The 57,671-nt window shown below is 42.0% G+C and carries 44 protein-coding genes (1 of these 44 running past the window's edge); 7 read left to right on the plus strand and 37 right to left on the minus strand.

The window, feature by feature from the left end:
- Positions 1 to 278 precede the first annotated feature (278 nt).
- From NTX44_05065 to NTX44_05115, 11 genes are all read right to left on the minus strand, one after another.
- The gene (locus tag NTX44_05065; GenBank protein ID MCX6120967.1) at positions 279 to 1,148 is read right to left on the minus strand and encodes a hypothetical protein; all 870 of its coding nucleotides are present in this window, start codon (positions 1,146 to 1,148) and stop codon (positions 279 to 281) included.
- Between the two features lie 182 nt (positions 1,149 to 1,330).
- Positions 1,331 to 1,879: a hypothetical protein gene (locus tag NTX44_05070; GenBank protein ID MCX6120968.1), complete on the minus strand. Its 549-nt coding sequence runs from the start codon at positions 1,877 to 1,879 to the stop codon at positions 1,331 to 1,333.
- A gap of 194 nt (positions 1,880 to 2,073) precedes the next feature.
- Positions 2,074 to 2,577 (minus strand): hypothetical protein, encoded by a 504-nt coding sequence (locus NTX44_05075; GenBank protein MCX6120969.1) that lies wholly within the window; start codon positions 2,575 to 2,577, stop codon positions 2,074 to 2,076.
- Positions 2,578 to 2,755: 178 nt separating this feature from the next.
- Entirely contained in the window at positions 2,756 to 3,154 is a 399-nt protein-coding gene (locus tag NTX44_05080; GenBank protein ID MCX6120970.1) for a hypothetical protein, read from the minus strand.
- A gap of 197 nt (positions 3,155 to 3,351) precedes the next feature.
- Positions 3,352 to 3,867, minus strand: a complete 516-nt coding sequence (locus tag NTX44_05085; GenBank protein MCX6120971.1) for a hypothetical protein — start codon at positions 3,865 to 3,867, stop codon at positions 3,352 to 3,354.
- A gap of 206 nt (positions 3,868 to 4,073) precedes the next feature.
- Positions 4,074 to 4,805, minus strand: coding sequence for a hypothetical protein (locus tag NTX44_05090; GenBank protein ID MCX6120972.1), 732 nt, complete (start codon positions 4,803 to 4,805; stop codon positions 4,074 to 4,076).
- A gap of 191 nt (positions 4,806 to 4,996) precedes the next feature.
- Positions 4,997 to 5,296: a hypothetical protein gene (locus NTX44_05095; GenBank protein MCX6120973.1), complete on the minus strand. Its 300-nt coding sequence runs from the start codon at positions 5,294 to 5,296 to the stop codon at positions 4,997 to 4,999.
- Between the two features lie 570 nt (positions 5,297 to 5,866).
- Positions 5,867 to 6,853 carry a hypothetical protein gene (locus tag NTX44_05100; protein MCX6120974.1) on the minus strand — a complete coding sequence of 329 codons (987 nt, stop codon included), beginning with the start codon at positions 6,851 to 6,853 and terminating at the stop codon, positions 5,867 to 5,869.
- Between the two features lie 217 nt (positions 6,854 to 7,070).
- Positions 7,071 to 7,691, minus strand: a complete 621-nt coding sequence (locus tag NTX44_05105) for a hypothetical protein (GenBank protein ID MCX6120975.1) — start codon at positions 7,689 to 7,691, stop codon at positions 7,071 to 7,073.
- 669 nt (positions 7,692 to 8,360) lie between these two features.
- Positions 8,361 to 9,497, minus strand: coding sequence for a hypothetical protein (locus NTX44_05110; protein MCX6120976.1), 1,137 nt, complete (start codon positions 9,495 to 9,497; stop codon positions 8,361 to 8,363).
- Between the two features lie 248 nt (positions 9,498 to 9,745).
- On the minus strand, positions 9,746 to 10,537 hold the full coding sequence (locus NTX44_05115; protein ID MCX6120977.1) for a Cthe_2314 family HEPN domain-containing protein: 792 nt from the start codon (positions 10,535 to 10,537) through the stop codon (positions 9,746 to 9,748).
- Between the two features lie 852 nt (positions 10,538 to 11,389).
- Here NTX44_05115 and NTX44_05120 point away from each other — a divergent pair.
- On the plus strand, positions 11,390 to 11,668 hold the full coding sequence (locus tag NTX44_05120) for a hypothetical protein (GenBank protein ID MCX6120978.1): 279 nt from the start codon (positions 11,390 to 11,392) through the stop codon (positions 11,666 to 11,668).
- A 425-nt stretch (positions 11,669 to 12,093) separates the two neighbouring features.
- Here the strand turns inward: NTX44_05120 and NTX44_05125 are convergent, their stop codons facing one another.
- From NTX44_05125 to NTX44_05160, 8 genes are all read right to left on the minus strand, one after another.
- Positions 12,094 to 12,591, minus strand: coding sequence for a hypothetical protein (locus NTX44_05125; protein MCX6120979.1), 498 nt, complete (start codon positions 12,589 to 12,591; stop codon positions 12,094 to 12,096).
- A 223-nt stretch (positions 12,592 to 12,814) separates the two neighbouring features.
- Positions 12,815 to 13,258: a hypothetical protein gene (locus tag NTX44_05130; GenBank protein ID MCX6120980.1), complete on the minus strand. Its 444-nt coding sequence runs from the start codon at positions 13,256 to 13,258 to the stop codon at positions 12,815 to 12,817.
- Positions 13,259 to 13,474: 216 nt separating this feature from the next.
- Positions 13,475 to 14,023: a hypothetical protein gene (locus NTX44_05135; GenBank protein MCX6120981.1), complete on the minus strand. Its 549-nt coding sequence runs from the start codon at positions 14,021 to 14,023 to the stop codon at positions 13,475 to 13,477.
- A 233-nt stretch (positions 14,024 to 14,256) separates the two neighbouring features.
- Complete coding sequence (locus NTX44_05140; protein MCX6120982.1) at positions 14,257 to 16,386, minus strand: T9SS type A sorting domain-containing protein; 2,130 nt, start codon at positions 16,384 to 16,386, stop codon at positions 14,257 to 14,259.
- A gap of 899 nt (positions 16,387 to 17,285) precedes the next feature.
- Positions 17,286 to 17,804 (minus strand): hypothetical protein, encoded by a 519-nt coding sequence (locus NTX44_05145; protein ID MCX6120983.1) that lies wholly within the window; start codon positions 17,802 to 17,804, stop codon positions 17,286 to 17,288.
- Positions 17,805 to 18,007: 203 nt separating this feature from the next.
- The gene (locus NTX44_05150; GenBank protein ID MCX6120984.1) at positions 18,008 to 19,873 is read right to left on the minus strand and encodes an ATP-dependent helicase; all 1,866 of its coding nucleotides are present in this window, start codon (positions 19,871 to 19,873) and stop codon (positions 18,008 to 18,010) included.
- 180 nt (positions 19,874 to 20,053) lie between these two features.
- Positions 20,054 to 20,560: a hypothetical protein gene (locus NTX44_05155; GenBank protein ID MCX6120985.1), complete on the minus strand. Its 507-nt coding sequence runs from the start codon at positions 20,558 to 20,560 to the stop codon at positions 20,054 to 20,056.
- Positions 20,561 to 20,568: 8 nt separating this feature from the next.
- Positions 20,569 to 21,546, minus strand: coding sequence for a hypothetical protein (locus tag NTX44_05160; protein ID MCX6120986.1), 978 nt, complete (start codon positions 21,544 to 21,546; stop codon positions 20,569 to 20,571).
- A gap of 331 nt (positions 21,547 to 21,877) precedes the next feature.
- Here NTX44_05160 and NTX44_05165 point away from each other — a divergent pair, with 331 nt between their 5' ends.
- Entirely contained in the window at positions 21,878 to 22,837 is a 960-nt protein-coding gene (locus NTX44_05165) for an integron integrase (protein MCX6120987.1), read from the plus strand.
- A gap of 423 nt (positions 22,838 to 23,260) precedes the next feature.
- On the opposite strand, the gene NTX44_05170 is transcribed toward NTX44_05165, so the two are convergent.
- The 3 genes from NTX44_05170 to NTX44_05180 form a co-directional block, all read right to left on the minus strand.
- Entirely contained in the window at positions 23,261 to 23,791 is a 531-nt protein-coding gene (locus NTX44_05170; GenBank protein MCX6120988.1) for a transposase, read from the minus strand.
- Between the two features lie 275 nt (positions 23,792 to 24,066).
- Positions 24,067 to 26,085 carry a helix-hairpin-helix domain-containing protein gene (locus tag NTX44_05175; protein ID MCX6120989.1) on the minus strand — a complete coding sequence of 673 codons (2,019 nt, stop codon included), beginning with the start codon at positions 26,083 to 26,085 and terminating at the stop codon, positions 24,067 to 24,069.
- Positions 26,086 to 26,382: 297 nt separating this feature from the next.
- A complete protein-coding gene (locus tag NTX44_05180) occupies positions 26,383 to 27,249 on the minus strand; it encodes a hypothetical protein (GenBank protein ID MCX6120990.1) in 867 nt (288 codons plus the stop codon).
- A 14-nt stretch (positions 27,250 to 27,263) separates the two neighbouring features.
- Here NTX44_05180 and NTX44_05185 point away from each other — a divergent pair, with 14 nt between their 5' ends.
- Entirely contained in the window at positions 27,264 to 28,175 is a 912-nt protein-coding gene (locus NTX44_05185) for a DUF4835 family protein (GenBank protein MCX6120991.1), read from the plus strand.
- 10 nt (positions 28,176 to 28,185) lie between these two features.
- On the opposite strand, the gene NTX44_05190 is transcribed toward NTX44_05185, so the two are convergent.
- Complete coding sequence (locus NTX44_05190) at positions 28,186 to 30,297, minus strand: peptidylprolyl isomerase (GenBank protein MCX6120992.1); 2,112 nt, start codon at positions 30,295 to 30,297, stop codon at positions 28,186 to 28,188.
- A 264-nt stretch (positions 30,298 to 30,561) separates the two neighbouring features.
- Entirely contained in the window at positions 30,562 to 31,380 is an 819-nt protein-coding gene (locus tag NTX44_05195; protein ID MCX6120993.1) for a TatD family hydrolase, read from the minus strand.
- Positions 31,381 to 31,645: 265 nt separating this feature from the next.
- On the opposite strand from NTX44_05195, the gene ubiE reads away from it, so the two are divergent.
- From ubiE to NTX44_05215, 4 genes are all read left to right on the plus strand, one after another.
- A complete protein-coding gene (gene ubiE / locus NTX44_05200; GenBank protein MCX6120994.1) occupies positions 31,646 to 32,335 on the plus strand; it encodes a bifunctional demethylmenaquinone methyltransferase/2-methoxy-6-polyprenyl-1,4-benzoquinol methylase UbiE in 690 nt (229 codons plus the stop codon).
- Positions 32,332 to 33,171 (plus strand): hypothetical protein, encoded by an 840-nt coding sequence (locus NTX44_05205; GenBank protein ID MCX6120995.1) that lies wholly within the window; start codon positions 32,332 to 32,334, stop codon positions 33,169 to 33,171. The genes ubiE and NTX44_05205 overlap by 4 nt, the downstream gene beginning before the upstream one ends.
- A 328-nt stretch (positions 33,172 to 33,499) precedes the next feature.
- Positions 33,500 to 34,354: an amidohydrolase family protein gene (locus NTX44_05210; protein MCX6120996.1), complete on the plus strand. Its 855-nt coding sequence runs from the start codon at positions 33,500 to 33,502 to the stop codon at positions 34,352 to 34,354.
- A 517-nt stretch (positions 34,355 to 34,871) separates the two neighbouring features.
- A complete protein-coding gene (locus NTX44_05215; GenBank protein MCX6120997.1) occupies positions 34,872 to 35,654 on the plus strand; it encodes a dienelactone hydrolase family protein in 783 nt (260 codons plus the stop codon).
- A gap of 97 nt (positions 35,655 to 35,751) precedes the next feature.
- On the opposite strand, the gene NTX44_05220 is transcribed toward NTX44_05215, so the two are convergent.
- The 13 genes from NTX44_05220 to NTX44_05280 all read right to left on the minus strand — a co-directional run.
- The gene (locus tag NTX44_05220; protein ID MCX6120998.1) at positions 35,752 to 36,282 is read right to left on the minus strand and encodes a putative metal-dependent hydrolase; all 531 of its coding nucleotides are present in this window, start codon (positions 36,280 to 36,282) and stop codon (positions 35,752 to 35,754) included.
- Between the two features lie 41 nt (positions 36,283 to 36,323).
- A complete protein-coding gene (locus NTX44_05225) occupies positions 36,324 to 37,472 on the minus strand; it encodes an alpha/beta hydrolase-fold protein (protein MCX6120999.1) in 1,149 nt (382 codons plus the stop codon).
- A gap of 70 nt (positions 37,473 to 37,542) precedes the next feature.
- Positions 37,543 to 38,427 (minus strand): aldo/keto reductase, encoded by an 885-nt coding sequence (locus NTX44_05230; protein MCX6121000.1) that lies wholly within the window; start codon positions 38,425 to 38,427, stop codon positions 37,543 to 37,545.
- A gap of 11 nt (positions 38,428 to 38,438) precedes the next feature.
- Positions 38,439 to 39,413, minus strand: a complete 975-nt coding sequence (locus NTX44_05235; protein ID MCX6121001.1) for an ROK family protein — start codon at positions 39,411 to 39,413, stop codon at positions 38,439 to 38,441.
- Positions 39,414 to 40,012: 599 nt separating this feature from the next.
- Positions 40,013 to 41,824 carry an alpha-amylase family glycosyl hydrolase gene (locus NTX44_05240; GenBank protein ID MCX6121002.1) on the minus strand — a complete coding sequence of 604 codons (1,812 nt, stop codon included), beginning with the start codon at positions 41,822 to 41,824 and terminating at the stop codon, positions 40,013 to 40,015.
- Between the two features lie 19 nt (positions 41,825 to 41,843).
- Positions 41,844 to 43,364, minus strand: a complete 1,521-nt coding sequence (locus NTX44_05245; GenBank protein MCX6121003.1) for an MFS transporter — start codon at positions 43,362 to 43,364, stop codon at positions 41,844 to 41,846.
- A gap of 215 nt (positions 43,365 to 43,579) precedes the next feature.
- Positions 43,580 to 45,997: an alpha-amylase family glycosyl hydrolase gene (locus NTX44_05250; protein ID MCX6121004.1), complete on the minus strand. Its 2,418-nt coding sequence runs from the start codon at positions 45,995 to 45,997 to the stop codon at positions 43,580 to 43,582.
- Positions 45,998 to 46,059: 62 nt separating this feature from the next.
- Positions 46,060 to 47,328, minus strand: coding sequence for an MFS transporter (locus NTX44_05255; protein ID MCX6121005.1), 1,269 nt, complete (start codon positions 47,326 to 47,328; stop codon positions 46,060 to 46,062).
- Positions 47,329 to 47,348: 20 nt separating this feature from the next.
- Positions 47,349 to 49,643, minus strand: coding sequence for a hypothetical protein (locus tag NTX44_05260; protein MCX6121006.1), 2,295 nt, complete (start codon positions 49,641 to 49,643; stop codon positions 47,349 to 47,351).
- A gap of 17 nt (positions 49,644 to 49,660) precedes the next feature.
- Positions 49,661 to 52,672: an alpha-amylase family glycosyl hydrolase gene (locus tag NTX44_05265; protein ID MCX6121007.1), complete on the minus strand. Its 3,012-nt coding sequence runs from the start codon at positions 52,670 to 52,672 to the stop codon at positions 49,661 to 49,663.
- Between the two features lie 33 nt (positions 52,673 to 52,705).
- Positions 52,706 to 54,529, minus strand: coding sequence for a peptidyl-prolyl cis-trans isomerase (locus tag NTX44_05270; protein ID MCX6121008.1), 1,824 nt, complete (start codon positions 54,527 to 54,529; stop codon positions 52,706 to 52,708).
- A gap of 77 nt (positions 54,530 to 54,606) precedes the next feature.
- Positions 54,607 to 56,712: a T9SS type A sorting domain-containing protein gene (locus NTX44_05275; GenBank protein ID MCX6121009.1), complete on the minus strand. Its 2,106-nt coding sequence runs from the start codon at positions 56,710 to 56,712 to the stop codon at positions 54,607 to 54,609.
- 153 nt (positions 56,713 to 56,865) lie between these two features.
- Positions 56,866 to 57,671, minus strand: partial view of a PorV/PorQ family protein gene (locus tag NTX44_05280; protein ID MCX6121010.1) — the 3' portion only. The gene runs 229 nt beyond the window's last position; 806 of the gene's 1,035 nt are visible here — the last part of the coding sequence; the start codon falls outside the window, past its right edge; its stop codon occupies positions 56,866 to 56,868.

The raw sequence follows: 57,671 nt of genomic DNA on the forward strand, positions 1-57,671 counted from the left end.
ATGTACCAAAATGGAGTAGGGATTTTTACCTTATCAATCTTGATCTCGGTTGGCGTTTCGTATATTTTAGATATTTTAGTATACATTTGTTATTCTAAAATGTTCCATTGCTGGCTAACGGACTGGCGCTAAGCTGCGGCGCTGATAAGTTTCAATTTGCTGAAAACGAAACGAGTTCATGCTACCAACAGAATTATTAAGAACGAATACTTTGCTCGCCATGTAAATTGTACCACGCTCATTCCGTCAGCTTGAGCGCCTGGTTAGGCAGCACAAGATTATATTTTAAATAATTTACGTGCTTCGAAATGTTCAATTATGCTTCCAATGGTTGATGAGAAAAGCTCGGGGGAACCAGTTGCGTTATGGATATCGATACTCAATTCACCATAGATTGTTCTAAACGATTTAAACCTATCTTTGAAATCAATCGGGAGAGATTGAATATACATTTCTAAAGCCTCATCAGCTGACTTTGAATCATGAGTTTGTGAAACTGCCCACTGTTCTATAAGTGTTCGCAATAGAAATATACCCGCTAATGTTTGACCTGATTGATGAGCAACTATGGCAGAAGAAAAGAATCGCTTAATTGATTTTGGAATTTCGGTTGGGACTGTAATATGTTCAATAGGGGCACGACCGCACAAAATCAATTTAAGACCTTCCCGTCTGACTAAAAAAGCTTCTGGAACTGATTTGCACGATTGACAAAGAAAGGTGAAGGCAAATACTTGAACAGTGATTCCATTTGAAAAAGAATAAATTTTATCAGTTGACGAATATCCTGCAAATAATTCGTCAGATGAACGAGGATTAAATGCCTCAACTCTATTACACTTATGACAAAACAACTTAACGTCAGGCGTAACAAAAGGTATTCTCATATTAGTTGTATTACCGACTTGTTGAGAGCCAGTTGAGCCTGTAGACCAATTTAATCGAGTTCTTGAAATAAAATACTCATCGGCTCTTGCCTTCGCCTCTTTAGGAGCCAATAGCAATTCCAAATCCATTGGGAATTCAGCGATGACATTTTCACTTTGATATAGATGCTTGTTTTGAAACAAGGATTTCAAACTTAATGTAATTGAATGCGAGAAGTCGTCTTCTAATCTGGCGACGATTTTGGATGTTGTGTCTAACATGTTTTATCCTTGTGCTGCCTAACGGACCGGCGCTAAGCTGCGGCGCTGATAACTTTCGTAATTCACAGAACGAACTGAGTTCATGCTGATAATTAAATTATTAAGACTAAAAACCTATGCGCGCCAAGCGTAACGTACCCAGCTGGCAACCGTCAGCTTGAGCGCCTGGTTAGGCAGCCACATTATTGTTCAGGTTCCGGTTGAAAATTCGGTTGATGTTTTCCAACAATTGATCCGAATTCTGAGAGAATAGAGCCAACATCACTGGCAAATTGCATCCGTTTATTAACATCAAAATCAGATTCAAGTGTAGTATTTAGTTTGCTTACTATTTGTTTCATCTTAACAATTGTTGGATGATCCGATGAAAAAATACAACTCAAGTGATGAAGTGATTGTTTAAGTCCACGAGCAATAAATTCTTTATTGCCATTGCGAAATATTACGTCTATCGTCCACATAAGATCATGCCCGACCCAAAAGATATTGGCAACATTTTGCCAGTTAGCTGGCTTATCGGGAATTGTGCTATCGGGAATGCTTAGATTGGCTGGCTTAGATTTATTGGATAAGTCAAATTGTACATTGCCAATTGTGGCAGAGGTAAGCTTTTCTCTCACCGTGGCCAAAAATACACTTATATCTTTTTTTAGATATAAGAAGATAATAAAGATAACCAATGGCCAAGAAATATCTTTTATGAATGTTAAAATAGGAATTACATGTTCCATAGAATTGTATCCCTTTCTTTTGAGTGGCTGCCTAACGGACCGGCGCTAAGCTGCGGCGCTGAGAACTTTCAACATGCACCTAAGGAAGTGAGTTCATGCTGAAAAAGAAATTGTTAAGAATAAAACCTATGCTCGCCATGTTTAACGTACCCGGCTGGCAACCGTCAGCTTGAGCGCCTGGTTAGGCCGCAATATCAATTTAACGTATACAAACATCCAACATCAATAAATATCTTCAGATAAGGCCTATCAGAATCTTTAAATATTGTTTTAGTACAATAGCCGCCACAGAAAAATAATCGGAACTTAGAACTAAGAACGGCATCAAATCCAATATTTAAATTAATTTCTTCGGCTAGTTCTCGAGAAACAAAAAACAAATCTAAGGAATAATCAAATAAATACTGGATGCGGGCAATTGGAGTTATTGTGGAATTGGGAAAAAGATAAAAACTTAAAGATCCACCAACACTTGGATACATGAAATATCCTAAAATTTCTAAGTTTAGTTCAACTGAAACAAATTTGGTTAATGAATACATAATACCGCCATGAAAAGCGTCTGTTCGCAAGCCGCCAATGGCATTAAACTGTCCTTGTGGGCGAAGGATAGAATCTGCATTAGACGATTGTGCAAAGCCACCAGATGTTGAAATGGCAACAAATATTGCGAGAACGATAATTATTTTTCTTATCATGTTTTTATTGCGGCCTAACGGACCGGCGCTAAGCTGCGGCGCTGATAACTTTCAACATGCAGCCAGCGAAGTGAGTTCACGCTGATAATTTTATTATTAAGAACGAAACCGTTACTCGCCATGTTTAACGTACCCAGCTGGCAACCGTCAGCTTGAGCGCCTGGTTAGGGCGCACAAATTAATTTATTGTAAATGTAATTGTATCTGAATAAATATCTTGTGTCATCGTTTGTAATAGCATATGGACAGAAAATGAACCCGCATAAGGGAAATATAAGGTATCTATATAAGTTCTCTTTGCTGGAATAGGTGGATAACCCGATAACCAATAAGGAATCACAGTTAATCCCGGACCGCCAATAACGAACATGTCCGGAGTATGCATTGTTGTTGTGTCTGTATATGCATTAAATGTACCAGTTAAAATGATATTGCACGGCGATGTACCCGAGGTAGCATTTGCTCTCAATGATAAGGCTCTTGTCGGTTGATTAATACTGGGGTTGGTAGCGTTATCTTTACAAGCAAAAGAAACAATGATGAAAACCATTACGATCGCTTCTTTTACAATTTTCATACTTCCCACCTTTGCTATTGTTTGTGCGCCCTAACGGATGGCGCATAAGCTGCACCGCTGATAACTTTCAATATTCACAAAACGAAACGAGTTCATGCTAAATGGTTACTATTAAGAACAAGACCTATGCTCGCCATGCTTAACGTACCACGCTCATCGTGTCAGCTTGATGCGCTGGTTAGGCGGCTATCTCCATTCTAAAATAATTTATCTTTCTGAAAGAGCCTTAACCGTGTCGAGTCATCTAGGCTGTTAAGATACTTCTTCAATTGAACTGTGTCACCTTTTTGACTTAACAGTTCTCTCTTGAAATGGTAACCTTGAATGTTTGATGGATCAATTGTAATGGCATTGTTAAGATCTGCCAATGATGCGTTAGGATCAGCTCGGTGCAACATTCGGTCCAACGCTCTGCCTATGTATGCAATCGCCAGAGACTTCGCAGTCAATTCTATGTACTTTGATAAATCTGCCTCTAGGGGCACTGGATTGGATGTTTTGTTAGCTATAAGGGCTCTTTCAAGGTGTGCCTGAGCATTGGTAGAATCAAGCTCAATCGCATGATTGAAATTGCTAACGGCTTGATCGTATTTATGGTTTATCACATCAGTCCGGCCAGCCTGGAGAAAATCATCACTACTGCGCGAACATCCCGAAGCAATTATAACTGCAAGCGCAAAGAATAATTGAGAAATAATGATTTTTAGTTTCATGATAACCTCTTGTGGTGATAGATTAAAATGTTTATTAGCCGCCTAACGGACCGGCGCTAAGCTGCGGCGCTGATAAATTTTAAGTTGCTGAATACGAAATGAGTTCATGCTGAAAAAGAAATTAATAAGACTAAAACCTATGCGCGCCATGCTTAACGTACTCAGCTGGCAACAGTCAGCTTGAGCGCCGGGTTAGGCGGCTACAGTTACTTTATGAATAACATAGCCTTAGAAAGAGATATACTCTGAGTCTTAAGGATATAAAAATAAATTCCACTACAACAACCATGTGCATTCCAGATGAGGGAATGAGGTCCCATTGGTAATTCTTTGTCGATCAATTTGTTGATAACTCGTCCATGCACGTCGCAAACGATCATGGAAACATGAGTTCGCGCTGGTAAATAAAATGAAATTTGAGTGGATGGATTAAATGGATTGGGATAATTTTGATAGAGAATATAATTTGAAGGTAGCGATATTGGATTATCGACATTTGATGGAATCTCATTAATAAGCATGATAGTCATCAATGGTCTGTTCAACGAATTATTGTAAAATACGAGTGAATCCGATTGAGCTGCATTGTTAACGGAAAGTTTCGTGACCGGAGGCATATACTGAAAAATAAACAACGCGGAATCAGATGGAAGTATAGTAGTCCGGGAATTTATTCTAAACTGATACCTAAGATTCCCAATCTTCTTGACGCTGTCATGAGAGCTTACAGAGAAAAGATAATTTCGATAAGAAGAACTGAATATTTGTACTGAGTCTATCGATAGTGTGCGAGTGCCGGAATTGTACACATGTATAGTATCAATAAACTTTGGATAAAACGGATATTTCGATGGAAAATTGAGCGTGTCTTTTGATAAAGTTACGATTTGCCCAAAAGACACTGTTGTATACAGGAGGATAGCAAAAGCTGTTTTCATTTTATTCACATCCACAAAATTAATGTAGCCGCCTAACGGACAGGCGCTAAGCTGCGGCGTTGATAAGTATCAACATGCACCCAAGGAAGTGAGTTCATACTGAAAGAGAAATTATTAAGACTAAAATCTATACTCGCCATGCGTAACGTACCCAGCTGGCAACCGTCAGCTTGAGCGCCTGGTTAGGCCGCTTACTTTAATTTCAATTTGGGAATGTCTTTAAGCATATGTAAAATGGAATCTGGTAATATATGCTGCAATGAATCATTCCAAAATAATGTTTTCTGGTTTGGTATCGATTTGCCGCCGACCATTGGCATATGATCTCGATTTCCCTTTTCAATGGGAGTTATTTGTATAAAGTAATACTGCCCATTGAATGGAACTTTAGTAATAATATTCAATGATGAAGTGTCTTTCTGTTTTTCCTCACCAGTACATAAAGAAATGCTATTAATAAGTGTTACAAGAACAAAAGCGATATACTTCATAATTTATCCTTTCAGTAAGCGGCCTAACGGACTGCGCATAAGCTGCGGCGTTGATAAGTTTCGTGATGCAACCAACGAAATGAGTTCATGCTGTATTTTTTTTTGTTGTTGCACCCGACCGTTACTCGCCATGTTTAACGTACTCAGCTGGCAACCGTCAGCTTGATGCGCTGGTTAGGCCGAAATTATAATTGGTGAACCTTACCTGAATTAAAATACAAATCTTTGCAAAGACTTTATCAACTTTAATTTTTCTGACACGGGCAACTTTTTGATGACCGCGATACTTCCCTCAACCACAAAAAACACACACCGCACGTGCGGCCTAACGGAACGCGGCTAAGCTGCCGCGTGACCTGCCTGCGTGCCGTAGGCACTACGGCAGGCAGGCCAATTTAAATTAACCACAAAACGAAACGAGTTTACGCTAATAACCAAATTTAATTTACTCACCCAACGAGGTACTGAAAAGTTAATTAAATAAACGTCAACCCACCATTCGCAATGTAAATTGCTCCCACGCTCATTCGGTCAGCTTGAGCCGCTGGTTAGGCGGTGCTGGTCGATGAATCACAGAGCAACGATCCAAGATTTCCAACTTTCGACGCTGAATCCATAATCTTTATTAGCAAGTTGTACAAGCAAACGATGGGCAACCTGTCGCTCATTCGCACGATTTGCTTTTAGATAAGCCAACAAGAGATTACCGCCACCTCGTAATAGCGGTATAGCAAGTTTAGGCGACACTCGGGTATTCGTAAGGATTTCTAAAGTTCCAGTGAATGCGAAGAGATTCGTTCCATCTAGCAACGAACGAAGTGAAGAAATCACTGGATACCAATCAACTGTACGCGGTGATGTTTTGGCTTGTCCTAGTAAGATACTATTTGCGATTCCTGAGACTCGACCATCAGGATCACGAAGGGCATCAGAGAGTTCCCACCAAGTTGAATCTACATCAAAAAAATTTGCAAGAACAGCAGATGCAAGAAGACGGTTTTTATGATTCCCATCGGATCGCAATGCTCGAAAGGCAATTTGCTGGTCAGCAATGCTATTATATTGTTCAATAGTATTCCAAACTTCTCGAACGATAGCAGAATCGGCAAAATTACTAACCAAAGAATAAATCGTGTCTACCGATCGTGAGGGATAGAATTGCAAAGCCATGAAGAAATCGTTTTGGTGAGAATTGAATAACTCAAATGCCTTTGACCACTTTTGAATGAGTGCTAAAGTATCTCGAAAAGGTTCTTTGTATTTAACAAGAGATGAATAACTGGGTTCAACAACAGTGATGATAGTATAAGGTTTGCCACCATCAAAGAATACACAAACACTAGCGTCAGGAAAACCTAGCTTGAATCGAAGATCAGCTGCACATGCTCCGAATGGCTTATCGGGTTCAAGTGCTGAGAGAGTGTCGAGTAGCTTCTGAGGAGACCAAGAACTTAATCCGATGAATTCAACTTGACCCTTTGACGTTTGCAATACTTGGGAATATGAAATGCTAATCGTGAAGCAAGCAATTGCGAGAACAAGTTTTAATGATTGCACTTTATTACTCTCCTTTCCACCAGCACCGCCTAACGGACCGGCGCTAAGCTGCGGCGCTGATAATTTTCAAATTGTTGAAAACGAAACGAGTTCATGCTGATAACCAAATTAAATGTTCCCAACCAACGAGGTACTGAAAAGTTAATTATAAAAACTTAAACCCACCATTCGCCATGCTTAACGTACCCGGCTGGCAACCGTCGGCTTGAGCGCCTGGTTAGGCGGGCGTTGATTTATATTGCTCTCCGAGAGCGATCAACTGACTTTGGATATGAAAAACGATCTCTTCCATCTTCAACTCATCAATGAATATATTGTTATTGTATTTAAACCACTTAAGTACCTCGCATTTGTCAATATCTTGTAATGCAATACCATTGTGATGAACAATTGAACGACGCAAAATTCTTAGGTCACCCATTACAGTGACAAGTAATGCTTCTTTTTTTAATCCAAGAGAATTCGCAATTTCAGATCTGTAGTAGTCCTCCCAGTATTGATATATGCTAACAATACACATATTGCCAATAAACTTATAATTGTTCCCTCCTTTATCATTACGCTGCTTGTATTCACCTTGAGTGCATCGATGCAAAATCACCGAACCGGGGAGATTAGGATTGCCTTTTCCGTACATGAAATCAATAGAATCAAGGTGCTCAATTGTCATTAATTCGGGAGAATCTTTAAAGAGCGATAGAGATTTTTGTTGACCCTCGATAAATTCTTTCCTAACAGTATAAAATCCTCTGATCGAATCGAGATAAACACCGTAAATAGAATGAACAACGTCAAGAAATTGTTCGATCGAAGCATTTATATTTTCAAATGTTTCCATATATGATAAATCTAGCCCGCCTAACGGACTGCAACTAAGCTGCAGCGTGACCAATTTTCTATTTGCACCCACCGAAACAAGTTCATGCTATAAACCAAATTAATACGTATCAAAGTTATAGGTACTAAGAACTGAATAATAAAAATGATAACCCACCACCAGCCATGCTTAACGTACTAGCCCGCCGACAATTGCTTTTTAGAAATGCCGGCGGGCGACGCTCATCTCGTCAGCTTGAGTTGCTGGTTATGCCAAACAACTTTCAATGTACTTCCAGTGGTCGAAACACAGAGACCGATATTCTCAATATGCACTCAACGCAATAGATTGTTGCGCGTGCGGTGCGCTTTTTAATAACTGCACCCCACTTTCCAAGAACGATGCCATTTTTGAAAACGTAACTCTACTTTTTATATCCACCTCGATGAGCGGAAGTGAACCCTCAAAGTATTTTGGAACTTGCCCTGAAAAACAATTTTATGCGCACCGTGCGCGCGGCATAACGGACTGCGGCTAAGCTGCCGCGTGACCAACTTTCAAAATACACAAAACGAAACAAGTTCATGCTGAATACTTTATTATTAAGAACCAGAACCTCTGCTCGCCATGCTTAACGTACCCACGCTCATCCGGTCAGCTTGAGCCGATGGTTAGGTGGCGTTTGCATGGTTATTCATCATAGTCGGCAGATTTTAAAAATCTAGAAAATTGACGCAAATGTTCGCCAAGCTGTTTGTCGACTTCAACAGAGGTTCCTTCCCGACGGATAAGCCCAGACTTAGAAAATTTCTTTACTAGTTCAACGCGTTCCTCTTGAACATACACACGACGATATGCGTCTTCGTTACTAACTGAAACAGCGCTAGGTGAATGAACAATCATATTTCTTAAATTAGATCTATCTGGTTGATCAAGGGCAGATCGAAGTTGAGACTTATTAGAAATCATTTTTATCAAAGAACGGATGGGTTCTATACCATCAACAAGAAAAGAATCAAGAAAGATGGAGTCCGTATCGACAATAGAAGACTTATAAATATCCTTATATTTTTCGACCAAAGAAACCCTCTTTCGTTTTTTTCGCCTGTCGGCAGCATCCGAAAATGGTAAAACAATACCAAACGCGACAAACAAAATGAGAATTATTAAAGCTATTGGATAAGCGAGAATGCGGACAAGTTGCATTAATAGACCACCCCTAAATGAATCAGTCCAGAAATTAGACTCAGTCTTTTCTTGGAAGGATTTTGTGATTTGGATGTTATCCATACCAGCAATCTTACCCATAGGTAGAAGAGACGGAGATTTTGAAGCATCGTGAATAATTAGGAGCTTGAGAGAAATAAACTTATCTCTTTCGAGAATAACTTTTTCAAAAAATACTGAGTCAGGTGCGTGAATGGTTGGCTTTAAATCAGTACGGAGGTAGTCAGAATTTGATTCGAGTGGATTTGCCTCAATAATACGTCCATCGGTTATTCGGAATCCCCATGGTTTTGTTTGATCAAACATCGGTTGTGTTATATCTACTTGGCCGACGTTTGAAACCTTTATAGTAAAGATGCGAAGATTAAGTCCCTTTTGACTAATATTATCCCCGTCAAATAAAATCGAAAGTTTCCCGAGTTGTTCTCTGACCTCAAGAACATTTGCTTCACTGACTATGTCAAATTGAATGGCGGGCTTTTTCTCATAGACCAATGCGATGTATACCGCGACAATAATAGAAACCACGCCAACAATTGAACCTACAAATGACCAGGCAAATTTTCTGTCTAGCTGTGCAAATTCTTTCCAAAACGACATAGTTAGCCTCCTTTGATTAATTTCTTATATCGATGCTCTTTCAAACGCCACCTAACGGACTGGCGCTAAGCTGCGGCGTTGATAAGTTTCAAGTTGCTGAAAACGAAATGAGTTCACACTGATAGCCTTCAATATGTACTAAACCGTTACGAGCCATGCTTAACGTACAAGCCCGCCGACAATTGCTTTTTAGTAAAGCCGGCGGGCGACGCTCATTCCGTCGGCTTGAGCGCCTGGTTAGGCAACCGCTATTTTTCAGTATTTAATAATTTGTATTTACTAAGTTTATACTTAAAAATTGGGAATAATTCTCCAAAAATAGAAACCACATTTTTTCTTGCTGATGTTTCAAATGTAAGGAGCAAAGGTTTTATTTTTGTGAGTTGACCCTTCCACAGCAAAGATAATATTCTAGGATGGATAACAGGATGGTCATGTTCCTGAAGGAAAGTATAAGAATTAAGTTCTATATAACGTTCTTCATCAACTAGGTCTACAAAACCTGATTCTTCTCCTCTATGGAGAAAGCGATGACGCCGAGAAATATGTGGATCTAATGTTTTCCTCAATTGTCGGAGTGACTTGACCAAGTCCGAACCTGCTATCCATTTATGTTGCGTAATTATCTCGAATGTACAAAACCGTGGCGACAAACCAAGTTCGTATACTTCAGCTGAAAGCATGAGCATGCAATCAAGAATACTTGCCATCGAGGTTGTGTAAACAAAGAAATGATAATCTGTCCAGTCTCTGCGCCCATTAGAATTATCTTTTGTTAAAAAACCTTTGGGTGAACGATTAATTAGATATTGTGAATAACGAATTCTATCGAAAACCTTTATTAGGTTTGATGCATTATTAAAAACGTCAGTAACATACAGTTCACCTTGGTTTAATCGAGAGCGATTTGTTCTGCGCCATTCCTTATATTTTTCTTCATCCTCCGGAATACCTGATGCACCTGCCTTAGTGATTGGATGAAATATATCAAGTAATAATTTAAAAAAAGGTTGAGCAACTATTTCAGTTGATTTATCCATGTTTTTAGCGGTTGCCTAACGGACTGCGGCTAAGCTGACCGCGTGACCAATTTTAATGTTACACAAAACGAAATGAGTTCATGCTGATAACAAAATTAAATTTACTCAACCAATGAGGTACTAAAAAGCTACTTATGAAAACTTAAATCCACCATTAGCCATGTAAATTGTTCCCACGCTCATCCGGTCAGCTTGAGCCGCTGGTTAGGCGGCGCATAGTGTATTGTTTTTGACAAATATTACGATCTACACAATTACAAACAAATGGTTAAGCACTATTTGTGCAATAAATGATACGTGAGTTCAAGAATCGCAACCTCAAGCAGGAAAATAAATATTGATATAGGCCAACCGTGAACTTCTGCCGTGAGATAACAGAATATGCCAAATCCAAAAATGAATACTGGATATGCGTAACCATCTACACGAGTACGTATCTCTTTTTGGAGACTAAAGTTTCTTTTTGATTTCTCATTCAACTGGCGGTTACAATCATCGCAAATGTAACTTGTGAAAACCATTTCTCGATTACAGACATCACACTGTAACTTACCTTTTACTTGAACTGGAATTTCAGTTTGCGAAGCCATCTGATTTCGTCCAATCGTGTGAATACGATCCTTGTATTATTTGCGCCGCCTAACGGACTGGCGCTAAGCTGCGGCGCTGAAAAGTTTCAACATGCACCCAGCGAAGTGAGTTCATGCTGAAAAAGAAATTATTAAGAACGAAACCTATGCACGCCATGATTAACGTACCCAGCTGGCAACCGTCAGCTTGAGCGCCTGGTTAGGGCGCAAGCACCAACGACTCTTGAATTAAAAGTTTTGTGCCAGAAAAGAGAAAAATATTATGAGACGAATAGATTATCATGTTGCAATGAAAGATGATATTACAATTAAAGAATTGGTTGGGTTACTTAAATGGATAATAAATAGTCCAATCTGGGCTTATCCTCGCACATCCAAATTCAACCAATTACCCGAAAACATAAAACGCCATGTAGAGATAAAATATCATCAAATAGATGAGCCGAAATTGAAAAAACTGTCCGGTTCATTTTACAATAAGGACAATGCATTGACAAGCGAAACCGACGAGAAGCAAACACATGCCAGAATTGTACCATGAGTTACTTTTATCATACTTTACCTTTTCTATGGGCATAATATCTCAATTCCTATCAAACTCTAAGTATGACGGAACAAATTTCCAGAGAATCAATGAACCGACAATATTCAAAAACAATCCGACAACATTTAGGATGATTGAAATACAGGGTTGCATATTTTTACCCTTTCAATTAAGAGGCACAAAACTTTGTTTGCTTGCGCCCTAACGGACTGGCGCTAAGCTGCGGCGCTGAAAAGTTTCAACATGCACCCAGAGAAGTGAGTTCATGCTGAAAAAGAAATTATTAAGACTAAAACCTATACACGCCATGCGTAACGTACCCGGCTGGCAACCGTCAGCTTGAGCGCCTGGTTAGGGCGCACATAAATGAAATAGAAAACCATATTGCAAAGAAGGCACAATGAAACTTAAATACCTTGACTTTATTTGCAAATCCTTTGATCCAATCGTTTTGCATATGTTTGCAGGTCGATGGAATCAGAAGTGCCAACCATACGAATATGAACGACTATTGACTTACGAACGAATGCAAGGTCTCCATTATCGTTCAATGGAACTCCAAGAAGTTCAGGTGTTAATGCGTGAGAAATAACTTGAGCACATTGTTCACCGATTGTTTTAACCGATTCTACAGATCGTTTGTACAAATCGTCTTCTTCACTCTGGCCGAAACCAGATACAATGATTGAAAAAGATTTCTTAGCCGTATCATTGTCAGAGCAAATAAATAACGCAATACCACCAGCAATTTCACCTTTGAAGGCAAGTTGCTGGTAAATGCTCACCTCAGGTTTTGGCAGTTCAGAAAACATTGCCGGGACTTCATCACGGATTTGTCCACCTGCAAATCCAACTGGTAAATCGCCGGGCTGAATAAGAAGCGATTCAAGCTGATCGTAGGTAAATTGTAACTGAGGCATTATTATTCCTCCTGTGAATTATTTTGCGTGCGCCCTAACGGACTGCGGCTAAGCTGCCGCGTGACCAATTTTCAAATTGCACCAAACGAAATAAGTTCATGCTGATAACCAAATTCATCTGCACTCAACCAACGAGGCACTGAAAAGTTAATAATAAAAACGTCAACCCACCATTAGCCATGTTAATTGCTCCCACGCTCATACGGTCAGCTTGAGCCGCTGGTTAGGCAGCCTGAACTTCTATTCCTTTTGATTTCGCTAAATCAATTATTTTCAGTTTGATTTCTCTGAGATGTTGAAATGTTAAATTGCCAAGATAAACATTGGATGGCTCGCCGGATTTCGCATAGATTTTTAAATTGAATAGACTTACTTCGATTTTTGCGATGTTCTCCCATCTATGCAAAATATTCTTCGGTGTACTAATAGGTCCCTCGATACCGGTCTCATCAAACGAAAATAATTTTGGTTTATAAAACCAACGGTAACCAATTGCAAAGACAATTGCACCGAAACCAATAAGTATACCTATATATCGAAAGCTATTATCGGACAATATTGCTTGTACAATATTTGAAATACCTATAAGTCCTAATAATGATCTCTGAATGAATCTGTTAATAGGTTTTGCAGGTTCAGGTTGTAGATCAATACTGAATTTCTCCATTGGATTCTCCAATAATTATTTTCAGGCTGCCTAACGGATTGGCGCTAAGCTGCGGCGTGACCAAGCCTCAAATTGCACCAAACGAAACGAGTTTACGCTGAAAACTGAATTAATTACACAAAAAGAACTTAATACTATAAACTTACTAATGAAACCAATACCCGTTGCTCGCAATGAATTTTGTAGCACGCTCATTCCGTCAGCTTGAGCGCCTGGTTAGGCGGTGCGATTTCTAACTTTAAAATCTGTGAAATGATTAAAGACATCACCAATACATGTAGTCGCATAAAGGATGTAATTCACAATTCTGTTTAATTCAGAAAGTTCTGCATATTCATACTGAAACTTTAATCCAGAAGATGCTTTTGATGTTGTCTTCCTTCTGCGAACTTTTTGTGTGGTTGGTTCTAAGTCCCATTGCGAATGTATTAATTTGTTACGCAACTCTTCTGCCTTTAAACAAACGGAAATAAGTTCAGACAACGCGACTTTTGGGTCATGTTTTCCAAAATTAAATTCTGTATCTGAAAGTCTAAGTTTCATAAGAGAAGAAAAAAGATTGATTCGATTTTTAAACGACATTTCGGCTACTATTGATTCAGCCTCGTAATCGTCAACGGTAAGTAAAGATGCGATTGCTACAAGTAGCTGAACATCCAGAGAAGAAAAAGCTATAATAGCTCTTCCAAGTATTAGTTCATATTCATCTGGAATAAATGGCCCTGGCGATTCATTGTTTTTATATGAATCATACTGGATAAACATAATTATGATTCCTTATTTCTATCGCACCGCCTAACGGATGGGCGCTAAGCTGCGGCATGACCAAACCTCAACATGCACCCAACGAAACAAGTTTACGCTGATAACTAAATTATTTGTACCCAACCAACGAGGTACTGAATAGTTAATTATGAAAACCTAAACCCACCGCACGCAATGCGTAACGTACCCACGCTTATTCCGTCAGCTTGAGAGCCTGGTTAGGGCGCAACAGATTATTTTATAAGCAAAAGTTTCCTTGTTTGTACAAAACTTCCTGCTTGTATTCGATATATATACACACCACTTGCTAATTTACCCCCATTTAGAATTTTCTCATATCTTCCTAGATTCAAATCCTCGTTCACTAGCGTTGCCAACTCTCTACCTAGTAGATCAAAGATTTTCAGTGTGACGAATTCGGAATGTGGAATTTGAAACCTTATTAGCGTGCTTGGATTGAATGGATTCGGATAATTTTGTGCAAGAAAGAACTTCGTCGGTTCCAATAATGTTTCTTCTACATCGTTTACGTTACTTACACTTTTAAAAAGGCCATGTCTCCAAGTACCGATGTACAGAGAACCTGATAATGATAAAGCCATACATTGTGTTCGAAGATCGGTCAAGCCTGAATTGATCTGAATCCATGAAATTCCACGGTCTGTCGATTTGTACACTCCGTCGTAGCTCGTTGAGACATATAGATCACCTTTAGGATTCTCTACGATGGAAACAATTCCTTGCTGAGCCAATGTTCCCCCTAATCCGGTCCATGTTAGTCCATCGTCAGTAGATTTGTATATACCAGACGTACCTGCCAAGATTGTTCCATTCATCAGACGATACAAACACGCAACGGAGTTTGATCCTAAACTGATCGGAGTCCAAAAATCACCATTATTGGTCGAGCGGAAAACCTGCCCATTAAAACTTCCTGCCAGTAAGGTGCCGGAAGGAGAAGAGATCATCGAAAAAATTGTTAGACTTGTTAAACCATTATTAACAGCAACCCACGAACTACCTCTGTCAGTTGAACGAAATATGCCCCCCCAGTAATCTCCCGCAAAGATGGTACCAGATAATCCCTCCGTAATTGTAAATATTGAGGAAATGTTTAATCCCGTTGAAGATAGCTGCCATGAATTGCCTGTGTCGGTTGATTTAAAGACCTTTTCACCCCCTGCATAGATATCTCCATTTATCGACCGGTAAAAACATCGGGTGATCGTATTAGAATTTCCAACCTCCATCTTCGTCCACGTCTGCCCACCATCGGTTGACCGATGGATATCAGTTTCTTCAGTAAAAGAAAATAGACTGCAAAATACTACATTAGCATTAACTGCGAATACTGCTTCAATATCGGCACTGTGAATACCGGTACAACTCTTTATCCAAGTATCACCATTGTCTGTTGATCGAAAAATACCGGCATAATAATTGCCAGCGAGAATGCAGTTTTCATCAGGAATGATCAATGCCCTCACATCTCCACTTGTGTAGGGTGGTGAAGCCACGACATCCCAAGTTGTTCCGTGATTGGTAGATCTGAACACCTCGCCCCAACCGCCATTATTAGTTCCAGTAAACAAGATACCCGTGCTAGATATTACAGATGACGACACATTTCTCATATCATAAACATAATTCGATCGCGGAGTCCATAGATCACCGTTATTTGTGGAGACATAAACAGACGGGATTTGGGATACAAAGGCAAGCACACCCCCTATTCCGTCTTCAGCGAATGAAGTCGGCGGAAGATCACTCACTTTTTGCCAAGTCGAACCATCATCAGTTGAGCGATAAATACTGGGATTAATAGCTGTACAGTAGTCACACGCTGGAGCAATGCTTCCGAAAATAGTTCCGTTGCTCAGTTTGTATAATATTAGAGCTTTACAATAGCCAAGTTGTTGAGTTCGATTTATCCATGTATTTCCAGTGTCGTCAGATGTATAGACTCCATTATAGTATGTTCCAACAATTATTCGACCTGTTCCTGTGACACAGAGTGATTGTACACCTAAACTCTGTAAAGGTGTTTTGTTCCAGTTGTTACCTCCATCAATCGAGCGATACAGGTTCGAGGCTCCGGCGAACAGAAAACCATTTGATGTGACTGCCAAACAGTTGATATCGTTTCCGGTAAGCCCAATCGAGTTCCATGACTGGCCTCCATTGGACGAACTATAGATACCTTGATTTGCTGTACCAGCTAGGATTCTGCCAGACGAATCCTTAGCGAATGAAAGTATGAACCCGGAATCATAAGGGCCATTGGTCTGCTGCCAGAAGTTGGTTTGCGATAAACTCATCGGTGAAAAGAATAATATAATTGAAATAATGACAAATATTTTCATATGGTTTTCTTTCGCGTTGCGCCCTAACGGACCGGCACTAAGCTGCGGCGTTGAAAAGTTTCGTCATGCAACCAACGAAACAAGTTCCACAACGAAAGTTTTCGCATTTGCACTCGACCGTTACTCGCCATGTTAATTGCACCCAACTGGCAACCGTCAGCTTGAGTGCCTGGTTAGGCTGAAATTATAATTGATGAATTGTAGTTGAATCAAAATACAAATTTTTGCAATAACTTTATCAACTCTAATTTTTCTGACACGGGCGGTGCGTTTAATCTTTGCACAAAACGTTCAAAGAACCACTGCCACTTTTGAAAACGATACTCGAAAAGTTCTATCCACGCCGATTGGTGGAACAATACTTCCAAATTATTTTTAAATACCAGCAATGAAATAAATTCATTACGCACCGCACGTGCAGCCTAACGGACTGCGCATAAGCTGCGGCGTTGATAAGTTTCGTGATGCAACCAACGAAATGAGTTCATGCTGGATATTTGCATTTGCACCCAGCCGTTGCTCGCCATGTTTAACGTACTCAGCTGGCAACCGTCAGCTTGATGCGCTGGTTAGGCCGAAATTATAATTGGTGAACCTTACCTGAATTAAAATACAAATCTTTGCAAAGACTTTATCAACTTTAATTTTTCTGACACGGGCATACTGCACACCACTTTTATTACAAACAAAACTTTTTGATGACCGCGATACTTCCCTCAACCACAAAAACACACACCGCACGTGCGGCCTAACGGATCGGCGCTAAGCTGCGGCGCTGATAATTTTCAATATACACAAAGCGAAACAAGTTCACGCTGAAAAGTTTATTATTAAACATCCAAACCTCTACAAGCCATGCTTATCGCACCCGGCTGGCAACCGTCAGCTTGAGCGCCTGGTTAGGCGGGCACAAGGATAAACATATTTTCTATAATACATTTTTTATCAAGAGACTCAAAACTATGCTCACATTGACAATCGGGAGTGATATAAACAGACAACCTTAAATTGTGAGATTCAAAATATAGAGAGTACCCTATATCTTCTTCGACATATTTTGGAACTCCGTAGCAATTGACAAATTCTTGAACTGATGAACCAACACCAACGCCCTCTGCTGTTTTAAAAAAGGAATCTTGAATGTAGACAGATTTTGAACTTGAGGAGCGCGAGAAATGGTGGCCTGATATTGTAATAATCCAAAGTGTATCAATAACTCTATCACCTTGATCTGATATTTGATCCCGAGGCAATACTTCAAGTTGATTATTCCCTATCTGACTTTTTATTTCTGCGAGAGTTCCCATGAAATTAATGCCATCAATTTCTCGTCTGGCCAAATCAATTTGATTTCCCTGATGTATTAAATTTGAACACCCTTGAAAAATCAGAATGAAAAATAGGAATTTATTTATCATAAGTAATTTTGTGCCCGCCTAACGGACCGGCGCTAAGCTGCGGCGTTGATAATTTTCAATATGCTGAAAACGAAATGAGTTCACCCTGATAGCCTTCAAAATATACAAAACCTATGCTCGCCATGCGTAACGTACCCGGCTGGCAACCGTCAGCTTGAGCGCCTGGTTAGGCCGCACCCCATATTATTTAACATAAATAAAGTTCAATTGTGGTAAACAGCATGCAATCCTGCTTCAACAATAAACGGACTTACGTCACCACGACCTGGTGTTGGGAAATTAAGACTGTCCTTTAGACCGCGGTTATGCGGAAAAGTAATAAGCATGCGGTCTGTCGCTCGAGTTATTGCAACATAAAAAAGGCGACGCTTTTCATCAAGTTCAGCTCCCTGAGAAGTCCCAGGTAACCAAGCAGCTTCTAAACCAGGAAGAACAACATTTTTCTTGGTTAGCCCCTTTGATCCATGCATCGTAAGAAATAGAATTGATTGATTATTTTCGGTCGGAATTGCAGATTCGGGAAAGATTAGATCACAAAACAAAGAAACGATATCCTCTTTATCCGGCTCATCTAACTTTCTGATCAATTCCGCCAAATGAACTTTAATAATAGCACAATCTTTGCTCAACTTAGAAGAAATACACGGCGCAATTATGTCCACATCTCGCGAACTAACATCATCTATCAATTGACAGAATTCACGCAATTGCGATAAAACTGGTCCAGAAAAAACACCTTCAGCTCTAAGAGACTGCACAGCCGAAACAACAGAAATGTCGCGTTCAACAATTCTTTGGATGATAGATTGCTTATGTCTTGGTTTAACTTGATTGAATTCATTTAGTAAAAGCCTCTCAAGGAATCGCTGATTTGGAGTGCAAATTAAATGCAGAATTCGCTCAAGCCATAAACGATTCGGTAAAACATCAATTCTCTTTTTAATGCAAGGAATATGAGGTGAAAGTCTATCGAAATATGAATCGAGGACACGCCGATTTGGAAATAGACAAACAGTACCGTCTTTTGATCCTGAAATTGTAGGCATCTGTGTAATACATTCACGCAAATAAGTTATCAGGAATTCGAGTTCAGTTTTCGAACTCTTAAATCGAAATGCAAAGATTTGTCCATTGTCTTTCGTTGGAAGCATCAAACGAGGATTTGGATGCATAGATCGTTGAAATGTATTTGCTGAATTTAAAATTGATAGCCGACAACGATAACATTTAACTAAAGAGACTTGATCGAGGACTGTATTCATATAAAGATTGCGAAGACCATCGGGTGAGCCACCACGTCCGCTATAAAGACTCTGATCATCATCGCCTACTACGACAACTGATGTTGCATAATTTGCAAGAAATGCGATTAAGGATTGCTCAGCCTTATTAAAATCTTGGTATTCATCTATGAAATAATGCTTGATTTCACTAATCCAACTAGGTAATGTAGGCAAAGATTGAGCTAGCGAATGAGCTTCTGGTATAGTCTGATCCCAATCGAAAACACGGAAAGCGCGAAATAAATTTTTTGCAGCTTGTAATATATTTGGAATTGGAGCATCAAGAGTAGAAGGATCAAGGGTGTTGCGCCATGCAGTTTTAATGGTTTCTAATTTTGAACGCAATTGTGCATGGGTTTTACAATCAGCACTACTTACAAATGGAAATAGATCGGATAACAAAGTAGTGGAAACATCAGAATGATTATCGGCAGTATTAGCAAAATATAATTCTCCATCATATCTAATTCGATATCCCTGGTGACGAAGTAGACGACAAGCAAAGCTATGAAGTGTTGATATCCTAGGTGGTTGTAACTCGTACGATTCCTTACCGAACGTCTCAATGTAGTCTTGAATAAATGCATTACTAATTTCTTTGATGAAAGTAAGATAGCAAATACTGTTTTGATCGACGCCTTTTGCATTTAATGCCGCCGATCTTTTCAATAAGGAGAATGTTTTCCCTGTACCGGGGCCTGCAAGAGAAATTAGCCAACCTGTAGCATGATTCTCAAAAGCTTTGGTACGTTCATCAGGATTATATATAGTATCAAGATTTGCCATATTATTGGTGCGGCCTAACGGACCGGCGCTAAGCTGCGGCGCTGATAACTTTCAAGTTTCTGAAAACGAAATGAGTCCATGCTGATAAAGAAATTATTAAGATTAAAACCTATGCGAGCCATGCTTAATGTACCCAGCTGGCAACCGTCAGCTTGAGCGCCTGGTTATACCGCTTGCTTTTCATTGAAGCTTAAAGGTTAACAATAATATTATTGAATATAACGTAATAACTATAGGAACGATAAATTCAAAAAATGCTCTTGCAACTGATGTTGGTGTAGCAATTGTAGCCCATTTCTTCTGTAGAATTGAGAATCGTAAACCATCTTCCATGGTCATGCTATCTTTGACAGGTTGTTTTCGTGATTCTTTAATTGAATTCGTAACAGCAGATAAAAAAGCTAGACGCCAAGCAATAAAATCGGAAAGAGCATAGATGAGAAAAGCTATGAGATAAAATAAGATGATTAAAACGAACAGAGTGATTAATCCACTCTGTTCATTAACAGTAAATTTAATTCCTAATGCTGTGATTTCTTCTGGCAATATTCCAATTTTGACAACTAATAATCCCAAGATAGAAACACCAAGTAAGGATCGACGCTCTTTCCGTGTCACTTCACTAAGCGGATCTTTGATTTTAACAATCGGAAATTCGTCAAATATGCTCTCTTCTTCCTTTTCCATAAGGATTCCTAATTATGATAGGTAGGACCAGGCGATCTTTTTTTGTTTTTGTAATATGGATAGATAACTGTATTAAAAAGACCTGACTTATGATTGCACAAAGCTCTTGTGCTACAATGAACACACTTCTCAATGTTAATGTTGCTATCATTGAAATCCAACACACATCCTTCTTTTAACGATTGCACCTTATGAAAAACATCGGCTAGTTCAGAGATCGCAGCATTAGTTTTTGTAATTTGAAATATTTGAGCGTGAGAAGTTTTTACGTAATTATAAGTTCGGGCTCTTTTCATTAACCAATGAAAATATATTATATAACCATATGAAATATCTAATGATTTAATCCCTTGAATATAGCCATGTATTTGGATCTTATGATTCGGGAAGGGATTTGTTAGATCATCTTCTCGCCAAGTGTGTTTCTCTTCTACAACAAATTTTGACTTATCAGGATGCTCAAAGATATAATCAGGTATCCCTGAAAGCGTCTTTTTCTCATTAAAGAAGGGTTTCTTCTTTTCAGCACTATGACCTTGAAATATTATTGTTGAGTTTAGCAGGTCACCGTAGATACCGCGGTGAATGAACTTATCAGTCTTTTCGAAGTCTAGGTTTTTGTCCTGTGCTTCTCTTGTACGTTTATTGCGAATATTGAGAAGATAGTTTTCAAGATACATTTTATCATGCAATTCTTCTCCAAGAATCATGTTGTCAGTTTTACATGAATCATAAGTTTCAGATATAGAATAACTGGCGGGACAAAATGTATAAGAAGAAAGATCGGATACACTTAAATGTTTTGAATGATTGGATTTAAGGATAGGATGATTTCTCATCTGTTTCTCTTTTCGCAGTAATCTCAACAATCTTGAGGTGTCATATCGACCTATCGGGAGAACCTTTGATATATAATCTTCTCGGAAAGGCGATCCTTTATATCCAAGCTGATCAACAAGCCATCTAACTTCATTTAAATAATCCATTGATATTATATTCTTTTAAAGCAAGCGGTATAACTATGATTAGACGGATAAGTCCAAACAGGTCATGTTATTTAGAATAATCTGCGTAATATACATTACATGGATCAGTCCATGTAATAGTAGTTTTCATGGATATGTATACTATTGTATACACCACGACTACTCTCTTACTTATTAAAAGTATACTTTGGTATAATATTTGTGATTTCAGCGCTCCATTCTCTAAGCTCTTCCCATTGACTCCCATTTTAACTATCTTAACGGAGCTACGCTTTCGCCAATATACAATTTCATCTTATTGTTGTCAACATCAAATCAATGGAGGGATTTTATGCGGCAACCTAAATTACTCGATCAAGTTCGTCAGTGCATACGCCTGAAACATCTCAGTAAACGTACCGAAGAAGCATATGTCTATTGGGCTCATCAATTTATTATCTTTCATCATAAACGACATCCAATGACAATGGCAGAACCGGAAATTCGTCAGTTTCTTTCTCATCTTGCTATCGATAAAGAAGTCGCTCCCTCCACACAAAACCAGGCGTTCAACGCATTAATATTTTTATATGGATCAGTTCTTAAAAAAGAATTAGGAAATATCGGTGATATCGAGCGCGCTAAACGTGAGAAATACATTCCTATCGTATTCACAAAAGAAGAAGCACGCAGCATCTTATCCAAATTGACTGGTGAATATAAACTCATCGCAGGTTTACTCTACGGATCTGGTCTCCGCTTGATGGAATGTGTCAGACTCCGTGTTCAGGATATTGATTTCGCCGCAAATCTTATCGTTGTAAAGGATGGAAAAGGAAATAAAAGCCGTGTTACCGTCCTTCCGGCGAAGTTAAAAGAATCTCTTCGCCGTCAGATTAGCAATGTTCAGTCATTGCATCAGTTTGACTTGCAACAGGGATATGGTGAAGTACTTCTGCCGAATGCCTACAAAAGAAAATCGCCGTTGAGTGCTAAAGCGTTAGGATGGCAATTTCTTTTTCCTTCAAGAAACCGATCCGGCGATCCCCGTTCCGGAATGATCATGAGACACCATTTGGATGAAAGTGGAGTGCAGCGTTCTTTAAAAGAAGCGATAAGTAAAACAGAAATTGTCAAACAAGGAAGCCCTCATTCTTTCCGTCACTCCTTCGCTACTCATTTACTGGAAGATGGTCATGACATCAGAACTGTTCAAGAACTTCTTGGCCATAAAGACGTGAGGACAACAATGATCTATACACATGTATTAAACAAAAAAGGTCTTACCGTCCGCAGTCCATTGGATACATAAGTTTTTCACAGTAGAATCCGATCACCGATCGGATCATTTATCCATCGCTGTTCGATCTTATTATCACCCTCCTGCCACAGACAGAAACTTCACGCCTTCTCTTAACTGTCCGATGTGATCATCGGGCTCTACACCTATCTGTAGCGTCCGACTCGTAGTCGGACATATTTGCGATTACCTCTTGTACTTTCGTTCAGCTGAAAGCTGGACTCTGCACCTTCATTTGCGTCCAACTGCGAGCTGGACTCTACACCTTTATTTTCGTCCAACTGCGAGCTGGATTCTACGCCCACTTGTAGAGTCCGACACTCTGTCAGCCGGAGGCCTAATGATGTAACACTCGTAGAGTGTTCCTTTTTTAAAATTCGTCCAGCTACGAGCTGGACTCTACACCTTTATTTTCGTCCAACTGTGAGCTGGACTCTACTCATACAAGGCAAATGCTTTTTCTGTCCTCTCTGAAATTTCACAGAAATCCTCTTCCAACCATCCGCGCTTTACAATTTCGTGAAAATTATGAAAGGGATAATCCTTTGGTGATATGCCGAGATGTTTCTGAGAGTTATAAAAGAGATATTTCAAATGATTCTCAAAATCTATATTTGCATATGATTCACGGATACAATGGTCCAATGTTCCTCGCTGCCAAAACGGAATATTATTCTTCCCAATCAATTCTTGAACTTTCTTTGATGAATGTGTTTTAAAGGATTGAAGAAATTTCGAGAGTGTTTTGATATTCTCGATCTCAACAAGAAGATTTATATGATCCGGCATAACGGTATATGCAACAAGTTCCTTGATGATTTTTGAATAATATTTCAGATCTTCAATAATGGAAGCTGGGATTCCATCATCATGAAGAATTTTCCTGTGCTGGAAAGTGCAAAATGTGAGAAAATATATAGAAAAGCTTTCTTTCCAGCGCGGCGGTTTATTAGTCATGCGTTTCATATTGTCCTCTGTAGAGTCCCTGCCTGCCGGCAGGCAGGCGACACTCTGTCAGCCGGAGGCCTAATGATGTAACACTCGTAGAGTGTTCCTTTTTTAAAATTCGTCCAGTTGCGAGCCGGACTCTACGACTTTATTTTCGTCCAGCTACGAGCTGGACTCTACACCATTATTTTCGTCCAACTGCGAGTTGAACTCTACACCTTTATTTTCGTCCAGCTACGAGCTGGACTCTACATCTCCATTTTCGTCCAGCTGCGAGCTGGACTCTACGTACATCAAAATCGAACTTCTATTTGCATGCTCACAACGCTCTGGCTGTCTCCGCTGATTTCATCGAGACCGGTACCTATTGACTTAATACCTTCCTTGACCGTTTGTGCATACTTTGCAGCTATGTCCATTTTTGAAAAGAGCTGATATCGCAGAATAAAATACCAGCGCATGCCTCGTCCAAAGAGCGCTGGATTGGAGTACGCTCCCGGAACTTCATCTTCAAACTCATAGATCGATGAATCGTATGAATCCGTCCCGAAGACAGAAAGTCGCGCTTGTATTGTCAACGGATGAAATATATTCCACTTCATTGTTTGGGATATCAGCACTCCCTGCTCTACGCTCTGCATTCCGCCATAGTTTATATTCACCCATTCGACTCTGCTTACTAAACGCAGCGACGGTGATGAAATGAATGCAGTTGTAAGCCGGTAATTTTGCTGAACGCGGGAAATTGTCCCCTTTAAAATCCTTCCGTACAAATCGTTTTCATTCATCGCGGACGGCAGGTCCTTCCTTTTGAAGCGGAATGAAATTTCAAATTGTTCCGTTACTGAACATTCTGCAAGTGCAAGAAAATCATTGCCGTGCGATGGTGCCGGCAAGAGGTACGTTGGCTGTGGATGTTCAAACTGATCGTAATACGTTGATAAGCTCAGCCAGGAAATCGGCTGCGCACGAATTCCGATATACACGCCATTCTCATTTTGCACTTGTCCTGATGACTCGCCAAAAGCATTTCCGTGAACACTTTGGAATGCCGATGGATAATCCCTGGCTGTAATCGTCAAAGCAAGTTCTGCGGCAGGTTCATAGGTCAAGCCTGCGATGACGGCACGTTCGTTTGCGCGATCAAAGGCGCATTCAGAAAATACATCTACATTGCTCCTCGTAAATGAAACATCCATTCCTCGCACCCATAATTCGGAAGCACGTTCGCCGTTTTTGCCGATGAGCATGATTGGATTCGCAAATCGAGTACGGTAAAAGGAACCTCCAATCTTTAATCCATCTAAAAGATATGTCACTGCGCGGCATCCGGTGAGTGTCTCTCGTGATGCGTTACGTTTACGTTGTTCGCTTTCGGTACGGAATAATCCACTTTTGTAGAGAGACGACAGAGAGCCGAGTGAATCTATTGTCGCATTTAGTGTCTTACTGGAATAGAGAACCTGGAGCTGCACCTTGTCTAATCCAATCGAAGCGCTGATGCCGTGAAAGAAAGAATTCTCGTCGGATGAAAGGTATGGGTGAATTCCGCCGCCATTCTTCCTTGCCGGTGCAATGACATCGCTTCCCTTCCCAAACGCTGATGAACGCCAAAAGATCAATCCTTCTGCGGCTTCCATCTGATAATCCCCAATGATGAAATGTGCTGCAAGTGACGGAATGGAAAAGCCGGCGAAATAGGTTGAAAAATTTGTTACGTTTCGTTCGCCGGGGTCTTTTTTAGTCAACATCCCAACTTCCAGTTCTGAAACCAAGGATGATAAAGGCGATCTTTTCTTACCGATGGAAAGATGAAATCTGTTGAGTACCTTTACCGGCGAGCCGGGATATGCGCCGTTGATAAATCCTTGCCGCTCTTCAATTTCTGTTGATGTCCTGCTGAGAAAAGAGGCGCTTATGGTTGGCCCGTTCTTCATCCTTCCAATTCTCACATACCTGCGAATGAAAGAAAGCAATTCAGGTGATACCCCTTCGACCTCTAAAAGTTCATCGAGAGAAGTAAATCGTTTATGTTTTCGTCTATCAATAATCCGGGCCGCAAGAAGATTTGACATAGCAGGAATTCGATGCAGTTCTTCTGCTGAAGCTGTGTTGAGGTTAAGCGGATCGTCTTCAAGCTGAGCCGCTTCGTCAGCAGCAGGAGAATTTTCATCTGCTTGAATTGTCGTCTCCAGTATTTTTTCCCATTGAATGTCTTCCCAGCTATTCGTTGTGTCTGCCCAATACTGCTCTTGCGCGCTGACAAGAGATGCAATGATCGTACTGAATAAGATAAATGTAATAGCACGCATAGTTATTTGATGATGTGATGCACTGTTTATTCTTTAAAAGGATTATTGTTCTTTAATTAGTTGTCCACTTCCCCTTCCCGACACGTTGTTACATTGTGTCGGGATTGGGGTTGTCCAAATAGAAAGAAAATGTCACCCCGAACTTGTTTCGGGGTCTAATTCTTACAAAAAACAGATGCTGAAACGAGTTCAGCATGACAATTCCGGACTTTTTAGACAGCCTCTTAAAAGGTGGTGTACTTTGTTCTATTACATTCCGTATTTATTAGCATAAAAGATGGTTTTGAGTAACAACAGTTATTTATCAAGTTTGAAAGAAAGTTCGATCTGATGAGTCCAGCCGAGATCGGGATGGCTGTACCCTGCATATCCAAACTCAAAAAATAAATAACTGACAGCAATTCCCAGCGAATATTTGTCCGGATTGTTTGCCGCTCCCGCGCGGAGCGCAAGCGCAGAAAACACAATTTGCTCAACGCCCATTTTTACGCTCGCAGGAAAGCGAATATCTTTTTCCATTTCAATGGAAACTTGAAAATCATGAAACAAAGACCAGCAAGCTCCAAGCGCGCACACGCGCGGAATCTTCTCGCTAATTTTTCCAAGAGTCGCTTCTGTTATATTATGTACACTAAAACCAACATCGACGCTTTCCAGCACATGCGCAATGAGTCCTGCATCTATGGAATAATTGCCGTCAGTACCATAGCGAGCAATGTCGAGCCGGTGATATTCGAAACTGAGCCCGGCGGAAATATTTCTATCAATTGTTTTAGCAAGCGCCAGTCCAAATTCTGTTTCCGTGTACAAATCGAAACCGAATTTCCCTGTTGTAAATCCAATCGTAGCAAAGGAAAGCGGCGCCGCCGCGGCAAACGCCGTCGTCTTCAGTTCCGGTAATCCGAATTGTTCTGGAACGATAAATGCGGAGCATTGAAAAGCAGCGACACGCGTAAGACCTGCCGGATTATAGTTGATTGCCCAGCAATTATCTGACACAGCAGCGAAGGCATTTGCCATTCCAATCGCCTTCGTACCACGTCCATTATTTTCCATTGCAAAAAGACCCGGATGGTTGATAAACAAGCAAACGATCATGACGCAGCCGAACCTTTTTACTTGCTGAGGCAGTAGAATTTGGGTATATTTTCTCTGCATAAACATGGAATGAGCCCCCTATGAAAAAAATAAAAATCGCAGCCCTGGTTTTCACGCTCTTGGTAGTTGTGACACCTCTCCTTGTTTCTCAAGAACTCAACTGCACTGTCACCGTCAATATGGAATCTATCCAATCCGCTCAGCGCGGTTATCTGCGCACATTTGCTCAAGACATCGAGCGATACATGAATAACACGCGCTTTTCCAATGAAGACCTCGATGGAGAAAGAATCCAATGCAGTTTGGATGTTTTCTTTTCAACGGCGACAAACGACAACCGCTATCAAGCGCAGGTTGCCATATCAAGCCAGCGTCCAATTTATATCGGCAACGATAAATCTGACCGCACATCACTTGTTATTCGAATTTTGGACAATAATTGGAGCTTCACGTATACTCCTAATCAGCGCATGAATCATGACGAAATGATTTTTGATCCATTTACAGGATTTCTTGATTTCTATGCGTATCTCATTATTGGATATGACCTGGAGACGTACGTCCCTATGTCCGGATCTCCCTGTTTTCAGAAGACACTCAATACAGTACAAATGGCATCTAACTCAACGGTCGGTAAAGACTGGCAGCAATCTTCTACCAGTTACAGCAAGTTTGGTATTACAGACGAACTCTCCAATGTAAAGTATAATGCTTTCCGCACCGCATTCAACAATTATCATTTTGACGGCATCGATTTGCTCGGTACAGAACGGCAAAAAGGACTCGATAATATGCTCGCAGCTATCGAGGAAATCAACAATGTCCGCATCCGCCAAAATGCTTCCAGCGTTATCGTGAAACAATTTTTTGATGCTAAGTACAGAGAAATAGCTGAAGCATTCCTCGCGTATCCTGATCGCGGTGTCTACGAAAAACTATCGACGTACGATCAGGAACATCGTTCTACGTATCAAGAATGGAAGCTGAAATAGTAGTTCGCCGCTATTCCTGCACGAGCTGTATCGTCTGTATCGAATCGCCTATTTGAAGACGATCAACAACTTCCATCCCTTGTACTACTTTTGCAAAGATCGTGTAGCGTCCATCGAGATGCGGTGTTGAAATATGCGTGATAAAGAACTGACTCCCTTCCGTATCCTTTCCGGCGCTTGCCATACCGCAGCTTCCTCGTTCATAATTCACGGTTGATATTTCTGTGCGCATTGTATATCCGGGGCCGCCCCAGCCATCGCCCCGAGGATCACCACCCTGGACTACAAAATCCGGCACAACACGGTGAAAATACAAACCGTTGTAGAATCCTTTTTTGATCAATTTCACAAAGTTCAGCACCGTGAACGGCGCATGTTCTTTCATCAACTCAAGCGTGAGTTCACCGCGATGCGTGACAATGCGGACGCGCTGCTGCGGCTTGATACTTTCCAAAAGGTTCCAGTCTCCTTCAGTGCGATTTGTAATCGTTTGCCGAGGCAATCTGTCTGAATACTCTTTTCCGGTCAGACGGTGCAACGATGCTGCGGCTTCAGCGGCAATTGCCCGTACTGAATCCAATAATTCCTTTTCTAAAAAAGGAATCGCGCGCTCATTGTTCATATTGCCGAGTGCTTCAAGTATGGCCTGCTTTGCTTCCGCATCGTCAGAATGAGTAAGATTCCCAAATGCCGAGACAAATTCATCAACAATCTGATCGGCAAACCCGGCACGTTTGAAATTCTTGAAAACCATCGTGTCAGCAAAGAGATTAGCAACAACCGTCGTGATTCCCATATCATTTTTTGCCAGTGCGCTTTTTGCATCTGTAAAAATATCTTTTGGCAATGTTGAACTTTCCATTGAATCAAGTCCAAGATTCTTAAGAATCATGGGATTGAGCATTGGTTTGATAAAATCCCAAGCCGCCATTACAACGCGATTCGATTCGTGATGAAGATTATGACACAGGATAGTGAGATGCTGTTTCGTTCTTTGCTGTGCTATTCCCTCCAGCAGTTTTGCCTTCAGACGCGGAGAAGTTTGACTATCGGCAGCCCACGTGAGAAACGACTCAAGTTCTTTTGGAAAATGTTTTCCCAGTGCAACAAGGGCCTCTCCGCGCACAGCTTCATTTTCAGTGGTATCCTTTGCAATACCGCATACTCTTACCCGTAGAGATTCCGCTAAATATGATTGTTCACCAAACGGAGACGGCGAAGCGCTGAAAGTTTGCAATGCTGTAATTTTAATGTGATCGTTCTTCGCCGAAAGATACTCGGGATATTTTAACAACATTTCATTCGCCGTGGAAAGAGCTACACGCGCGCGTACAATCTGCACCCACACATGCCAATCATTCAAATTCGCTTCAGTATTTTCAAGCGTATCTAAGATTTCCTGCGCATCTTTCGATTTCGATCTTCCGAGCAGTGTTGCACCATGCATGCGAATATCTGAATGAGAATTATGAGCCAACGCAATCAGTTCTTCCTTATGTTTCGATATTTCCAGATCGATTAATCCGTTTGGCGCCGACCTCCAGAGTGCAAAGAGCGCGGCCGAGCACTCTTCCTGCGAGTTTCCGCTCGCATATTCGAAGCACTTCCAAATGGATCGTTCTGTTCTTATCTGACGGATTGCAAAACGGGCGATGCACATTGCAAACTCTTTTGGCTGAAATTTCATCGGCTCCCGCTCGCTGAAATTAAGTAATGAATCCAGGGTTTTTAGAGAGCCGCATTTTCCTAACGCCTCCAATATTCTTGCAAGAACAGTTGTATTATTTTCTGAAGACATCACGGAAAGCAGTTCATCAGCTGCTCTTTCTGTTCTTAGTTGTCCCAATGCAAGTGCTGACGCTGCACGGACATTCTTGTCGCTGTCTTTCAACGACATTGCGAGCGCTTCCACCGTTGAAGAATCCTGCATGTTTGCAAGCGCAATCGCAGCACAGTATCGGAGGTGAACATTTTGATCTTTTAGGTAGGTGGCAAGTTTCCCTTCACCTAAAAAGCGCTGATCTTGCAGTTGAAGAATTTCACGTTCTTGCGGTGATAACGGCTGCGCGTGTTGAAGAGAATATACGCCTGCAATAAGAATGATCAATGCTAATTTCTTCACAACTTCTTACTCCTTGCTTGTATTGATAATTTACACGCTATCATCTGCAGAACATTGTTTGTTGTTTGAAGTGCAAAATTTACATGATGTAAGTTGATAAATAGCCACGACGTTTACGTCGTGGTAACACCAGAATAATTTTATTGGCTTTAGCCACATTATGAATCTTTTTGGGCTAAAGCCCAGATTTTATTGAGACATCAATTCCACGACCTGAAGGTCGTGGCAATATTTTAGTTTTCTGTATGGCATCAGTAACAAGTTTCATCTTTTTTCTGACTGATGAAGACCAAACAAACGAACTGCATTCGCTGTTGTCATGCGAGCTACTTCTTCTTCAGAGATGCTCAGCGCTTCTGCAATCTTCCGCCCGATCAAGACGATATATGCCGGCTCATTTCTTTTTCCCCGAAACGGAACCGGCGTCATATAAGGAGAATCTGTTTCGAGCAATATGTTACGAATTCCAATCTGCTTCACAACTTCGAGACTCTCTGATTTTTTAAATGTAACAATACCGGGATAGGAAATACAAAAACCAAGTCCGTGTACATACGCAGCTTGTTCTGCCGTGCCTGAAAAGCAATGAAATACTCCGCGTTTTGGTTCCTCGCTGTTTTCTTTCCAATGCGGATTCATATGCACGGTTTGTTTCACGAGAGAAAAAACATCTTCCGTTGATTCGCGCATGTGCACAACAACCGGCAAGTTTCTTCGTACGGCAATTTCCATTTGTTCGGCAAAGTATTTTTGCTGCAGCTCAGGCGGAGAGAAATCATAATGATAATCCAATCCTATCTCACCAAGAGCAACTACTTTCGGATGATCGCAGAGTTTTTCAATCTCTCTTAAATCCTGGGAAGCCGCCTTGGATGCCTCGTGCGGATGTATACCAACGCACGCGAAAATATTCTCGTGCTGATCTGCAAGCAGGACAGCCTCCCGGCTGGATTTCAAATCCGTACCCGGAACAATGATCTTGCGTACGCCAGCATCCTCCGCGCGCGACAGGACGGCCGCAAGGTCGTTTGCGTAATCGGTAAAGAAAAGATGGGCATGAGAATCAATGTAGTCTGGAACCATAGTTTGCATCCGCTGTGCAACTCGTTGATAAAATAATACATTTTTCTTTCGATTGTTTCAAGATACTTCGTTATTTCAAAGAGCGGTTAAACATTGGAATTCTTGGCTCTCTTGCGTATATTTTAAGTAAGAGAGCTTATGAGTAGATGAGTGATTGGTCCATAGAGTTCATGGTTCAATTGCTTACAGGCTTGACAGTTCGTTTAAATAATTGCAAATGACCAGTTACCAGTTACCCGATCGGCGGATATATGAGCAAACGTTTGTGCGTTCGCTTTTTGATTCCATTGCACATCGGTACGATTTTCTTAATCACGCACTGAGTTCTGGTATTGATATTATTTGGCGGCAAAGAGCAATCCGGCTGCTTCAACCAATACGACCGAAAAAAATTCTCGATGTAGCCACTGGTACTGCCGATCTTGCACTTGAAGCAGTTCGGTTAAATCCTGAACAAATTATCGGCATCGACATTTCACAAAAAATGTTGGAAAGAGGCCGCCATAAAATTCGATTGCGGAAACTGGAGCACCTTATCACGCTCGAATCCGGTGAAGCCGAACATCTGCACTTCGAGTCCGGTTCATTCGATGTCGTGATGGCTGCATTCGGCGTGAGAAATTTTACAGATCTTGAGCTTGGACTGAAAGAGTTTCATCGCGTGTTGCGTCCAGAGGGCTGTGCAATGATTTTAGAATTTTCTAAACCAAAACGTTTTATAATAAAGCATATGTTCCACGTGTATTCACAGTATATCCTCCCTCTGCTTGGAGGAATCGTTTCACGCAATCGTTCGGCATATCAATATCTTCCAAGCACAGTGGCAGAGTTTCCGGATAGCGAAGAGTTTTGTGCTCTCCTGCGTTCTGCGGGATTCACAGCTGTGACATGTTCTCCACAAACTTTTGGCATCGCTTCTATCTATATTGCAAAGAAAGAATCATCATCTACATGAACCAGAACAGAATTATTCGCGTTGGTCATAGTCCAGATCCAGACGATGCATTTATGTTTTACGGCTTGTCTTCCGGTAAGGTCAAACTGGATGGCATCGTCATCGAACATATGCTGGAAGATATCCAATCTCTGAACATGCGTGCCATCCAGGGCGAACTTGAAGTGACCGCCATCTCTGCTCATGCCTATCCATCTGTTGCCGACAAATACTGGATTATGAAAACAGGCGCCAGTATGGGCGAAGGATATGGGCCGGTGCTCATCTCAAAGGAATATAATTCTCTGGAAGAACTGAAAGGCAAGAGAGTTGCTACACCCGGTAAACTGACAACTGCATCGCTCATCTTTAAAATATTTTCAGATGGAATTGAAAATGTTGATATTCCTTTCGATCAGATTATGGAACGCGTCAATGCTGGTGAATTTGCGGCTGGCGTAATAATCCACGAAGGACAAATTACATATTCACAACAAGGATTTAAGAAGATTATTGATTTCGGTGAATTGTGGAAGTCGCGCTTCGGTGATTTGCCGCTCCCGCTCGGGCTTGATGTCGTACGGAAAGATCTTGGTGAAGAGCTGGCACGAAAGCTTTCGTTTGGATTGAAGGAAAGCATCCATTACGGCTATACACATCAGGCGGAGGCAATTCCGTACGCATTGCAATATGGACGCGGTATTGATACCCAGCTTGGTGAACGCTTTGTGAAAATGTACGTCAGCGAACTCACGGTAGATATGGGCGAACGCGGCAGAAAAGCTTTGGAAACACTGTTCCGGCTTGGCGCAGAGCGCGGCCTTATTTCTCCTGTCGGCATTATTCAACTATTGTAATACGTTCTTATACGATAACTCAGGATGCGCAAAAAAGAATATATGAACTGGGGGAAATCCCAACAATCAAATATCAATTTCTAAACAAAATAAATAAATCACAAACTACAAATATGAAATAGCATACAGATGAATATTTGAAATTGGAATTTGTTTGTAATTTGAATTTTGTTAATTGTTATTTTTGTAATGAAGAAGGTATGTGAAATATTACTGATAATACATATATTCTCTTTATCACTTTTAATCCATAATTGATTTGATAGGTCTCTTTAAAATATTTGACGCTCACGTTCACTTCTACTCGAACTCTTTTTTTAAGTTTCTCGTGAAGCAGAAACCTAATCGCGCAGACGTCAATAGCGAGCTTCGAAATCTTGCGTCGAAAGGACACATCGAAATCCCCGGTGAAGATCCCGAGCAGCTTGCGAAGCGTTGGATTGACATCATCGACAAATGGAAATTGGAACGGTTGAATCTCTTTGCCAGTATTCCCGGAGATGAAGACTCGATCGTCAAAGCAGTGAAAGCATTCCCGGCTCGCTTTTCGGGAATGTTCGTCATCGATCCCAATTCTAATTTGCTGATGGAGAATGCGACCAAGCGGATGCAGCAAGATAAGTTGAAGGGAGTACTGCTGTATCCTTCGCTGTATCAAATTAACGTCAACGATGAGTGGCTCTATCCTCTCTATAACCTCATTCAGGAATGCGGCGGCATGATCTTTGTGCAATTTGGCAAATTGACTATGCGTCCGCGAGAGTACGCCGGCATTCCTACGATAACGAATAACGAATTTGCGAATCCTAAAGATTTGATACCCGTCGCAAAGAAATTTGCCGGCATCAAATTCATCATACCGAGTTTTGGTTCTGGAATGTTTGAAGAGACATTAGAAATCGGAAGAGCATGTCCAAATGTTTATGTTGATACAGCCGGTTCAAATTCTTGGATTACCGAACATCCTACAAAGCCCGATATGCGCCGTGTGTTTCAGAAATTCTTAGAGGTCTATTCAGCAAATAGAATCTTATTTGGATCAGCTTCAGGTCTTCTCCCCCGCGGTTACCGCTACGATATTGTGGATAATCAGCTTAAGTTGGTTCAGGAAATGCGTGTTCCAATACCGGATATAAAAAAAATATTTTATGAGAATATGGCGGGATTAATAGACAACGTGTAATATTATTATGTAGCCTTCTTCCAATCAATTTATTTTGACAATACAATTCTTTGAGAGCTTGACGCCAGTATAAAAAGATGACTCCTCAAACGCTTACTCCCTAAAGCGAGCTCAAGAATACACGCAACGACCTAACAGATTTTTATAAATGGAAAACAATTGAGGTTGACCAAAAAGTACCGAAAACATGGTAGTCGAAGACTTTAGTCTTCGTTTATTATCTGAAAACGAAACCTGAAGGTTTCGACTACTGTTAATTTTACACTTTTTAGTCAGCCACGTGAGATCACTATCAATATAGATACCGAGGTAGGGCAGACAAACACGTATTGAATGCTTCAGCTCAAGATCGTTTTTCCTTTTAATAATCTACCGACAAATCCCACCTCTCTCATTTATGAAACTGGAACTTTTATCATCTCATGTCTGTTTTATCGAGTAATAGCAATCGAAGAAACAGTACACAACTTATTTTTCTCTCACATTAAAGTTATTCACATCTCAAAGGAATTTCCCTATGAAACTCGCATTTCTCACGCTTGTTCTTGCAAGCTTTGTTGTAGCACGCGCTGAAGTTATCGGTAAGGCCGTAGAATATACTGCAGGCGGTGTGACCCTGAAAGGCTACCTCGCTTTTGACAATTCAGTCAAAGGCAAACGGCCGGCTGTCATCGTCGTCCATGAATGGTGGGGCGTCACTGAGTATCCCAAGAAACGCGCGGATATGCTCGCGAAATTGGGCTATGTAGCATTCGCTGCCGATATGTACGGTGATGGCAAGATTGCCGAGAATCCGACCGACGCTCAAAAGTATGCCGGTGAATCGATGAAAGATTTTTCCGCGTTAAAAGGAAAATTCTCGGCTGTGATAGAACTTTTAAAGAACAATGAACTCGTTGATCCGAACAACATCGCAGCGATCGGCTATTGTTACGGCGGCGGTGTTGTATTGAATATGGCGCGTGCTGGAATGGATCTGAAGAGTGTCGTGAGTTTTCACGGCAATCTTGCTGCGGTCGAATCTGCACAAAAAGGAAAAGTGAAAACGAAAATTCTCGTGTGCAATGGCGGAGCCGACAAATTCACTTCGAAGGAAAGTATCGACAACTTTAAGAATGAAATGAAATCTGCCGAAGTAGATTTCACATTTAAATCGTATAGAGGAGCACTGCACGCGTTCTCCAATCCCGCGGCAACAGAGCTTGGCAAAAAGTTCAATATGCCTATCGCTTACAACGAACGAGCTGATAAGAAGTCATGGGCAGAGATGCAGAAATTTTTAAAGACAACGTTGAAGTAATCATTCCAATTTCGATACATATCACACAAAACCCTCGCCTGAACAGCGGGGGTTTTGTTTTTGTTGATGTATCGGAGAGCAGAAAATTTCTATTACACTACCAGCCCATGCGTTTTCGATGACTGCTTATCTGAGCACTATGATGTCTGGCATGCCATACGTACTGTTGAAGCAAAGCGTCCACTGACAAAACACCATACCAAGCGTGACGCCATTGTCTATTGAAGGAACTGGAGTCCAGTGACTCAAATGCATCTGCCCAGCGATTACGGATTGCTACGAACAGAGCCAACGACAAGTTAATGGATGGAGATTTTGCGTCTGGCAATTCTGCCCACAACCCTTGTTCTGCCACCATCACATCTGGTACATCCATCGTAAGAGCGTACTTCAGCCGGGGATATGCATTAACGTCCGATTCAACCAAATGATGTACGACCTGGGCAAGAGTCCAACCGCCAGGACGATATGTGCTGAGGAGTTGATCCTCAGTAAGATTTTTGACAGCTTCATTTAAAAGATTCGGAGCGGTTCTGAACTGTCGAATATGTTCAGCTCGAAGTTCAGGCGTTGGTTGGACAAAAATAAATCTCCCGATGGGATATTTCAATTCTTCTTCTGTCGGCATAAATACAATCCTCTCACATTTTACAACTGATGATACCAGGATCACTTCCCAAAAAGAAATATCAAGGGACGCCAGACCCGTGAAGCCCATGCGCGTTCACTATGCTCTGCTTTGGGATCAAAAAAGGAAATAAAGTCGGTTCCCTCGTTATATCCCCCTTTTTTCATGAGTTCTATTATCTCGTCCATTCCCGGTTTCAGGCTTCGCTCGCCATTATAACCGCCGCAATCGAAATAGATTTTTACATCGTGCGTTTTCTTTTTTTCCGCTCGGACAAGATTCAGTACCGACGCTGCGCGGCTATCAAAGACACTGGAGAGACACCCCGCTTTTGAAAACACTTCCGGATGCCACCATACAAACAGAAAAGAAATTAATCCACCCATCGAAGAACCCATGACGGCTGTATTTTGTCTGTCGGGTTTTGTTCTGTACGTTGAGTCGATGAGCGGTTTGACCTTGCTGATTACAAATTTTGCGTACGCCTTTCCCATGTCTGTGTCGGAATATTCAGAGATACGATCTCGTGAATTATAGATGCCGACGACGATAATCTCTTCCATTGTACCGGCCCGTATCAAACTATCGGCAACCTCATCGACGTGCCAGTCATAGCCGATGAACGATGTTCGCGGATCTATGATGTTCTGACCGTCATGCATATAAAGAACCGGATATCGTTTTGATTTCTGTTTCTCGTACGACGGCGGCAACCAGACAATCACATCGCGGGCATATTGTAATCCATCACCGCGCAGCTGACGATGATATTCCACCGCTCCTGTGATTCCTCCGTGTAACGGCTGAAACACAATGCTTTGCCAGTTGGTCGGCTGAAGAACAACATGATCTTTCCCTTCAACGATTTTACGACTATTTTCCGGTGCCTCCATAGAATGATACAGTGCCTGGCTATCCCACGATCCAAGGGTGATCTTATATTCGAGTTCCTGTCCCTTCGTAAAAGTGAACGACCGGCTCCACGTCGAATCATCGATCTTCTTCAGCGCAATTCCACCAGGATTCCAATTCCCCAGCATTGGATGATTCCCTGCTATATAGACGATAGCATCTTTTGGCGTCATCGGCGGCACGATCACAGTGAAGGTAATCTGTACATTCTGAGACTGACATTCCATGAACATTAAGAACCAAATAAAAGAAAAGACGGCGAATCGCAGAAACAGCATAGTTCTTCTCACGTATTGATATTTATTATTTCTGAGCTCCTGCAATTTTTTTCGTTAGGATAACCTGAGATTATATTTGTCCAACCCACCAGCCCGGATCGTTCGTTCGAAACGCATGTCTTATTGCATGTCTATGATCTTCAGCTAAGGGGCCGGCTTCAAGAAAGGAACAATTTTGCAGCACATGGTTTAATTGAGTAGTACCAACAATACACGAACTGACTCCGGGTGTAAAAGCTGTGAATCGCAAAGCTAATTCTTGCCAGCTCAGATCCCGTCTATCTAATTTCATGGTATTCCATCGCCACCAGTACTCTTCGGCATACTCTCCTTTTGGACACTCAGCATAACGCCATGGTGCATTGGCCACAGGACGTTTTGAAATGACGCCTAAACCGCGAGCTAAGGATCGAGTAAGAGCACCATCGATAACACGCTGATCACAAATATTCAATGAATGTTCTACGCTTTCAAATCGGCCGGAATCCACAGCCCAATCCAGAGCTTCATTTTCACCTGAATATGCCGCGACCCGTACTTTGCCTGCCCGTACCGCCTCTTCCAATGCACGCACTGAGCTACCTTCCTTTAATGTAGTGCGCGGACACGAATGCAAATGAACAATATCAAGTACATCTGTTTGAAGACGACGAAGCGCCTCATCAATACCGGCATGGACACAGTCGTACGTCCAATCGGTATATCCGGGAATGTCGTATCCGACTTTTGTCGAAAGTACGATCTCATGTCGCCGATGTTTTAAATGTTTTCCGATCCGTTCTTCCGACATTCCGTACCCGCGAGCTGTATCAATGAGTGTAATTCCTCGATCCACCACTTCATTGAGTAATCGCCCGGCATCAACATCCGAGAAGGTTGCCGCACCTAATTGCCCGGCTCCGTACCCCAGCACCGACACTCGCAATCCTGTTGTTCCAAAGTCACGATAGATCATGCGAATTTCGTTTAGTTCTTCTGCTTCAACAATTCATCCCAAGCCAATGCACTTGCGCCTAAGACGGCGCTGTTGCCTTCAGGCAATCCTGATGGGAGCAGCTTGACTTTATTCTTAAAGATTTTAAATAGACGCTCTTCCATCGACTGTTTCGTTGGTTTGAAAATTAAATCGCCGGCTTTCGCTAATCCGCCAAAGAGGATGATTGCTTCAGGACTGAGATGGGCTACCGAATCTGCGAGCTTCATACCGAGAATCTTTCCCGTGAATTCGAATGCTTCAAGCGCAAGCTGATCACCACGCCTTGCAGATTCATAGATCATCTTCGACGTTAATTGTTCAAAAGTGATATTTCGTAATTCACTCGGCGCTGTGCGTGTGCTCATTAATTCCTGTACTGTGCGGCATATACCGGTTGAAGAAGCATAGGCCTCAAGACATCCCTTGTTACCGCAGCCGCATACACGTCCATTGGGGTCGACAATTGTATGACCGACTTCACCAGCAAACCCGTCTGCGCCATAAAGGAGTTTGCCGTCGACAATGATTCCACTGCCTAAACCTGTCCCCAGCGTGATCACGAGGACATGTTTCATTCCTTGAGCGGCACCAAACACCACTTCGCCCATCGCGGCAGCGTTTGCATCGTTGGTAATAACCACCGGTACTTTCATATGCTCTTTTACTATTTCAACAACCTTCGTCACACCTTTCCACAGCAAATTCGGCGGATACTCGACCGTACCGCGGTAATAATTTGCATTCGGTGCACCAATCCCAACTCCCAGCATTTCATACTGCGCGCTGATGTTGTTCAGAAGGGCATCTGCATTCTCATGAAATCTCTTGAAGAATATCTCCGCCGGTTCATGGGCGTTTGTGAGCATGGACTTTTCCACAACCACTTTTCCAAGACGGTCGACAAATCCCAAGACAGTGTTTGTTCCACCAATATCAACACCGAGAGTGACTTCAATTTTTCCCATATTTTTGTTCCTTATTTTTTGTAAACAACTGCTCGTTTATCTGAAAGGCGTACTATGTATATCCAGTGTCTTTCCATTCTTGACATTAATATATTTGATACAACAAGATAATTTATTTTTTTGTAATTAGCGTGAGACGGAGGTGATCAATCAATGCTGGATTCTCGATAGTGTTCATATTATCCCAAATTATGCGATAGAAGTTTCCTCACCACTTTGAAGTACTGTAAGTCCTTTTTCCTAAGGAACTTACAGAAATTGGTCTGGAATTCTATAAACCCATTGAATATAAAGAGTTATTCATGTCGTCATTGATCTAATGCATAATTTGGGATTATATTTATATTTTGATGTAACGCACCGTACCATAAATCGGGACGGTTTGGGGTTGTCCAAAAAGAAGAAAATGTCACCCCGAACTTGTTTCGGGGTCTATATTTTTACAAAAAACAGATGCTGAAACGAGTTCAGCATGACAACTCCGGACTTTTTAGACAGCCACATGAAGGGGTGGTGTACTTTGTTCTTTTTCATTCCATGTTTATTAGCATATACGCTGGTTTTGCGTAACATCAGTTATATTGTCCAGATGATCTCTTTCAATTATCTGGTAATGGACTCAAGACAACAAAACCTAACGATGATAATTGCATCTCAATCTGTCCACTCGTCATTAGAATATTCTTGTTTGTAAATAAATCTTTCCACTTACTATTCAAATTCGTCTGAAGCTTCAGCTTCGTGTTTACTGGTGCCGAGCCAAAATTAATAACCACGAGCACTGAATCTTCCCCTTTGATCCGAATGAAGGATAATACTTTTTTGTTCTCAGAATTTTGTACCGCCGAATATGATCCGCTCACCAATGCCGGATGCTGTCGGCGAAGTAACGACAAGGTTTCATAGAGCGTTCGAAACTCAGCATTCTTTGACCAATCGATATCTGTTTTTTCGAACAATCCCAATCTCTTCGTGTTCCCAACTTCTTCGCCATTATAGATTAAGGGAATTCCTGGATACGTAAAAGTAAGTACGGCAGTCGCTCGTGCCCCTTGAGGAGTGAATTTTTCTACTGCAGGTCCGTCATACGCATTTTTATCATGGTTCGTATTGAACCGCATCCGCAGCGAACCTTTCGGAAATTGATATGATTCCGATTTCAGGAGATCATGTAAGATCGTTGCCGGTGTCGTGCCGTTAATCACTTTCTCGAGAACGTCATAAACATTCCACGAGTACGTCAGATCAAACGCTTTGATATGATGTTCCGGAAGCGTTCCTTCTGACAGCATAATGACAGGTTTGATTGCATCGAGTTCTTTCACTGCAGCTTCCCAGAAGTCTGTCGGTACCAGTTCGGCCACATCACACCGGAATCCATCAATTCCGATATCGCGAACCCAGTACTTCATCATGGTGATCATATACTGCCGCAATCCCGGATTATCATAATTCAGATCTGCAACATCTGCCCAATCCGGATTCGGCGGAATGATTTTCCCGGATACATCGTGCGTGTACCATTCGGGATGGCTCCTGAGCATTGGATTATCCCATGCTGTATGATTTGCGACAAGATCTATGATGATCTTCATTCCCTGCTGATGAACTGAATTCACGAGGGATTTAAAATTATCCAATGTTCCAAATTCGGCATTGACGGCGTAGTAATCCTGGACAGAGTAGGGACTGCCCAGTAATCCTTTTCGATTTATTTTTCCGGTTGGATGAATCGGCATGAGCCATACAACTGTTACCCCCAATTTTTTAAGCTCTGGAATTCTTTCTTCGAGCGCTTTCAAAGTCCCCGCTTTTGAAAATGAGCGAAGATAGACTTCATAGATCACAGCATTTTTTACCCACTCTGCGCTTTTCTTTGCATCCATCGAACCATATTTTGTTCGGAACAATTGATCAAGTTCATTCGTGGGAACGATTGTCACCGGCTTGTAAATGCCACCGGGGCCGCTGTTATCATTTACCCGTACAACAATTTCATTCGTCCCAACCGTGACTGCTTGATCGATGGGCATATTAAACGACTCACTGTATCCGTAATGTACTCCCACCATTATTCCATTCACCCATACAACCGCATCATCATCCACACCACCAAAGAAAATCGAAAGAGGCTGGGAAACGTCTTTTACTTCTATCTTTCGTGCAAACCAACCTACGCCATCATAGGTTTCTAAACCATGATATCGCTCCCAATAGCTAGGTACATCTACCTCGGTCCACGTACTTCTATCACAGCTTTGAGAAAACCATTCTTCAGCAATTCCCTTATTCAATGAATCGACTTTAAACAACCAACGACCATCAAGTGCCAATGGTTTCTTTTGCATCGCATACACTCCTGCCGTAAAGACTAACATCAACGCAACAAATCTAACAGATCTTTGATTCATGGCAACATTCTTTCCTGTCTTAACTTTCAGTTTTTTCATCGACATCGTCTACACGAAGCACAAGGAGTCCGGCAATAACCATGGAAGCACCGCCTAGGAGAAGTGCATAGATCGCATCTCCGCCAAACAAATGCTTCACGTACCATCCCAGGATTGCAGCAGCAGTAATCTGGGGAATGACAATAAAGAAATTGAAGATACCCATATACACACCCATTTTTTTAGCCGGTAAGGAACCGGCAAGGATTGCATAGGGCATTGCCAATATGGATGCCCAGGCGAGCCCGATTCCTAATTCAGATATAAGGAGAAGTGTTGGATTCTTTATGACATAAAACGAAAAGAGCGCCAATCCTCCACAGAAGAGACTGATCATATGAACGGTTTTCCGATTTGTTTTTTTAGCAATCCAAACAAGAACAAATGCCATCACGGCAGCAAAACCATTGTAGACCGCCATCAATACGCCAACCCAATCTGCTCCTCTATTATAGAGTTCAGATGTCGGATCGGTGGCACCATAAATATGATGAGTAACAGCAGGTGTGGTATAGATCCACATAGCGAAGAGAGCAAACCAAGAAAAAAACTGCACAAGTGCCAATTGCTTCATGGTCTTCGGCATCTGATAAAAATCGTTAAACACCGTTACCGTCCCCCCTTGCGTCTTTCCCTGTTGGGTAAGGAAACCAACAACCAACTGTAGAATACCGAAGATTATAGAGCCGACAAAAAGAACATAGAGACCATAATCAGTCTGTTGAAAATAGAAATAGAGAATTGCAGAACCGATGAGACCGATGATGAACCATACCAACCCATCACGTAAGAATCTGTTTGCGGAAATAGATGAACCGGTATCGGTTCCGGTTCTTGACCGGGCATCACTATCGGACTCCGTGAATTTTGCCAATTCTTCCGGCGAATATTCTTTAGTGCTGATGACTGTCCATAAGACAGCGCACAGGAAAACCGCTCCGCCAAAATAAAATGAATACTTCACCGAAGCCGGAATTTCTCCTGCAGGCGCAGTATTTGCAATACCGAACCAGTTCGTCATGACATAAGGAAGTGCGGATGCCACGATGGCGCCGGTTCCTATAAAAAAGCTTTGCATCGAAAAACCGATCGTCCGCTGCTCGGAGGGAAGCATATCACCGACAAATGCGCGGAATGGTTCCATCGAAACATTGATCGATGCATCCATAATCCACAGCATACCAGCCGCAACCCAGAGCACTGGTGAATTCGGCATCGCCAGCAACGCAAGAGAAGCAAGGATTGCTCCTGATAAGAAATACGGCCGTCTTCGTCCTAACCTTCCCCATGTTTTATCACTCATATGGCCGATAATCGGCTGAATGATCAATCCCGTGACAGGTGCTGCAATCCACAGGATAGGAATATCATCGATCTTCGCACCGAGGGTCTCAAAAATTCTGCTGACATTGGCATTTTGCAGTGCGAAACCAAATTGGATGCCAAGGAATCCAAAACTCATATTCCAGATTTGCCAGAAATGCAGTCGGGGTTTTTTCATGCTGATCCTGTTCTAGTATTTTTGTTGGAACAATATAATTTCAATTGACTTACTGATATTTCTCGCACATTTCAAATCCCAGAATACAAAAATCAAAAAACAAATAAATTCCAAATATCAATATCTCATTTTGCTGATCCGTCATGTCTGGAATATAACACTTTTGAATTTGTTTGAAAGTTGTGCTATGGTTATTTGAAATATTATCCTCGATTTTAATTTTGAACTTTGAACACTCGCCATCCAATCGCAGGAACCAAGACACTCGCCCGGTTATTCTTAAGATTCGCTTTTTCACCACTGATAATATCAACAAGGTCACGTGAACGATACAGTTCCGGAATGAGGAGGTCAACCGTTTGTGTACGCTCGTTTTTATTCAAGACAACGAGCATTCGTTCATTACAATCTGAACGCATATATGCATAGACCGTCGTATCAGCTCGAAGCGTGAGGAAATCGCCGTACCGCAGCGCCGAATGCTGGTTGCGCATTTTCACGATTTTCTTTGTTTCGTTCAACATTCGTTTCTCAAAGATGGAAAGTTGATCCCCGAAACGCATCATCCGGCGGTTGTCCGGATCGTCGGCACCTGTCATTCCAAATTCGGAACCATAATAGATCACGGGCAATCCTGGTATTGTGAACATGTAGGCATAGTACAATTCTGCTTTCTTATAGCTCGAAGGATGATCAACAGTCGGCGGATTATTCCATGCCATCTCACGCGTATCCACTCCTTGATTTCGTACCTTCCCATCAGCGTACGCCATGTAACGCACTTTGTCATGGCTGTCCATAATGTTGCCCATAACATTATTATAACCGAAGGTATCGAACGATTTCTTTATATGAAAATCGATTGCTGAAAAAGAGCGGTCCTTTTCGAGAAATACCGGAATGGCAAAATACGAAAGATTAAAATTGAACTGCGCGCTGAGCTGACCATTGTTTACATACGATCCAATGAGACCATACTCACCAAATGTCTCGCCAATCTGATATACTTTCTTGTGCATCGGCATCTCGATTTGTTCCTTGAGTTTCCGTGTCAGCGTTCGCCAGAAACTATTGGGAACATGCTTCACTGCATCGTGACGGAACCCATCCGCCCCTGTCTCTTTGAGCCACCAGATTGCATTATCAGAGACAACGTTCAGCGCTTCCGTTGACTTTGTAAAATCAAACGAAGGCATATATGGTTCGAACCAGGTGGTGAGGCGCTGTTCATCCCAGAGACGTAAATTCTTCCTCCCATCGGGTAAGTCCAATGATCCAAACCATTCAGGATGTTTTTGATAAAACGGATGCTCGATATGAACATGATGAGCAACAAAATCCAGCAGCACCTTTAAGTGGTGCTGGTGAGCGAGTGAAATAAGTTCCTTCAACTCTTTCATCGAGCCGAACTTCTCTTCCACTTTTGTATCGCTGATCGGCCAATACCCATGATAGCCGCTGTACCATCGATGGGGAGCCGGGTATTCACGATAGGCTTCATTCGGATTATCATTCACCGGAGAGATCCAAAGAGTATTCACTCCAAGCGAATCAAAATACCCTTCCTTAATTTTATTCAAGATTCCCTTGAAATCGCCGCCGTGATAATTTGCCGGATAAAAGATAGAATCATGAACAACAGGTTTATCGTTTGTTTTGTCGCCATCAGCAAAGCGGTCAATCATAATAGAATAGATTGAACCATCATACCAGGACCATGGAGAGATCGAACGTCCGGCAGGAGTTCCATTGTAAAGAACCACCTGCTGTATATTGCTCGTTTTGCCTTTACGGGAGACAAAGACTCGAAGCGTTTTGTCTCCTTTGAGTTCTTTTTTTGTCAATTGAACGGCTATCGTGTTTGCTTCAAGTGTAATCTTCTTCCTATCTATTTCTTGATTATCCAAAAGAGCAAAAATTTCTTTTTCACTGAACGATGACAGATCACCTGTGCTTTCATAGATAAAGGATATCGATACTCGATCTTCCGAATTATTATATGATCCGATGTGGAGGAATGGTTGAGCTGTATCTGTCTCACTAATTCGCAAGACTGAATTGAAATCATCAAACCCTGTCGGTGTTTTTTCGGAATTCGCCGGATCGACAATTTCCTTCCCATCGACGATAAGCTTATAGATGTAGTTACCAGGATCCAACGGCAATATTAATTCATACGTACCTATTCCCTTCATATCTATCAGCTGATCCCTTTCTTTATTCCAATTATTAAAACTCCCCGTCACACGTACATACCCCACCTTCTTCATCGGTGTATAAGAGAACGTATGCAGCTGCTGAGATGAACGTACTCCCAGGACGATGATAGGAATCTGATACTTTACTGCGCGAAGAGTGAACTCGATAAGAGTCGCCCCGAGAAAATTATTTATCGGCTTGAAAACAACTGTGTTTTGTTCTTTCTGATAGATCGCCTGAATATCTTCATTTGCACTGAATTGCAAATCGTACGTTTTTGCGTAGAAGAGATCACTCACGAGAATGGTATCCGTCCGCCCATAGTTTATTTTTACGGGCTGAATGAGATCTGTAATTTCCTGGGCGTACCCCTGTCTAGATAAACCGAGCAAAACAATCAGGAGAATACAAGCAAATGTTCGTTGTAATTTCATAGTTCTACTCATGCATTGCTACGATGACAGTTTTTTTTGTGCGACGAAAGTGGACCATGCGATTATAGTGTACCAGCTTTTCGTTTTTCCTTTACCATGGTCCAAAACAATGCGGACAGCGCTAACGACACACCGCTAATAATGAATATAATGTTTTTATCGATAGAATTTTTAATAATGGTACCGACGAACAAACTTACCAATAACTGCGGCAGGACGACCGATAGATTAAAGATACCCATAAAAAATCCTGTCCGGCTCTGATCGATCTTTTCCGTCATAATAGCAAATGGCAAACTGACCACTGCTGCCCAGCCGATACCTGCAACTGCCATCAAGATGTAGAGCATGGAGGGAGTCGTTCCCAAAAAGACAATGCCGAAATATCCCAGAGACATGATCGCCACACATGTCATATGTGTCTTTACCCGGCCGATTTTTTCCACGATGGGTTCAAGAACGAACGCTGGAAGAATAAATCCAATAGTGTTAAGAATAGCAAAAGCAATTGCGATGATCTGACCTGAGTGTGCATTGATAATGCTTTGATCGATGATGCCGTTAAAATACTTTTGCTGAATGAATGCTATGATATACACGAACATGGTTTGAATGCCGATCCATGAAAAGCCATGGGCAAAATAGATACGAAACAGTTGTCCCCATTCAGTAGCCGTCGCGGTCTTGTTCTTCGTTTCAGCATCCGTCGCAACTTTGAGATCCTTATTCTCCGTAATGAAGAACATAGGCACAAATGAGAACAGGAATACGAGCGCCACGCCAGCATAAATCAGAACATAATTACCAAGTGTTGCGCCGATGAGGTACGCAAGCACGCCAAAGAATCCCGAAATGGTCTGCATCCAGGTATATCCTTTCGTGCGCGGGTTTCCTTCCGGCGTTACGTCAGCGATGATCGAACGTGTCGGATTGAAACTGATATTAATTGCAAGATCGAGTGTCAGGGCAACAACGATTGCCACGGCCAACAAACTCTTCACGCCGAGTTGGGCAGTGATCACATCGATGTTCGGTAATGCAATAAGCATTCCTGCGGCAAGCACACCGCCAATCAAGACAAATGGACGGCGGCGTCCGCCCCAAAACCAAACCTTATCGCTGATTAATCCGATAATCACCTGGCCGAAAATACCGGCAAGCGGTCCAGCTGCCCAGACAAATCCGACTTCATCAATGTTAAGATTGTATTTTGTCGTCAGCAGCCAGCTCAGCGCAGAAATCTGGATGGAAAGTGCGAATCCCATTGCCGTTGCCGGCAGACTGAGTAACACGTAAAAGGATTTTGTTAATTGTTCCTGAATGCGTCGCATGACTGTTTCCTTTGATAGTTTTATTTCACGCCGAAAGTATCTTTGATTCGTATCTGCTCGCCCGGCTTCACCGGACTCATGAATTCACGGTTATTTGCCGCGAATTCTTCACTCGGCACCCAAACACCCTCCTCACCGCTGTTCGTATATTTATATTCCACTTTGATGTTGGGCGGTAATAACAATTCAACAGTCCAGATGCCGTCGCCTTTTTTCTCGTCGCCATGCGTTCCATCGTCGTACATTTTGATAAGATTGGGCGTCCAATTGCCAAGTACACCAAGATTACCGACGATGTAAATTGATTTTGGAACTTGCATGAGTGCCGCGTCGACTTGAAAGAGTACGGTGACCATATCCTTTTTACTTTGAGCCATCGTTCCTTGCGATTGGCTGATTCCATCTGAATGATCAGCAATGAGAGGTGGAAATTCTCGTGACGGCATTTCGACACCGGTCTCTTGCGCAAAATTATAAACATTCTTCAGCAATGTAATAAATCCACGATCGAACGGCTTATCCCCTCCCGGCGCAGTCTGATCATTGCCGTACCACCAGAACCAGTCAGATCCTTCAGCGGCATACATCGATTCCCATGCTTTGTAAGCAAACCACTCGGATGTTCCCTTCTTTGGGGCGGGAGCATTTGGATGAGGCGGCTTGATTCCCGATTGCTCGAGATCATTTCGTGCCGTGAGAAGATATTCCCACGCCTGATTTTCTTCTTCTTCACCAATCCATGTGTCAAAATTTGCATTGATCCATGAACCCGGCCAGAGCCATTGCAGTTTTGGGAGTGAGTGCATCGGATGCGGCGGAATGTTTCGCGCCGGATTTCCTTCAAGATACTCCGTTGGTGTCACTGTCTTGATCTGGCCAGCTGCATCAAGTTCTGTCAACTTCCGGTACATTGCATTGAGAAATTCTTTTCCATCATTATCGTACCGATATGACTCCCATGCATTTTCACCATCCAGAATAACAGTGAGCAATCGATCTTCAGTGCCACCGTGAGGTGCATACTTTAAAACGCTTTTTACAAAATCGTCTGCGGCTTCTTCGCCTTTGAAGGTTTGATATGTGAATCCAATCTTATCCGAGATTTCCGTATCGCGAAATACGACAGCTGCAGTTGCGGAAGTCTTCGTCTCATCAAGTACAGCATATGGGAAATATTTCGGCTGGTTGTTTGGTGTCGATCGAGCTAAGACCTTTTCATCCGTTGCTATCCATTGAATACCATATTTCTGAAAGATGGGCAGAATATCATTCGCCGCCGACCCTTCAGCCGGCCACATTCCAGATGGCGGCACACCAAATTGCTGTGTGTAGTATGCAACTGCTTTTTCTACTTGAGCATCGGCATCTTGCGGATAATGGAAACGAGAAGGCACCGGATCGTTCGGCTGACAGATTTTTTCTAGATCGGTGTCATAAATTAACGGCAAAATCGGATGATAAAAGGGCGTCGTAATGATCTCAATTTGACCCTTGTGTGAGTTTTGATGGTACATCAATTGTTTGTGAATTGGAATAATCGCCGAGAGTATCTTGTATGTCTCTGCAATCATCCTATTGCAATCTTGTTCTGTGATAGTTTTCTTCAGCGTATATGTTCCATCAGATTGTTTCTTGATGAGATCTCGCACATCGACCGTCATACCATTCGCGAGCGCTACACGCTGTTCAAAGAAATCCGGATCAAAATACGCCAAATAGAACCAGAATTTTATCTCACGCCGATCCTGTTGCGACAGACTGCCTGCCCCGGTTTGGAGATATTTTTCCTTCAGCGCCTTGTACTCCGGAAAGCGATTCATCATAACGCCGCTGACACCAAACGCATTCCATGGATCGCTCAATAACAACGCAAGTTCATCGCCGGTGAACTCTTCCGTTGGTTTCAACGCCAAATCAATCCACGGATCTGTCTTCCCTTCCCATGCATCTAAAAATCTTTTCGCATCGATGCGGTTCTTTTTCACATCCACGAATGGTTTCAAACGTTGTACATAATAATCGTCCAATTGATACAGCAGAGATGATGTGAGATTGACCGTGCAATGGATCTTTGGATACTTGCCCACCAGCGCTGCCATATCATAATAGTCTTTTGTCCCATGTGTTCTCACCCAAGGGCCCTGTAATTGATCCTTCGCCGGATCAAGATAGAGCGGCTGATGCTGATGCCAGATGATATTGAGGTACAAAGATTTCCCTGGCTTTGGATCAGAATTTTGAGACGGTGCTCTGAACACAAGAAGGACACTGCAGAAGAAAACCAGAGTCTTCCAATTGAAGATCGATCGAATCATGAACGAATCTCTCTCTTCTATTTCATGAGTATTATTTTTTTTGTATCTGTCATCGTGCCGGCATCGAGACAAATAAAATACACGCCGGAGCTTGCCAGTCCGCCTTTATGCGAACGGCCGTCCCACTGGAGCCGATGCACACCTGCTGAATAGGTACCATTGGCAAGAACCGCGATTTCTTCTCCAAGCACATTATAGAGACGTACGCTGACCTTTCCATCTTTTGGAAGATCGAACACAATAGTAGTACTGGGATTAAATGGATTCGGGTAATTTTGATACAGCTTCAATGCTGTCGGCAATGAACCACCGGTATTTGTTTTCACAGAGGTTAATACCGGCACGGATAATTTTTTCGCCGAATCAGATACGATCAGTACTGCGGAACCGTAAGCGGGAATGTTCATAAAAAAATTTGCCACTCCGCCCGTGAAGGTTATTTGATATGTCGAGTCATTGTACACATCGCTTGCGTAAAATGTTTTTCCATCCTGCGGGTCTGGCAGCAACACATTCGGCGTTCCGGTTGCAGTCAGCGTTAACGAAACCGATGCATTTCCAGAACTAAAATTGCATAACGAAATTGCATTTCCATTCTGATATTTTCGCAAAATACCGTACACATTACCATTTCCAGTTTCCATACGTTCGTATGTTTGAGTTATAAACGCCGGAAACGTACCGCGAATCCACGCGAGTCGCTGGTAATGCGGAGTAAGTATCGATGCTCCCTGGAAATTCCATCCAATCGTACTGCGGTTTCGGTCTTCCTTCGCACCGGAAATTCCGTATCCCCAGCCAACTTCTTGCCCGTTCCAAATCATCGGGAAACCAGGTACGGAGAATATCGCAGTTGCCATCGGCTTCGTACGGTTGAAAGTTGTCGTTGCATCAAGCGAAGTGCCATTGGAATAGAAATATGCTATGCGATCTTCGTCCTGCGATTCCATGAATCTCATAAAGAGTGAGTTGGGACCGGGGAAGTATCCTCCGTTGTTAATATCGGAATTAAGATTATTTACAGCAGACGATGTGAATCCAAAACTCCTGATTTGATTGAAATACAATTTAAAATCATATGCTGCATCAAGGCCACCGCCTGCATCGGCATAGATATATTGAGTGCCTCCACCGGTGCCGTCATCTTCGCCAAGAAGCAGAATGTCTGGTTTGATATGTTTCAAAGCTTCGCGAACCGGATCTCCCATATATGCCTCGCCATAACGGCGATGCGGTCCCCAATACACGTCGAACCGATAGCCATCGAGATCCAAAACCTTGATCCAGTATTTATACGCGTTAATCATTTCAGTACGCGCATCGATATCTTTCCAATTGTAATTTAATAACTGATCGCTGAAGCCGCTGTAATAATTAAAGCCGTCGGCATCGAGCGATTGACCGAGACCGTTGTCGTTATGAGGAATGATCGAATGTTCATACCACGTCCAATACCGCGAATCTTCATGAAATAAATGTGCATCGAGAGACCACGGATGAAATCGGCTCGTATGATTCGGTGTCACATCGAGAATCACTTTTATTCCAAGTGCATGCGCCTGTAATATAAAATTTTTAAAATCGTTATTCGAACCGTACTCCGGTGCAACAGTATAGAAATCCACTATATTATACCCCGGCCCGTAATGCTGATCGATCGGGTAGGCATTCTTCATCACCGGCATCATCCAGATAACATTGAATCCCATATCATGAATGTATTGAAGACGTTGCGCCGCCGCAGGAATTGTTCCCGTTGATGTGAACGCTTTCGGAAAAAGGAAATAGACGCGTGCACGTTTCGCCCATTCCGGATTGCTGACAATTGTCGGACTCGTGCAAGAACCACCGTCGTCAATGATAAAATACGAACGCGTCGTATCTGCCAAACCGGAAGAGTTGGACGCAACTAAATAAAAATAATATTCACCGGGTTGTGTTGGCTTTGTCAAGACTATGGTTGAACCATGCTGGCCATTGAGCAGCAATGGAGTTTTAGGATCGTCTATCCACGTAAACGTCAGTGTCTGCCCATCCGGATCAGTACTCCCGGCAGCGCTCAACGTCACTTGACTTGATGTAGAAGAACTCACTGATGCCTTTGCATATGGCGTGTGATTTAAACGTAACGTAAACAATACTGAATCGGAACTCACAAAAACTCCGTTCGTATCAACAATTGCTTTGAAACTATTTATCCCTTCGACCAATGTATCAACAATGCTGAACAATCCATTTGAAGCAAAGACGGTTACTGTGTCTTTCGAATTGTGAACAAGCTTGACACTATGAATCGATGTATCCATCACGCTGCCGCGAATCATTCGATTCGGATTGTAGGTACCATATCCTCCCTGTGTTGTGATCTGAATAAAACCTGCTTGCGTTGTAAAGTTGACAGTATCAGCATTTGTACCGCCTGCCGAAGAACTCGCAGAGACGATCACAATATGTTTTCCGTTTAACAACGGAGTCGGGACTTGAAAAGTAAGCTGTTTCGAAACCGCATCATAGTGATTTCCAAGTTTAGTATATTGATTTCCATCAATGGAAACGATAATGGATGAAGTATCGATCGATGCGTCAACCTTCGGAAAAAGAAATGCCGTAATAATTGGTTTACCGGTCCTCACAAGCGGCTGGCGCTGGTTCGGAAGAATTTGATAGATTGTCGGATCCTTGGTATAGATATAAGTGTTGTTATTATCGCTGGGATTTTGATGAATGTTTAATGGATCGTTCTGCCATCCGCTTACTCCGGAATAAAATTTATACTGCCACGCGCCGACAATACCGACAGAAGGTGGCGTAGGATTTCCGCCGACCTTTAAACGAAAAGTTTTTTCCCACCAATTGTTCCCTACAAATTGCATCGGTGTTGCGGAGTTATTCCACCCGTTGAATTCACCTACAAGAAAAACGGTCGGGCTCGACGCAGCATTGCACCGAAACGCTACATCAACGCTGTCTTGAGAATGCACAAAGGAAAACAACAGCATAACTTCTGCTACCAAGATAACTTTTTTCACTTATCACCCCTCTAATAAAGAGTCAAATTTAAATTAAGGCAATGGTATCTTCTCCGGATTTTCCACTTCTATCCAGTCAACTTGCCGGGTAACAAACGGCGCAGCGAACATTCTTCCTCCGAATCCAAGTATTCGATACGTCATCATCGGTGTATTGCTCACATGGAGAAGTTTCAATCGATCTGCATAGATATCGAATCCGCGCTGTTGAGCGCTTTTTGCGATGAATACATCTAAAGTCTTTTTTTGTTTGAATCGACGGGCAGCCGTAGCTGCCGTTCGCATCGAAGAGGTAAACGCTGAATCGGTCATTCGAGCAGGTAATTCTTTTTTGACAAGCTCGAAGAATATATACTCATCTTTTACTTGAAGCGGGCCTTGACGTTCTCCTGCCTGCATCTTCCATGCGAGCATTCCGAGAGGATGACGTGTGTTGATTGCAAATTCCTCGGAAAGTCCGCCGTTTTGTGCTGTAAGCGTGTCGCTTGATCTTTTACGAATTACAGATTCTATTGAAGCTCCTGCACGCACCTCAAGAAGCGCTTGTTCCATCGAGCGAACATCCTTGGTATGAAGCTCTCGAATTTGAACGCGTGGATATTGCATTTTTGGATTTGTTTCCGAGACATATTGAAATATATCCTGATCGGACACCTGAACGGTTCTCTGTATATCCATTTCTTCATATTTTGCAAGTATCTGTTGACGCCACATGTCGAGTTCTTTGCTCACCGACCACCGCTCATCGAGCTTCCGGGAAAGCGCTTCTTCGGCAAGTAATTCTTGTCCTACGAGAACACGGATATGGTTGTTCAACTGCGCGGCAATACCTGTTGTCCGGCTTGGATCGATCTTAAAGATTTTTCCACGTAATCTCGACAGTACATCCTCCACAGACCAACAGGAAGAACCAACCACAACCATGGAATCTCGAAGAATTGATTGACAACGAAAGTACAGTACTTCTAAGAGCGAATCTGTTATCATTTTCTCAGACGCTGGAGATTCATACCTCCATACATCCGTAAGGGCCTTTGCCAATATCTTAAACGGCCGGGGAAGCGAAAAGCCAATTTTCGTTTTGAGAATATCTTGAAGATATTCATCCAACCGTGCTTTTTCCTTCCTGAGCCGGAGCTTCGTTTCAATCCGCTCAAAGAGAACCTGGTCCTGCATGGAAATATAAAATGGATTCGGTAAATCCTTATCTACATGTAAGATATAAAATCCAGTCGACGCTTCAACAACGGGAGAACATTCTCCCTTCTTCAAACGAAATGCTGCTTGTTCGATAGTAGCTTCCGCTTCACCCCAGAATAACGTTGCCGTGTCCCGAAGAGCTGCCATCGTCGTATCAATATGAAAGCGATTGAACTGTTTGCAGTTCTTTAATTGTTTTCTGACAAACGCTGCATCGGTAGTATCTTCAAAGTAAAGAAACGAGAGAAAGAGCTGGCGTTTTGCGTCAATGGTGGCTTTTTGAATCTCTTCTTTGGATACTTTAATCTTGCCGCTTATTTCTTCGCGATAGAGTTGGTCGCGTGACAACATTTTTTTAATTCCGGCAATCGCCTGCTGATAACCACTATCCAGATCGATATGGCGCGTGAGCGCTTCCTGGGCTAATAATTTTTCAGCAACTAAAGAGTATAGAAAAACAAGTTTAGATTCTTCTGTGTTATTGGCACGGTTTCGGTACTGCCCGGGAAGAAGTTCATATCGTTCCAGGAATTCCTGTTCCGATACATACATCGTTCCCGCCCGCGCGATTGAGGAACTTTGATGTTCTTCCGGCTGCGATCTACCAACACAGATAAACAAAAGACATAAAGCAATATTCAGGGGATATTTAATCATTCGAGTGGTCTATCGCGGGGGAGAACAATCAAAAAGTAAGGCGGGAATTTCTTCCCGCCTTCTCTTTGAATTATTCGCTACTTCAAGAACATCAGCTTCTTTGTTGCGACGAAATTGCCAGCAGTAATCTGATAGAAGTAGATTCCTGAGGATAATTTTGAAGCGTCGAACACAACAAAGTGTTTTCCAGCTTCCTGTTTTTCATTTACTAATGTCCCAACCATCTGACCCAATAGGTTGAAAATCTTCAATGACACCGTACTCGCTGACTGGATTTCATAGTCAATTCGAGTGGATGGGTTGAATGGATTTGGATAATTCTGTTCAAGCCTATATGTCAACGGAACGACCTGAGCATTGTTAACTCCCGTTACAACCGGACGATGGGTAGTATAATCCCATGCATCAAAGCGCACAGGATCAATGCTGCCAAATTGCGAAGGAAGGGTGAATGTGGGATTCAGATCACTGACGTTTTCTATGTGATTATTCCCAAAGCCCCCTTCGTTATCGCAGCCAAAAATGCCAAATTTAAATTCCTGGCCCACCAGGCTTCCAGTGGTATCAGCCCACTGCAACGAGTAGATTGTATCGTGTGCAATTAAATCGCCATGTGTTCCATCATCCCACATCTTGCAAGTGTCTTTCAGACGACGGTCTGGGCCCCAAGCACCACCGATATCCCAACCGCCAACTGCGGGGCCATTCATCCAGACACCGCCAAGAATTACGCTGTCAGGATCACTCATATTATAATTCGTAATGTTCCATGCATCCAAAATTGATCCCTTTTTCAATTGATATATTGCAGGGCGGACATCGCAAGTGAATGTAACGAGTACGTTTTGTTTCATAGTTTTCATACTACGGAATCTCGGCATACGATGTTCTTCAGTTGTCGAATAAATCGTATCATAAACCGCCATCGAGGTACCAGCTGTAATAATCTGGCGTTTCTCTGCTGTAGCTTGTGCACCCGGATGTGAAAAATTGTAATAGTTCTCTCTCACTTCTCCGCTCTTTGGAGTTCGATAATATTGATAATAGAGGGCTGTACCAAGTTTTGTTGTTACGTTATATGTCCCCGTGTATTTTGAGGATGTTCCCATCCTTGTCATCCTTTTTTCAACAATCCCTGTAGCACTATTATTATATCCGGTTCGCACAACAAGTGTATCACCATAAGCAAATCCATTTTCTGTAATTGCCTCGGCAAGATCTGCCCGGAAAGTCATGGCGATAACGTCCGTGCCAGAGAATGGTGGTATCGGAGTGTTTTGCCACCATTTCCAGAAGAGGGTGGTGTCATCCATTGTAGGTTTGAAAAGTAGAAACCGATTCGTTCCTCCCGGTGTTACATCAGGAGCAGCACCAATATTTGTCTCATATAATGGGACTGAAGCTGAATCATCTGCAAGGAGATGGATGACAAATTTATAAAAAATGGTGTCTGCCGCAGCACTTTTCGGAAATTTAACCACTCCGGACCAGAAGTTTGTCCCGTCATACGCACTTTGACCACTATTGCCATGGACATTTTCTCTTGTAAGGAAAATTGTCCTATTCATAGATAAAGGCGGCATACTACCCCGCACACCCATCTTCTGTCCCTTTTGGCTGAATCCTTCATCTGACTGCATATTGATACGGAATATCACAGCCACACTGTCTGCCGAAGGAACATACGGTTTCCAGAATTGAATATTGGTTGTCCGCCCGTTAACATACTGAAGAGGAACTGTAGTATCTTTATTGCCTGTATAAGGTCCAAGATTAAGTCTTCGGTTACCTATATCAGAGCCTGAAAAATTACCGTCTGAGCTATTACTTTCCCAACCATTATCGGTAGCTGTAATTGACTCTTTTGGATTTGTAAAAAATTTGTAAGCTGTTACAGAAGTATCGCCGCGATTAAGCAGAAACTTTACTGTTGCAATCCAGAAATCTCCACCAATGTTTACAGCTCGGGCACCGGTTAAATCGGTCCATGTCAACGGTAATCGGTTGCCTCGAACCTGCAAAGTCGAAGTAGGGTAGAGTGTATCAGGTACTGTGGATGAATTGATCAGGAAATTCACAGTCACGGTATCTGTAACTACGGTTATTTTGGGGATCTGTGCATTTACTGTAAACACACAGATCAGAATGCTCATAAGTGTAAAAATAATAAACCTGGTTCTCATAATTCCTTCTCCTCTTTATCTTGAATAAAAATAAATGTGTTTCTTAAAACAATTATTTCCACCTCTATCCATTAACAATTTCAATTTCATGCCCCCTTTCTTGATTGATAATATTTCGGAGATTTACTCATAAATGAATTATTTTTCAGAAAATTAGAAAAGTACCGCTACTGAAATCGTATTTATATTACCAAATCGACCAAACTGTTGGTAAGCATAATTTACTTCCAATCCCATGGATCCCAATTCTGAATATTTCAAGCCACAGCCAAGTGTTAATCCTTCTTCTGAATCTGTTTGAAAAAGGGATTTGTACCCGCCGCGCAGGCTCACAAGATTCAAGAGTGTCACTTCAGCTCCAAGATTAATCACTTCCACATTATCACTAGGACGAAGTGCATCACATTCAATTGTGACTAAGGCGGTTTCGTTCTTCACGAGATCCATAGCCAACCCCACCCGGAATATAAGCGGTATAGGCCAGGGATCTGTCACCAAATTTGCGAGGTTGAGTTTATTGGAACCCGCATTGCTTGGATCTGTATCTATGACTTTTCGTAAATCGCGTCCATCCATTTTCATATCGCCGCCAAAATTTGCAATGGACATACCCAAGCGCATATCATGAAATCCCGTCACAAAGAGCAATCCGATATCGAAGGCTATGGTGCTTGCAGATTCATTCCAAATAGATTGGCTGATATATTTTGCAGAACCTCCTATCGAAAACCGATCGGTTAAATTCCGGGAGTATGACATTGCAACGGCAAGATCCTGGGCAGACCATCGCTCTCCCGTTCCTTCCGGATTATTTTCCGTGGTGACCATCTCTTCGCCGTAAGCAAGCTGCGTAATACTTATTCCAAAAGCATTGGATCCATCAACGTCGATCATTGCTCCTAACCAACGAAGTTTTGAACCCACAAGCCAGTCAGTTGTTGAGACAAGCACCTGTGTCT

Source organism: Ignavibacteriales bacterium (genome assembly GCA_026390575.1).
In the GTDB taxonomy this organism is placed as follows: domain Bacteria; phylum Bacteroidota; class Ignavibacteria; order UBA10030; family UBA10030; genus Fen-1298.

Coding starts and splice junctions, on each gene's coding strand:
- NTX44_05065 (MCX6120967.1), bottom strand. CDS start 1,148: ATGTTAGACACAACATCCAAAATCGTCGCCAGATTAGAAGACGACTTC.
- NTX44_05070 (MCX6120968.1), bottom strand. CDS start 1,879: ATGGAACATGTAATTCCTATTTTAACATTCATAAAAGATATTTCTTGG.
- NTX44_05075 (MCX6120969.1), bottom strand. CDS start 2,577: ATGATAAGAAAAATAATTATCGTTCTCGCAATATTTGTTGCCATTTCA.
- NTX44_05080 (MCX6120970.1), bottom strand. CDS start 3,154: ATGAAAATTGTAAAAGAAGCGATCGTAATGGTTTTCATCATTGTTTCT.
- NTX44_05085 (MCX6120971.1), bottom strand. CDS start 3,867: ATGAAACTAAAAATCATTATTTCTCAATTATTCTTTGCGCTTGCAGTT.
- NTX44_05090 (MCX6120972.1), bottom strand. CDS start 4,805: ATGAAAACAGCTTTTGCTATCCTCCTGTATACAACAGTGTCTTTTGGG.
- NTX44_05095 (MCX6120973.1), bottom strand. CDS start 5,296: ATGAAGTATATCGCTTTTGTTCTTGTAACACTTATTAATAGCATTTCT.
- NTX44_05105 (MCX6120975.1), bottom strand. CDS start 7,691: ATGGAAACATTTGAAAATATAAATGCTTCGATCGAACAATTTCTTGAC.
- NTX44_05110 (MCX6120976.1), bottom strand. CDS start 9,497: ATGTCGTTTTGGAAAGAATTTGCACAGCTAGACAGAAAATTTGCCTGG.
- NTX44_05115 (MCX6120977.1), bottom strand. CDS start 10,537: ATGGATAAATCAACTGAAATAGTTGCTCAACCTTTTTTTAAATTATTA.
- NTX44_05120 (MCX6120978.1), top strand. CDS start 11,390: ATGAGACGAATAGATTATCATGTTGCAATGAAAGATGATATTACAATT.
- NTX44_05125 (MCX6120979.1), bottom strand. CDS start 12,591: ATGCCTCAGTTACAATTTACCTACGATCAGCTTGAATCGCTTCTTATT.
- NTX44_05130 (MCX6120980.1), bottom strand. CDS start 13,258: ATGGAGAAATTCAGTATTGATCTACAACCTGAACCTGCAAAACCTATT.
- NTX44_05135 (MCX6120981.1), bottom strand. CDS start 14,023: ATGTTTATCCAGTATGATTCATATAAAAACAATGAATCGCCAGGGCCA.
- NTX44_05140 (MCX6120982.1), bottom strand. CDS start 16,386: ATGAAAATATTTGTCATTATTTCAATTATATTATTCTTTTCACCGATG.
- NTX44_05145 (MCX6120983.1), bottom strand. CDS start 17,804: ATGATAAATAAATTCCTATTTTTCATTCTGATTTTTCAAGGGTGTTCA.
- NTX44_05150 (MCX6120984.1), bottom strand. CDS start 19,873: ATGGCAAATCTTGATACTATATATAATCCTGATGAACGTACCAAAGCT.
- NTX44_05155 (MCX6120985.1), bottom strand. CDS start 20,560: ATGGAAAAGGAAGAAGAGAGCATATTTGACGAATTTCCGATTGTTAAA.
- NTX44_05160 (MCX6120986.1), bottom strand. CDS start 21,546: ATGGATTATTTAAATGAAGTTAGATGGCTTGTTGATCAGCTTGGATAT.
- NTX44_05165 (MCX6120987.1), top strand. CDS start 21,878: ATGCGGCAACCTAAATTACTCGATCAAGTTCGTCAGTGCATACGCCTG.
- NTX44_05170 (MCX6120988.1), bottom strand. CDS start 23,791: ATGAAACGCATGACTAATAAACCGCCGCGCTGGAAAGAAAGCTTTTCT.
- NTX44_05175 (MCX6120989.1), bottom strand. CDS start 26,085: ATGCGTGCTATTACATTTATCTTATTCAGTACGATCATTGCATCTCTT.
- NTX44_05180 (MCX6120990.1), bottom strand. CDS start 27,249: ATGTTTATGCAGAGAAAATATACCCAAATTCTACTGCCTCAGCAAGTA.
- NTX44_05185 (MCX6120991.1), top strand. CDS start 27,264: ATGAAAAAAATAAAAATCGCAGCCCTGGTTTTCACGCTCTTGGTAGTT.
- NTX44_05195 (MCX6120993.1), bottom strand. CDS start 31,380: ATGGTTCCAGACTACATTGATTCTCATGCCCATCTTTTCTTTACCGAT.
- NTX44_05205 (MCX6120995.1), top strand. CDS start 32,332: ATGAACCAGAACAGAATTATTCGCGTTGGTCATAGTCCAGATCCAGAC.
- NTX44_05215 (MCX6120997.1), top strand. CDS start 34,872: ATGAAACTCGCATTTCTCACGCTTGTTCTTGCAAGCTTTGTTGTAGCA.
- NTX44_05220 (MCX6120998.1), bottom strand. CDS start 36,282: ATGCCGACAGAAGAAGAATTGAAATATCCCATCGGGAGATTTATTTTT.
- NTX44_05225 (MCX6120999.1), bottom strand. CDS start 37,472: ATGCTGTTTCTGCGATTCGCCGTCTTTTCTTTTATTTGGTTCTTAATG.
- NTX44_05230 (MCX6121000.1), bottom strand. CDS start 38,427: ATGATCTATCGTGACTTTGGAACAACAGGATTGCGAGTGTCGGTGCTG.
- NTX44_05235 (MCX6121001.1), bottom strand. CDS start 39,413: ATGGGAAAAATTGAAGTCACTCTCGGTGTTGATATTGGTGGAACAAAC.
- NTX44_05240 (MCX6121002.1), bottom strand. CDS start 41,824: ATGAATCAAAGATCTGTTAGATTTGTTGCGTTGATGTTAGTCTTTACG.
- NTX44_05245 (MCX6121003.1), bottom strand. CDS start 43,364: ATGAAAAAACCCCGACTGCATTTCTGGCAAATCTGGAATATGAGTTTT.
- NTX44_05250 (MCX6121004.1), bottom strand. CDS start 45,997: ATGAAATTACAACGAACATTTGCTTGTATTCTCCTGATTGTTTTGCTC.
- NTX44_05255 (MCX6121005.1), bottom strand. CDS start 47,328: ATGCGACGCATTCAGGAACAATTAACAAAATCCTTTTACGTGTTACTC.
- NTX44_05260 (MCX6121006.1), bottom strand. CDS start 49,643: ATGATTCGATCGATCTTCAATTGGAAGACTCTGGTTTTCTTCTGCAGT.
- NTX44_05270 (MCX6121008.1), bottom strand. CDS start 54,529: ATGATTAAATATCCCCTGAATATTGCTTTATGTCTTTTGTTTATCTGT.
- NTX44_05275 (MCX6121009.1), bottom strand. CDS start 56,712: ATGAGAACCAGGTTTATTATTTTTACACTTATGAGCATTCTGATCTGT.